This window comes from Sporosarcina sp. YIM B06819 (genome assembly GCF_033485175.1).
In the GTDB taxonomy this organism is placed as follows: domain Bacteria; phylum Bacillota; class Bacilli; order Bacillales_A; family Planococcaceae; genus Sporosarcina.
In genome coordinates this window covers 1-57,671 of the sequence record NZ_JAWLIQ010000019.1, presented here as the reverse complement: position 1 = coordinate 57,671, position 57,671 = coordinate 1, and the positions used below count along the sequence as shown (strand labels likewise).

General features: G+C 37.7%; 43 protein-coding genes and 4 pseudogenes (1 of these 47 running past the window's edge). 34 read left to right on the top strand and 13 right to left on the bottom strand.

Going from position 1 to position 57,671, the window contains the following annotated elements; all coding sequences use genetic code 11:
* The 4 genes from R2B72_RS13520 to R2B72_RS13505 all read left to right on the top strand — a co-directional run.
* Window positions 1-6 carry the end of a carbohydrate ABC transporter permease gene (locus R2B72_RS13520; RefSeq protein ID WP_318617152.1) on the top strand. The gene continues 831 nt to the left of window position 1, outside the view, so 6 of the gene's 837 nt are visible here — the last part of the coding sequence; the start codon falls outside the window, past its left edge; its stop codon occupies window positions 4-6.
* A 279-nt stretch (window positions 7-285) separates the two neighbouring features.
* Window positions 286-657 carry a cupin domain-containing protein gene (locus R2B72_RS13515; protein WP_318617151.1) on the top strand — a complete coding sequence of 124 codons (372 nt, stop codon included), beginning with the start codon at window positions 286-288 and terminating at the stop codon, window positions 655-657.
* Between the two features lie 30 nt (window positions 658-687).
* A complete protein-coding gene (locus tag R2B72_RS13510) occupies window positions 688-1,059 on the top strand; it encodes a cupin domain-containing protein (protein ID WP_318617150.1) in 372 nt (123 codons plus the stop codon).
* 27 nt (window positions 1,060-1,086) lie between these two features.
* Window positions 1,087-2,169, top strand: a complete 1,083-nt coding sequence (locus R2B72_RS13505) for a Gfo/Idh/MocA family oxidoreductase (protein ID WP_318617148.1) — start codon at window positions 1,087-1,089, stop codon at window positions 2,167-2,169.
* A gap of 174 nt (window positions 2,170-2,343) precedes the next feature.
* On the opposite strand, the pseudogene R2B72_RS13500 reads toward R2B72_RS13505, so the two are convergent.
* Window positions 2,344-2,712: pseudogene (locus R2B72_RS13500) on the bottom strand (transposase); the annotation flags it as partial.
* A gap of 238 nt (window positions 2,713-2,950) precedes the next feature.
* On the opposite strand from R2B72_RS13500, the gene R2B72_RS13495 reads away from it, so the two are divergent.
* From R2B72_RS13495 to R2B72_RS13480, 4 genes are all read left to right on the top strand, one after another.
* Window positions 2,951-3,856 carry a sugar phosphate isomerase/epimerase gene (locus R2B72_RS13495; protein WP_318617147.1) on the top strand — a complete coding sequence of 302 codons (906 nt, stop codon included), beginning with the start codon at window positions 2,951-2,953 and terminating at the stop codon, window positions 3,854-3,856.
* A gap of 11 nt (window positions 3,857-3,867) precedes the next feature.
* Window positions 3,868-5,127 (top strand): Tm-1-like ATP-binding domain-containing protein, encoded by a 1,260-nt coding sequence (locus R2B72_RS13490; RefSeq protein ID WP_318617146.1) that lies wholly within the window; start codon window positions 3,868-3,870, stop codon window positions 5,125-5,127.
* Window positions 5,090-5,941 (top strand): phosphoenolpyruvate hydrolase family protein, encoded by an 852-nt coding sequence (locus R2B72_RS13485; protein ID WP_318617144.1) that lies wholly within the window; start codon window positions 5,090-5,092, stop codon window positions 5,939-5,941. Before R2B72_RS13490 ends, R2B72_RS13485 begins: the two co-directional genes overlap by 38 nt.
* A gap of 118 nt (window positions 5,942-6,059) precedes the next feature.
* The gene (locus R2B72_RS13480; protein WP_318617143.1) at window positions 6,060-6,980 is read left to right on the top strand and encodes a DMT family transporter; all 921 of its coding nucleotides are present in this window, start codon (window positions 6,060-6,062) and stop codon (window positions 6,978-6,980) included.
* A 428-nt stretch (window positions 6,981-7,408) separates the two neighbouring features.
* On the opposite strand, the gene R2B72_RS18690 is transcribed toward R2B72_RS13480, so the two are convergent.
* Window positions 7,409-7,813, bottom strand: a complete 405-nt coding sequence (locus R2B72_RS18690) for a hypothetical protein (RefSeq protein ID WP_412177855.1) — start codon at window positions 7,811-7,813, stop codon at window positions 7,409-7,411.
* 405 nt (window positions 7,814-8,218) lie between these two features.
* Here R2B72_RS18690 and R2B72_RS18685 point away from each other — a divergent pair, with 405 nt between their 5' ends.
* The 6 genes and pseudogenes from R2B72_RS18685 (at window position 8,219) to R2B72_RS13450 (ending at window position 15,653) form a co-directional block, all read left to right on the top strand.
* Window positions 8,219-8,431 carry a PfkB family carbohydrate kinase gene (locus tag R2B72_RS18685; protein ID WP_412177853.1) on the top strand — a complete coding sequence of 71 codons (213 nt, stop codon included), beginning with the start codon at window positions 8,219-8,221 and terminating at the stop codon, window positions 8,429-8,431.
* Between the two features lie 81 nt (window positions 8,432-8,512).
* Window positions 8,513-9,040 (top strand): annotated as a pseudogene (locus tag R2B72_RS13470) (TCP-1/cpn60 chaperonin family protein); the annotation flags it as partial.
* Between the two features lie 337 nt (window positions 9,041-9,377).
* Window positions 9,378-9,572, top strand: a complete 195-nt coding sequence (locus tag R2B72_RS13465) for a hypothetical protein (RefSeq protein WP_412177852.1) — start codon at window positions 9,378-9,380, stop codon at window positions 9,570-9,572.
* Window positions 9,573-9,876: 304 nt separating this feature from the next.
* Window positions 9,877-11,370 (top strand): class I SAM-dependent DNA methyltransferase, encoded by a 1,494-nt coding sequence (locus R2B72_RS13460; protein ID WP_318617142.1) that lies wholly within the window; start codon window positions 9,877-9,879, stop codon window positions 11,368-11,370.
* Window positions 11,370-12,656, top strand: coding sequence for a restriction endonuclease subunit S (locus R2B72_RS13455; protein WP_318617141.1), 1,287 nt, complete (start codon window positions 11,370-11,372; stop codon window positions 12,654-12,656). Before R2B72_RS13460 ends, R2B72_RS13455 begins: the two co-directional genes overlap by 1 nt.
* A 69-nt stretch (window positions 12,657-12,725) precedes the next feature.
* Entirely contained in the window at window positions 12,726-15,653 is a 2,928-nt protein-coding gene (locus tag R2B72_RS13450) for a type I restriction endonuclease subunit R (RefSeq protein WP_318617140.1), read from the top strand.
* Between the two features lie 50 nt (window positions 15,654-15,703).
* Here the strand turns inward: R2B72_RS13450 and R2B72_RS13445 are convergent, their stop codons facing one another.
* Window positions 15,704-16,429 (bottom strand): SprT family zinc-dependent metalloprotease, encoded by a 726-nt coding sequence (locus R2B72_RS13445; RefSeq protein ID WP_318617138.1) that lies wholly within the window; start codon window positions 16,427-16,429, stop codon window positions 15,704-15,706.
* A 153-nt stretch (window positions 16,430-16,582) separates the two neighbouring features.
* Here R2B72_RS13445 and R2B72_RS13440 point away from each other — a divergent pair, with 153 nt between their 5' ends.
* The 3 genes from R2B72_RS13440 (at window position 16,583) to R2B72_RS13430 (ending at window position 23,388) form a co-directional block, all read left to right on the top strand.
* Window positions 16,583-20,206: a hypothetical protein gene (locus R2B72_RS13440; protein WP_318617137.1), complete on the top strand. Its 3,624-nt coding sequence runs from the start codon at window positions 16,583-16,585 to the stop codon at window positions 20,204-20,206.
* A gap of 663 nt (window positions 20,207-20,869) precedes the next feature.
* On the top strand, window positions 20,870-22,306 hold the full coding sequence (locus R2B72_RS13435) for a hypothetical protein (protein ID WP_318617136.1): 1,437 nt from the start codon (window positions 20,870-20,872) through the stop codon (window positions 22,304-22,306).
* A complete protein-coding gene (locus R2B72_RS13430; RefSeq protein WP_318617135.1) occupies window positions 22,303-23,388 on the top strand; it encodes a hypothetical protein in 1,086 nt (361 codons plus the stop codon). Before R2B72_RS13435 ends, R2B72_RS13430 begins: the two co-directional genes overlap by 4 nt.
* Before the next feature lie 558 nt (window positions 23,389-23,946).
* Here R2B72_RS13430 and R2B72_RS13425 read toward each other — a convergent pair.
* From R2B72_RS13425 to speD, 3 genes and pseudogenes are all read right to left on the bottom strand, one after another.
* Window positions 23,947-24,201, bottom strand: a pseudogene (locus R2B72_RS13425) (tyrosine-type recombinase/integrase); the annotation flags it as partial.
* 413 nt (window positions 24,202-24,614) lie between these two features.
* Window positions 24,615-25,589 carry an NAD(P)H-quinone oxidoreductase gene (locus R2B72_RS13420; RefSeq protein WP_318617133.1) on the bottom strand — a complete coding sequence of 325 codons (975 nt, stop codon included), beginning with the start codon at window positions 25,587-25,589 and terminating at the stop codon, window positions 24,615-24,617.
* 388 nt (window positions 25,590-25,977) lie between these two features.
* On the bottom strand, window positions 25,978-27,300 hold the full coding sequence (speD, locus tag R2B72_RS13415) for an adenosylmethionine decarboxylase (RefSeq protein ID WP_318617132.1): 1,323 nt from the start codon (window positions 27,298-27,300) through the stop codon (window positions 25,978-25,980).
* Between the two features lie 236 nt (window positions 27,301-27,536).
* Between speD and R2B72_RS13410 the strand changes: the two genes are divergently transcribed.
* The 4 genes from R2B72_RS13410 to R2B72_RS13395 all read left to right on the top strand — a co-directional run bounded on the left by R2B72_RS13410 (window position 27,537) and on the right by R2B72_RS13395 (window position 33,485).
* A complete protein-coding gene (locus R2B72_RS13410; protein ID WP_318617131.1) occupies window positions 27,537-28,808 on the top strand; it encodes a saccharopine dehydrogenase NADP-binding domain-containing protein in 1,272 nt (423 codons plus the stop codon).
* 383 nt (window positions 28,809-29,191) lie between these two features.
* Window positions 29,192-29,401: a hypothetical protein gene (locus R2B72_RS13405; RefSeq protein ID WP_318617130.1), complete on the top strand. Its 210-nt coding sequence runs from the start codon at window positions 29,192-29,194 to the stop codon at window positions 29,399-29,401.
* A 324-nt stretch (window positions 29,402-29,725) separates the two neighbouring features.
* Window positions 29,726-30,331 carry a TetR/AcrR family transcriptional regulator gene (locus R2B72_RS13400; protein ID WP_318617129.1) on the top strand — a complete coding sequence of 202 codons (606 nt, stop codon included), beginning with the start codon at window positions 29,726-29,728 and terminating at the stop codon, window positions 30,329-30,331.
* A gap of 118 nt (window positions 30,332-30,449) precedes the next feature.
* A complete protein-coding gene (locus R2B72_RS13395; protein ID WP_318617128.1) occupies window positions 30,450-33,485 on the top strand; it encodes an efflux RND transporter permease subunit in 3,036 nt (1,011 codons plus the stop codon).
* Between the two features lie 489 nt (window positions 33,486-33,974).
* Here R2B72_RS13395 and R2B72_RS13390 read toward each other — a convergent pair whose 3' ends face one another.
* The 3 genes and pseudogenes from R2B72_RS13390 to R2B72_RS13380 form a co-directional block, all read right to left on the bottom strand.
* Complete coding sequence (locus tag R2B72_RS13390) at window positions 33,975-34,298, bottom strand: hypothetical protein (RefSeq protein WP_318617127.1); 324 nt, start codon at window positions 34,296-34,298, stop codon at window positions 33,975-33,977.
* Between the two features lie 18 nt (window positions 34,299-34,316).
* A pseudogene (locus R2B72_RS13385) lies at window positions 34,317-34,590 on the bottom strand (IS5/IS1182 family transposase); the annotation flags it as partial.
* A 315-nt stretch (window positions 34,591-34,905) separates the two neighbouring features.
* Window positions 34,906-36,645 (bottom strand): ABC transporter ATP-binding protein, encoded by a 1,740-nt coding sequence (locus R2B72_RS13380; protein ID WP_318617125.1) that lies wholly within the window; start codon window positions 36,643-36,645, stop codon window positions 34,906-34,908.
* Window positions 36,646-36,769: 124 nt separating this feature from the next.
* Here R2B72_RS13380 and R2B72_RS13375 point away from each other — a divergent pair, with 124 nt between their 5' ends.
* Genes R2B72_RS13375 through R2B72_RS13365 form a run of 3 tightly spaced genes read left to right on the top strand, consistent with a single transcriptional unit; the run spans window position 36,770 to window position 41,546 of the window.
* Entirely contained in the window at window positions 36,770-38,191 is a 1,422-nt protein-coding gene (locus R2B72_RS13375; protein ID WP_412177851.1) for an ABC transporter permease, read from the top strand.
* 13 nt (window positions 38,192-38,204) lie between these two features.
* The gene (locus R2B72_RS13370; RefSeq protein ID WP_318617123.1) at window positions 38,205-39,701 is read left to right on the top strand and encodes an ABC transporter permease; all 1,497 of its coding nucleotides are present in this window, start codon (window positions 38,205-38,207) and stop codon (window positions 39,699-39,701) included.
* Window positions 39,702-39,731: 30 nt separating this feature from the next.
* The gene (locus tag R2B72_RS13365) at window positions 39,732-41,546 is read left to right on the top strand and encodes an ABC transporter substrate-binding protein (protein WP_318617122.1); all 1,815 of its coding nucleotides are present in this window, start codon (window positions 39,732-39,734) and stop codon (window positions 41,544-41,546) included.
* 57 nt (window positions 41,547-41,603) lie between these two features.
* Here the strand turns inward: R2B72_RS13365 and R2B72_RS13360 are convergent, their stop codons facing one another.
* Together R2B72_RS13360 and R2B72_RS13355 are read right to left on the bottom strand one after the other, a co-directional pair.
* Window positions 41,604-42,536 carry a response regulator gene (locus R2B72_RS13360; RefSeq protein WP_318617121.1) on the bottom strand — a complete coding sequence of 311 codons (933 nt, stop codon included), beginning with the start codon at window positions 42,534-42,536 and terminating at the stop codon, window positions 41,604-41,606.
* Window positions 42,537-42,540: 4 nt separating this feature from the next.
* On the bottom strand, window positions 42,541-43,770 hold the full coding sequence (locus R2B72_RS13355) for an ATP-binding protein (RefSeq protein WP_412177854.1): 1,230 nt from the start codon (window positions 43,768-43,770) through the stop codon (window positions 42,541-42,543).
* A gap of 266 nt (window positions 43,771-44,036) precedes the next feature.
* Between R2B72_RS13355 and R2B72_RS13350 the strand changes: the two genes are divergently transcribed.
* From R2B72_RS13350 to R2B72_RS13305, 10 genes are all read left to right on the top strand, one after another.
* Window positions 44,037-44,828 carry a transporter substrate-binding domain-containing protein gene (locus R2B72_RS13350; protein ID WP_318617118.1) on the top strand — a complete coding sequence of 264 codons (792 nt, stop codon included), beginning with the start codon at window positions 44,037-44,039 and terminating at the stop codon, window positions 44,826-44,828.
* 143 nt (window positions 44,829-44,971) lie between these two features.
* Entirely contained in the window at window positions 44,972-45,616 is a 645-nt protein-coding gene (locus R2B72_RS13345) for an amino acid ABC transporter permease (protein ID WP_318617117.1), read from the top strand.
* Window positions 45,613-46,341: an amino acid ABC transporter ATP-binding protein gene (locus R2B72_RS13340; RefSeq protein WP_318617116.1), complete on the top strand. Its 729-nt coding sequence runs from the start codon at window positions 45,613-45,615 to the stop codon at window positions 46,339-46,341. The genes R2B72_RS13345 and R2B72_RS13340 overlap by 4 nt, the downstream gene beginning before the upstream one ends.
* Before the next feature lie 315 nt (window positions 46,342-46,656).
* Window positions 46,657-47,763, top strand: coding sequence for a sugar-binding protein (locus R2B72_RS13335; protein ID WP_318617115.1), 1,107 nt, complete (start codon window positions 46,657-46,659; stop codon window positions 47,761-47,763).
* A gap of 90 nt (window positions 47,764-47,853) precedes the next feature.
* The gene (locus tag R2B72_RS13330; RefSeq protein WP_318617113.1) at window positions 47,854-49,374 is read left to right on the top strand and encodes a sugar ABC transporter ATP-binding protein; all 1,521 of its coding nucleotides are present in this window, start codon (window positions 47,854-47,856) and stop codon (window positions 49,372-49,374) included.
* Between the two features lie 11 nt (window positions 49,375-49,385).
* A complete protein-coding gene (locus R2B72_RS13325) occupies window positions 49,386-50,561 on the top strand; it encodes an ABC transporter permease subunit (RefSeq protein ID WP_318617112.1) in 1,176 nt (391 codons plus the stop codon).
* A 168-nt stretch (window positions 50,562-50,729) separates the two neighbouring features.
* A complete protein-coding gene (locus R2B72_RS13320) occupies window positions 50,730-51,710 on the top strand; it encodes a substrate-binding domain-containing protein (protein ID WP_318617111.1) in 981 nt (326 codons plus the stop codon).
* Entirely contained in the window at window positions 51,707-53,173 is a 1,467-nt protein-coding gene (locus R2B72_RS13315; protein WP_318617110.1) for a histidine kinase, read from the top strand. Before R2B72_RS13320 ends, R2B72_RS13315 begins: the two co-directional genes overlap by 4 nt.
* A complete protein-coding gene (locus tag R2B72_RS13310) occupies window positions 53,145-54,692 on the top strand; it encodes a response regulator (RefSeq protein WP_318617109.1) in 1,548 nt (515 codons plus the stop codon). The genes R2B72_RS13315 and R2B72_RS13310 overlap by 29 nt, the downstream gene beginning before the upstream one ends.
* Window positions 54,693-54,705: 13 nt before the next feature.
* Window positions 54,706-55,779, top strand: a complete 1,074-nt coding sequence (locus R2B72_RS13305) for a sugar ABC transporter substrate-binding protein (RefSeq protein ID WP_318617108.1) — start codon at window positions 54,706-54,708, stop codon at window positions 55,777-55,779.
* Between the two features lie 167 nt (window positions 55,780-55,946).
* Here the strand turns inward: R2B72_RS13305 and R2B72_RS13300 are convergent, their stop codons facing one another.
* On the bottom strand, window positions 55,947-56,327 hold the full coding sequence (locus R2B72_RS13300; RefSeq protein WP_318617107.1) for an SET domain-containing protein: 381 nt from the start codon (window positions 56,325-56,327) through the stop codon (window positions 55,947-55,949).
* Window positions 56,328-56,355: 28 nt separating this feature from the next.
* Entirely contained in the window at window positions 56,356-57,441 is a 1,086-nt protein-coding gene (locus tag R2B72_RS13295; protein WP_318617106.1) for a CotH kinase family protein, read from the bottom strand.
* Window positions 57,442-57,671: the final 230 nt, after the last annotated feature.

The window sequence follows — 57,671 nt, the reverse complement described above, 5'->3', positions numbered from 1 at the left end:
AAGTAATACTACTATAAAACTTTAACTCAAGGTTCTAGCGATACGGGGTGCTTAAACAAGGCGTTGATTTGCTTTCCAGGCGGACGCTTTCCGTGGGGCGGGTGTTGAGCCTCCTCGTCGCAAGCTCCTGTGGGGTCTCAACTGTCCCGCTAATCCCACAGGAGACGCCGCCTTCCACTCCAATCAATGAAATCATGAATCTAATTCGATAATTAATAACTAAGATAATTAATTGTGAAATTGATTCATATTAGACAAAATACAAATGAAAAGGGGTAATTAGTAATGATTGAAATTAAAAAAGCTACAATTACGGATTTAAATGAAGAAAAATACTTAATGCCAATGGAGTGGGGCGGCCTTCAATGGTTATGTGGAGAAGAAATCGATCCGGATTCTGAGATGACATTTGGAATGGTTTATATCAATGCAGGCCAATCCAATCCGGTGCACAGACATCCAAACTGCGAAGAAGTAATCTTCGTCTTATCAGGAGAATGCGATCACACATTGGGTGACGAAACATATCACCTAAAGCCAGGAATGATGCTAAGAATTCCACGGGATGTGCCGCATAATGCAACTGTAACAAGTTGGGAACCATGTCGAATGCTCATTACATTTTCAGCTGGAGACAGAAAAACTATTGGTGAATAATAAAGTACAAATGAAAAGGGGAAATATAAATTGAGTAATACTAAAACAGCTACAATTACTGATTTAAATGAAGAGAAGCATTTATTACCAATGGACTGGGGCGGTATCCAATGGTTATGCGGACAAGAAATTGATCCGGAAGCTGAGATGACATTTGGAATGGTTTATATAAATGCAGGGGTATCCAATCCGGTACACAGACATCCAAACTGCGAAGAATTAATCTTCGTCTTATCAGGGGAATGCGACCATACACTCGGTGATGAAACATATCACTTGAAGCCTGGAATGATGCTAAGAATTCCACGTGATATTCCGCATAATGCAACTGTAACAAGTTGGGAACCGTGTCGGATGATCATTGCATATTCCGCACCGGATAGAAAAACCACAATTGGTTAAAATTTAGAACGTCGGGGGAGAAAAATAATGGAACCTGTAAAATTTAATTTTGAATATGAGAATAAGCTTCGTGCTGGATTTATCGGTTGTGGTGCACATGCATTTCGTAATGTGTACCCAACGTTTGATTATGCGCCTGTTGATTTAGTAGCTGTATGTGATCTAAGTGAAGAAAGAGCCGAAATTTACCGTAATAGGTTTGGAGCAGAAAAAGTATACACGGATTACAAAGAAATGATTAAAAAGGAAGATCTTCAGGCGATATTTGTTGTATTGAACTTTGATAAAAATGGCCATCCGCTTTATCCAAAAATACTGCCAGATATTCTTGAGGCTGGAATACCTGTATGGGTAGAAAAACCAATTGCATACACAGCTAATGAAGTAGAGGCACTTATAGAACTAGAGGAAAAAACGGGTCAGCAAGTTTTAGTGTCAAATAAGCGTTATTTTTATCCCTCATTTGTTAGTGCAAAACAGATTTTAGATACACCTGCATTTGGAGATTCTGTTTCTATTACAGGTAGGTATCCTTTAACTTTGTCACCTTTTCAAGAGAAATTAGGAGAACGGGCAGACTTGCATTGGTTCTTGGATATTTGTCACCCGATGTCAGGTATACATTATTTGATGGGTGATATTAAGGAAATGTGTTTTGTAGAGCACCAGCCAAGCGGTGATGTTCAAACGTTGTTTACATTTAAGTCAGGTGCAATTGGAAGTATGCATTTACCGTCTACGCAAGCAGAAACAAGCCCATTAGAACGGTTTGAAGTAATAGGAAACAAACAAAATATTGTAATAGATAATGCCATGAGACTATCTTATTATAAAGGCAATAAAGGTAGCGGGGAATATGGTAAGGCACCTTCCTATATAGGAGACGATCCATCAAATGGACCAGTCCACTGGGAACCGGAGTTTTCGCTAGGACAACTGTACAATAAAAACTTGTTTTTACAAGGGATGGTTCAAAGTGTGAATCATTTTGCTAATGCTATATTAAATGAAAGAAAGATTGAAAGAGCGACATTAAAAGATTCCTTACATTTAACGAAAATCTTTGAAGCCTATAAAAATAACAAAGCAGGAAAATGGATAGAAATATAAAAGCACAGTGGTAATATGTCAAGCACTTAAAAAAAGGAAATTGGAAATGCATTGTCTTGAACAAGCGCAATCTTCCTTTTTTACGCATACTCAAATAAACCTCCAATTTTAATTTGAAAAGAATGGATGAAAATGGAGGTCTAGGAAGTATTGAAAGCAAGGGAGCTTGTGAATCTACTTTTTCCTTTCAGGCGATATGTACAACTGATTTGTGCGTAGTAGCGAATGCACGAGGCGTACGAGTTTTTTAGCGGTCAAGACGAGAGCACGTTTGTGTTGATGCTTGGTGACTTCATTGTATTTCTTTTGATAAAAGGCTTTATATTCGGCGTCATACTTGCGTATGGCATCCGCAGCTTGTACAAGATAGTAACGTAAGTAACTATTGCCCGTTCGCATTCGAATAGTTTTCTCAGTTACGAATTCGCCTGATTGATACTGCGTCCAAACGAGCCCCACATATTTCGCTAACGCGTGGTGGTCGTCAAAACGCTTGATATCTCCAATTTCAGCGAGTAAGCCGGCCGCGTAGACAGATCCAATCAAATAATCAGGTAAGCACCTGTAAGCTAGTTTTTATTTATGAGAACTCATAAATGATGATTTAACCTTTTGGCCTCCTCCGTAAAACAGGGGTCAAACAGGTAAAACATAAAAAGGGTGAGGAAGCCAAAAGGCAACCGTTTCCTATAGGAAAACCAACAGACTCTCCAGCAGTCAGGATCAACTGGAAATTCTATCGGAAAGAGCTCTTACTACTAATATACGAGGGGGAAGTAAAATGAAATTTAGTATCATCACAGATATGTTAGGCTTGGATTCTTTTGAGGAATCTCTTAAAACTGCAAAGGAATTAGGCTTTGAGTATATTGATTTGAGAGGAAAGTTGGATGGGGATACAGTAGATTCTATTTCGCTAGAAAAAGCGAAAGAACTAAGTGATTTAGTAAATAAATATAACCTGAAAGTTACTACATTAAGTTCTTGGGCTGTGAATCCTTGTACGTTTTCTGGGCCATCAAGCTACGATAATTTTGATGACAAACACCATGAGAATATGAGTAAAGAGCTAAATCGATTATTTGATTTAGCTGATGTCTTTTCCGCTCCCTATATAAGGGTGTATTCTCTGCATAAAAAGGACGGATTTTATAATTGGACAGATTCAGAAAGGGAAAAGGAATATAAGAATAACGCGGAAGTTATGCGAAAACATGCAGATCATGCACAGAAACGCGACAAAGTTCTATTGATGGAAAACGAACCACCAACATTAGCAAGCACTTGTGTGGAATTGGGGATTTTGTTTAATTATGTTGATCATCCTAATCTGAAAATCAATTGGGATATTACTAATGGTTGGCGAGCCGGTGAGTACCCAACTTTGGAAACCTACGAACATATTAAAGGGCACGTCTATCAAACTCACTTGAAAGGAGCCTCTCGCCAGACTAATTCTATTTCTGATAAGGATCCTAATGGTAGATTTAATAACTTTGCTATTGCTGGTAAAGATGATTTTGGCCATAAGGAAATCATGAATGCACTTAAAAAATATGATCCTAATGTAATTATGACAATCGATACACATTACCCTTCTTTTTATCAACAAGATAAGATTGGTGAAGTCGAAGTAGTTCGTATAACGAAAGAGTTTTTTGAAGACATTCTTTATATTAAAGCATAAGGGAGGCCCCTATGGTTAAAAAAGTGGTAATGATAGGCACATTTGATACAAAAGAAGCCGAATTTTTATATGTGAACAATGTGTTTGAATCCGCTGGTGTTGAAACTATAATGATGAACACAGGTATTTACGAATCAAATGAAGTAGGTGATATCACTAGCGAAGAAGTTGCAAAAGCCGGTGGGGTTGATATAGTCGACTTAAGAAATAAGAATGATCGAGGTACAGCCGTAACGGTAATGATGAATGGTGCGTCAGCTATTATAAAGAATTTATTGGAAGAAGGCAATATCTCAGGAATATTTGGAATGGGTGGAACAGCTGGAACAACCGTTGCAGCTGCGGCCATGAGATGTGCACCAGTTGGATTGCCTAAAATGCTAGTATCTACTGTAGCTTCAGGAAACACTAGGCCGTATGTTGGGGAAAAGGATATTACGATGATGTATTCGGTAGTTGATATTGCTGGAGTCAATGTATTATCTTCCCAGATTCTAAGTAACGCAGCAAACGCAATGATCGGAATGGTGTCAGCTGTTAAAGAACCTGAAGTAAAAGAGGCGAAACCGTTAATTGCTGCTACAATGTTTGGTGTTACAACACCATGTGTGACAAAAACGAGAGAAATATTAGAGGAAAGTGGCTATGACGTCCTTGTTTTTCACGCTACTGGTGCTGGTGGTGATGCCATGGAATCCTTAATTCAAGATGGCTTTATCAAAGGTGTTGTTGATATTACAACAACCGAATTAGCTGATAGTCTTATAGGAGGAGTCTTCAGTTCAGGTCCTGGAAGACTTGAAAGTGCAGGGGCAAACGGAATACCGCAAGTTGTATCTGTAGGTGCCTTAGATATGGTTAATTTCGGAGCACCTGAAACAGTTCCAGAAAAGTTTGCAGATAGAACTTTTTATCAACACAATCCTACAACTACATTAATGAGAACAACAGTTGAGGAGAATTCGAAGTTAGGGGAAATTATTGCACAGAAGTTAAATAAAAGTAATTCCCCAGCAGTCCTTGTATTTCCTAAAGGTGGAATTTCTTTGTTAGACAAGGAAGGTCAATTTTTTGAAGGAGAAGAAGAAAGAAAAGCGCTTTATAAAGCTATAAAAGACAATCTAAGTCCAAGTATCACTTTTATTGAAGTAGATGAAGATATTAACGATCCATCTGTATCGGAATTACTTGCTGAAGAATTATTAAAACTACTAAAAAGGGATGGTGAAAATAATGACAGTATCAAGAGAAGTAGCATTAAAACGACTTAACAATCAGATCGAAAATAAGAAGGTTATTATTGGTGGTGGAGCAGGTACGGGATTATCGGCAAAGAGTGCTGAGATAGGCGGAATTGACTTAATAATCATCTATAATTCAGGGCGTTTTCGCATGGCCGGTCGCGGATCACTAGCTGGTTTAATGCCTTATGGCGATGCAAATCAGATTGTAGTAGAGATGGGTAATGAAGTTCTAACAATCGTAGAAGATACACCGGTTCTAGCTGGTGTTTGCGGAACTGATCCTTTTAGAAATATGGATTTGTTCTTAAAACAGTTAAAGGATCAAGGATTTTCAGGTGTACAAAACTTCCCAACAGTTGGACTAACAGATGGACAGTTCCGTCAAAATCTAGAGGAAACTGGGATGGGTTATGATTTAGAGGTTGATATGATCAGAAAAGCACATAATATTGGGCTAATTACATCACCATATGTATTTAATAAAGAAGATGCAATTAAGATGGCTCAAGCTGGTGCTGATATCCTTGTCGCGCACGTTGGACTAACAACTAAAGGGGATATAGGTGCACAAACTGCGATGACTTTGGATGATGCAGTAAAAGTAGTCCAAGAAATTCACGATGCGGGTAAGTCAGTTAATGAAAATGTTATTGTTCTTTGCCATGGGGGTCCTATATCAGAGCCGGAAGACGCTGCATATGTGTTAAGCAGGACTAATGGTGTTTCCGGATTCTTCGGTGCATCGAGCATAGAAAGACTTCCTACTGAAGCTGCTATTTCAAACCAAGTTCGAGAATTTAAAAAAATTGATATTAGTATGGAAGTTGCCACTAAAATTTGAAGAATGTTTGATTAAATAGAAAGAGTTCTTTTATATAACAAACCACTGTAAATCACTTATTTAAAAAAGTGTTTTACGGTGGCTTTTTAATATAGTTATTAGGATAGGAGCATGAAAAATGAAACGTCCGTTACTATATAGTCTATTAGTTATTGTAATGATGATATGGGGATTTAATATCATTGCGATTAAAATTATTGTATCGACTTTACCCACGATTACAATCACTGCTCTTCGAGTATTTATGGCATTTTTGGCCCTGCTTCCTATCCTTTACTATAAAAAATTATTTCGAATTTTATCTAAAAAAGAAATGGCTTATGTATTGGGTATAGCTCTTACTGGTGTTCTTGGGCATCAGGTATTTATGTCTGTAGGCCTTAATTATACTACGGCTACAAATGGAGGGGTGATACTTGGTACTGTGCCTATTGCTACTTCGGTAGCGGCTATACTTTTTCTAGGAGATAAATTAACAATATCAAGAGTTTTAGGATTATTATTTGGTTTTTCAGGAGTTACTTTTATTATGTTTGCCAATGCTTCCGTACCAATTGGGTTTTCTATTGGTGACCTGTATATGTGTATTGTTGTCGTTTTACAGGCACTTAGTTTTGTATTAATTAAAAGATTATCAGAATCTGTAGAAGTTATTTATATTACAGGGATAACCCAGCTCTTTGGTTTTGGCATGCTGCTTTCTTTAAGTATTGTTATTGAACCAAATGGAATTTCTTTATTGAAATATGGATCAACTACTGTGTGGTTACTGTTTCTCGGCTCTGGGTTAATAGCAACTGGATTAGGCCATTTACTATACAATTATGCAATACAGCAAGTAGGTGCAAGTAAATCGGCATTATTTCTAAATCTATCACCATTTTTTGCAATACTCGGTTCAGCACTTTTTCTAGGGGAACCTATTTTTGCTGGACAGTGGATAGCCTTTGGTTTAATAGTTATAGGTGTTATACTGGGCGCCGGAATGCTAGAACAGATTAATATAAGAAGTTTGCGAATGATACTAAAAAAACAATAATTACTTTATCCTGTTGCCTACATCTTGTTTTTTCACTTTTATATTTACACATCAAGCGTGTTGATTATCTAAAATCATACAGACTTATCCTGTAAAATGTAAAATACTCATTTAAAATAATAGCCATCTCTGATTTCCAATTAATCGGGAGTTCATCGTGTAACAGTTTGCGATGAACTCCCGATTGATAGTTCACAAAAATCTTTTTATTTTCCGTGTTTTTATAAAGTCATCTAAGTAGTACGTAAGCAATAAGTGGGACAAAAAGCTGGTTAAATACAGGGTTTGGCATTGTGCCGAATAACACGGGGACATTAAGATGTTGCTTGATCCAGCGGAAAAAATTCGATTTTTCAGCGCGTTTTGTACATGTCCGCAATCCTTTCAGCTGAAACCATCATCAAATCGGCGGCAACTAGGATTTTTTTTCAGATCATCAAGAAAAAGACGATGCGGTGACGTTTTCTTGATCGGGATTGCGGTGTTCCTAATTGGCAAGTGATGTCCTTCGTGATACGAGACCCCTTTTCAGGCGTACGTTTCAACGAGTTAGGACGAAAAATCCAGACGTTATCTTTTAAGCGAATGACAAAGTCCTGTTTATCCAAAACGAACTGATCAATTCGCTTGATATTAAAACAGGCACGTTCTTGAACCAGCACAAAGCGCAGACCCGCTAAATTTTCATCCATTGGTCCATCGTGTTTAAGCCCTGTGCTTTCCACGACACATACAGGCATCTCAGCCTCTGGCGAGTAACTTATGTGCAACTTGATGCCTGAACGTTCGCCATGATAGACCGCCCATGGAAGACGGAGTTTACCTACCGTAATTGCGGTAGAATCGACGATTAAAAGTTTGTTTTAAATCTCTATTGCTCGGCGAGTCTCCCGATTACATTCTGACAAAATGAGATCAAACAGTTTTTTCATTAATTCGAAATATAGATACCCTGCTTCCTTGGATAACGTCGAGTAGTTGACTGCTGGCAGACTGACACTTGGTCCGACATCCGCATAATACCGGAAACTTTTCCATTCGCATGTCGCTGCGGTAATGAGATTTTAAATCAATGTCATTACGCCCAACTTGCGGGCTGTCTACTCGTAGTCAACGGCTTTTGTCAATAAATAAAGCTCTTCCGGAGAAATAAATTTTTGAATCAAATTAGGGAATACGGTATTCTTTTTGTTTTATATTGGCCTTTTATAGTCAATCAATACACTTGATGTGAAGTATTGATTGACTTCTTACCAACCGTCAAAGGATATAAATTGATGGAAGTAGAGAGGTTTGAGAGAGAATCAGGTGGAGCCCCTGCGAATGTAGTAGCATGTGTATCTAGGTTAGGGGGTAAATCAATATTCATAGGAAAAGTAGGAGAGGATGCTTTCTGGGAATATCTATTAGATGTGTTGAAGAAAGAAAACATTAATACTGGATTGGACTAAAGTGAGGGAGTCAAGCACTTCATGTTTCTTTTTTTGGAGGGGGGAAACATACTATAGTCTATGAAATACCGGTTTGCGCTAAAGAAGACATTAAAGGAACGCCTTGCGAAATTAGCAGGCGGCGTTGCCGTGATCAAAGTCGAAGCAGCAACTGAAACAGAACTAAAAGAACGTAAACTTCGCATCGAGGACGCATTGAACTCTACACGTGCAGCTGTCGAAGAAGGTATCGTTTCTGGTGGTGGTAAAGCACTTGTTAACGTCTACAGCAAAGTAGAGGCGTTACTAGAGTCTGTAGAAGGCGACGTAGCAACAGGCGTGAAAATCGTTCTTCGTGCGCTTGAAGAGCCAGTTCGTCAAATCGCTAACAACGCAAGCCTTGAAGGTTCAATCGTTGTCGATCGTCTGAAACGCGAAGAAGTCGGCATCGGCTTCAACGCAGCAGAAGGCACTTGGGTTAACATGATGCAAGCGGGTATCGTCGACCCGACTAAGGTGACACGTTCAGCACTCCAAAACGCAGCATCTGTAGCAGCGATGTTCTTGACAACTGAGGCAGTTGTAGTGGACCTACCTGAGCCAGCTGGTGCTATGGGTGGAATGATGTAATAACCGCTCCCAACCCTTGATATGTATGGGTTTGTGAGTACGATAAAAGTGGTTTGCTAACATTTTGCTAACATAGAGGATTTTAATCGAGGCTTCTCATGAGTTCAGTGAACTTTTGGGAGGCTTCTTTTTTTATTTCTTGCGTAATTTAATCATTCATTTTGCCACGACAAAGGTGGCAATGGTATTTTATTCATTCGGGTGGTAAGGTTCAATTGATAAAAAAATTTGATTTTCAACTGCTTTGTAGACCTATAACGGGAGTAATCTTCCTGTAACAGTGACAATAAATAAACAGTTTATCTTTCATAAAATATAAAGAAATGCGGTGATCATTATGTTGGAAGAACAAAACAACGAACCTAAAAGAAAATATGCATGGGTTGACAAGTGGGCAAAGATGACCGGGGAACGTGCAAGAATTGACGCAAAGGTCAACAACACATACATCGTATATGAGAAAAACGGAATGCTTGTAAAGGAATTTCCGAATGGAGATGTTATTCCATTTAAAAAAGATGGTGAATCCTAATGCATACACAAATTGAAAGCAAATTGTCACCATTTGCTTTCAATTTGTATCTATTTCAGGCCTCGCATTAGCTTGCTGAAAATCCGATTTTCAATGGTATTTTCAACACAGTTTTTTGAATAGATGTCGGTGCAAGTTGCTCAAATGAAAATCCATATAAATAAGACGGTCTTTCAACTATTTGCTGAGATGTTGAAAGGCTTTTTTGGTTCTGATTTCTATTATGCTTTAGGTGCCAGTATCCCTGTAAATATGGTACTGTTAGTATAGTAAAAGGAATTATAATTCCAATGGAGGCACAACAATGAATCAATTAACTTTACAAGAATTAGAATCGCATCTTTGGAAGTCTGCCGATATTTTACGTGGTTCGGTCGATTCGGGCGACTTTAAAAATTACATATTCGGATTACTGTTTTTAAAACGTTTAAATGATGTATTTGAAGAGCATCGTGAGGCGATTATTGCAGAGCATGGTGAGGAGATTGGTGCGTTATTAGTGGATGACCAAGATCAGTACCAATTCTATGTGCCAGAAGCAGCACGTTGGACAATGATTCGTACAAAGGCTGAAAATATAGGTTCCGCGATTAACGTAGCATTTGAGGCACTTGAAAACGAAAACGTAACCCTTGAAGGTGTTTTAACACCAATCGATTTCAACCGTAAAGAAGTGTTGACAGATGGTGTCCTACAACGCTTATTGCAACACTTTGAATTACTAGACTTACGTAATGCAAGTTTACCTGAACCAGATATGCTGGGGCGTGCATACGAGTATTTGATTAAAATGTTTGCTGACGATGCGGGGAAAAAAGGCGGCGAGTTCTATACGCCTTCAAAAGTAGTAGAACTTATCGTAAAGTTGATTAAACCAGAAGAAGGTATGCGCGTGTATGATCCAACATGTGGTTCAGGCGGTATGCTCATTCAATCAGTAGACTATGTGAAATCAACAGGTGGCAATCCACAATCTTTGTCGCTATTCGGACAGGAGAAAAACTTAGGTACGTGGTCAATTGCGAAGATGAACTTATTACTACATGATCTACCAGACCATCGCATTGAAAAAGGCGATACAATCCGTACACCAAAGCTTGTAGAAGACGGTGAAATCATGTTGTTTGACCGTATTATTGCCAATCCACCCTTCTCCCTTAAAGAGTGGGGACGTGAAGAAGCGGAGCATGACGTATTTGGTCGTTTCCAATACGGCATACCACCCAAAAGTCTGGGAGATTACGCATTTATCCAACATATGATTGCCTCATTAAAAGCAAATGGTATGACGGGGGTTGTTATGCCTCATGGTGTACTATTCCGTGCTGGTGCTGAGGGGAAAATTCGTCAAGGCTTACTTGAATCTGATCTATTTGAAGCAGTCATTGGTTTACCAACAAATTTATTTTATGGTGCAGGCATTCCTGCAAGTGTTCTCATCTTTAACCGTAATAAAGACGAAAAACGCAAAGGTAATGTCCTGTTTATCGCAGCAGAAGACGAGTACCAAGAAGGTAAAAACCAAAACACATTACGAGATGAAGATATTGCGAAAATTGTCTCTACGTTTGATGCATATAAAGACATTGAAAAATACGCGCGTGTTGTGCCACTGGAAGAAATCAAAAACAATGACCACAACTTAAACATTACACGCTACATCGATAAATCAGAGGAAGAAGAGCCAGTTGATCTTGCGGCTGTTCTACAAGAAATTCAAGCAATCGAAGTGAAACGTAACGACACAAAAGCGAAGTTAAATGGGTACTTATGCGAACTTGGGGTAGGTGAAATTTAATGAGTGAAGTACGTGAAGGCTTTAAGATGACGGAGCTTGGCGAGATACCGGTAGAATGGAAAATTGAAACACTAGATTCGGTTTTGGATGTTAGGGATGGAACGCATGATTCACCTAAATATATAAATTCTGGTATTCCTTTTTTAACATCAAAAAATTTAAGAAACGGAAAACTAGATTTAACGGAAGTAAATTATATTTCAGAGAAAGACCATCGCCACTTTAGTAGTCGTTCTTTTGTGGAGAATGGGGACATCTTATTTGGGATGATTGGGACGGTTGGTAATCCTGTTATTGTGAATTTACCTTTTGAAGTATCGATAAAAAATGTTGCCTTATTAAAATTTGCAAGTTCGAATTTAAATAATAAATTTGTTTTAGAATATCTAAATTCTGTTTTTGTTAATGAGCAATTTAGAAGACTAAGTAATGGTGGAGTACAAAAATTTATTGCATTAGGAGTGATTAGAAAGTTAAAGATTATTATTCCTACTAAAGATGAACAACAAAAAATCGCCTCAATCTTTTCAACGGTAGATGCACAAATTGATGAAACCGAGCAGTCGATTGTGAAAACAAAAGAATTGAAAAAAGGTTTAATGCAGCAATTGCTAACAAAAGGGATTGGGCATACGGAATTTAAGCAAACGGAGCTTGGTGAGATACCTGTTGGATGGAATATAGAAACCCTGGGAAGCGTATGTTCTAAAATTCAAGATGGGAATTATGGAGCAAAATATCCTAAATCTGATGAGATGCTTGAAGAAGGGATTCCTTTTTTGACGTCCAAAGTACTAGGGAAATATGGCGGAATACAAATCGACTTAATAAATTTTATATCCGAAGAAAAGCATAAGGAACTTAAGAAGGCTCATCTAGCTTTAAATGATGTGTTACTCACCAATCGTGGTGCCTCAGTAGGTGCAATTGCTTATGTAACAAAAGAAATAGCTCATGGAAATATAGGTCCGCAATTAACATTATTAAGAAGTGATAGTGAAATAATTTCAAGTGAATTTCTTTATCAGTTAATGAAAAGTTCAATTGTTCAAAGTCAGATGCAAGGATTGGATAGTGGGAGTGCTATGAAGTTCTTTGGAATTGAAGAAACCAAGAAGTTTAAAGTAGTTTTGCCTAATATTGAAGAACAACAAAGAATAGCCCAGATTCTTTCAACAGTAGACAACCAAATAGAAATCTATGAACAAGAAAAGGCAAAGTACGAAGAACTCAAAAAAGGTTTAATGCAGCAACTTCTGACAGGTCGAATTCGTGTGAAATGTTAATTTGAAGTTCAGCTTGTGTATAAAGGGTGTTCCTCTTTTAAATTTTCGTAAAACGGCAGGTGAATGTAGATGAGTGGATTAGAATATACCGAGGTAGAGCTGCCGTTTATTGAGCAGCTAAAAGGTTATGGTTATCTTCATATGCAAGGGCCAGAGCTTGAGGCGGAACGTTCTTCAAAGGCAACAATCGTACTTGAGCAGCGTTTTTCTAAGGCAATTCGTGCATTAAATCCTTGGATAAATGATGCGAACGTTGAAAAGGTTGCGAAGCAGTTTGTTTCGCTTCAGGCAGAGGATACATGGCATGCCAATAAAACAATTTTTGAATGGCTATTTGGACAAGGGATTTCAGTATTACAGGATGTTGGCGGGGGTAAGAAAAATCAGACCGTTGCATTGTTTGATTTTGAGCATCCAGATAACAATGAATTTCTTGTGGTGAATCAGTTAAGTATTGAAAATGCAAACGGCACAATTCGTCCTGATATTGTTTTGTTCATTAATGGGTTACCGTTAGTGCTTGTGGAGTGTAAAAGCCCAAAAGTGCAAGTGGATAAGCAATTGCCAGAAGGTGTACGTCAATTTGAGCGTTATATGCAAACGAATGATAAGCTGTTTTGGTATAATCAAATGTTAATCGTCACTAGCCGTGATCGTGCAAGAGCTGGAACGGTATTTGCAAAGGCGCAACACTATGGTCTTTGGAAAGACCCCTATCCTTTAACGCTAGATGAAGTTGGGTCTACACGTGCGCAAGAAGTATTGGTTGCAGGGATGCTCCGTAAAGAATCGTTACTCGATTTAATGCGGAATTTCATTGTCTTTGATGGCAAGGTAAAGAAACTAGCACGTTATCAGCAGTACCGCGCTGTTAATAAGGCGATTGACCGTATTTTGACGAAGGACAAGCCAGCACTTCGTGGCGGTGTTGTATGGCATACCCAAGGTTCTGGTAAGTCTCTTACAATGGTGTATTTAGCGATGAAGCTACGCCGCCAAACGAAACTACAAAATCCAATGCTTGTCATTGTTACGGACCGTCAAGATTTAGATGAGCAAATTACAACAACCTTTACACAATCCGGCTTCCCGAACCCAACGCAAGCCGCATCCGTAGCAGATTTAAAACAGCAGCTCGCAAAAGGTGCTGGGAGTACCGTAATGACGCTTATTCAAAAGTTCCAGGGTGATGAGGAAAAGCAGTTTCCGCTCATTTCGGATTCGCACAATATTATTGTCATGACCGATGAATCGCACCGATCACAATACAAAGGTTTAGCGATGAATATGCGAAAAGCTTTACCAAATGCTACTTTCATAGGTTTCACAGGTACGCCCATCGAAAAGGAAAAGCGTTCAACAACAGGTAAATTCGGTGCGTATATTGATAAATATACGATAGAGCAAGCAGTTGAAGATGGTGCTACAGTGGCCATTTTTTATGAATCACGCTTGCCAAACTTACACGTTAAGGGCGAATCATTAGATGAATTGTTCTCCCGTTCCTTCCATGAATACGACGAGGAAACACGTGAAAAGATTAAGCAAAAGTATGTAAACGACGAGCTACTGTTAACGTCACCAGACCGTATGCGTGAAATTGCGCTAGATATGGTGCGCCATTATGAAGACAAAATTTTGATGAATGGCTATAAAGCACAAGTTGTTGCTGTTTCACGTCGTGCAGCTGTCGAGTATAAAAAGCTCATTGATGAGTTTGCCGCAGGGCAGTTTGAAACAGCCGTCATTTTTTCTGCGGGTCAAAATGACTCCGAGGAAATGCGTAACTACCACATTTCCAAAGAGGAAGAAAAAAACTTGATTGCAAGATTCAAAAAGCCAATGGACGAAGATAAATTGGCGATGTTAATCGTTTGTGATAAGTTACTGACGGGTTTTGACGCACCGATTGAGCAGGTTATGTATTTAGACAAGCCGCTAAGAGAGCATAATTTATTACAAGCGATTGCACGTACAAACCGTAAATATGACGATAATAAATCATATGGCTTAATTGTCGATTATTTTGGCGTGTCCCGCTTCCTTGACCAGGCACTTGAAATTTTCAGTGCAAATGATGTAAAAGGTGCTTTGCAATCCATTGATGATGAGCTACCTCGCCTGGAGCAACGCCATCGTGCAGCACTTCGTTATTTTGATGGTGTGAAGACAGCCGATTTAGAGGCAGCCATTTTACGTTTGACAGATGAAGATGTTCGTGCCGATTTTGATATCGCGTATAAGCGATTTGCACAAAGCATGGACAAGGTCTTGCCGAGTCCAAAGGCGGAGCGTTTTACGGGCGATTTAAAGCATTTAGGTGCTATTCGTCAGCTGGCGAAGTCCCGTTTTGCAATTGATGATGGGATGGATATTTCCGAATGTGGTGAAAAGGTGCGCCGCCTTGTACAGAACTATTTATACTCAGAAGGCATTGATGCTCGTGACCCGGTATCCATTTTAGACGTGTCCTTTAAAGAGGAACTAGAAAAGAACGTGAAGCCCGAAACAAAGGCGGCACAAATGGAACACGCTATCAAAAAGGAAATCTCCATTCGAATAGATGAAGATAAAGTTTTCTATACGTCATTAAAAGAAAAAGTAGAACAGCTTATCGAAAAGTACAAAGAACGCCAAATGACAATTTTTGAACTGCTGGAAAAGCTAGAAGAAGCACGCGAAGCAATCATGACGAAAGTTAGCGGAAAGACGGAAAGCGGTTTAACAAGTTTACAAGAGCCATATTACAACAAACTGATGGAAGTCCATGAGGAAAGTGCGACATATAACCTAAAAGAAATTGCCGTTGACGTCCATCAATTCATAGATGAAACTGTCTCCCCTATCAGTGATTGGTCGTCCAAAACCGATTTTAAGCGCAAATTAACAGCTGATCTAAAAGTAAAGTTACTCAAAGAGAAAATGTCCATGAGTGACGCCTCGATGCTTACAGGTTATTTCCTAGCATTGGCGGAGAACCAATATGGGAAGAAATAAAAAAAGAAATTGGCGGGATTCTCGCCAATTTCTTTATATACTGTTTCGAGTTAAATATAGAGGGAAGGCCCATTGATACGTAACCAATCCTTTTTCTCCTCGTAATTGGGCTGTAACATTTTGATCGTTTCCCAAAACTGAGTAGAGTGATTGAGGTGTTTTAAATGAGCCAGCTCATGTATTAATACGTAATCAATTACTGAAACTGGTGCTAAGAAAATCCGCCAATTTAAAAGAACTTTTCCGCTGGGTGTACAACTCCCCCATCGTTGTTCCTGATTTTTTATTGAAATAGTTGAAGGGTTTATTTGAAGAATAGTTGTATAACGAGAAATTCGATTATTCACGTATTTTAGTGCTTTAGTCTTTATCCAATCCTCATATAAAGGAAACAATGCATCACGATATTGATCTTTATTTATTGTAGCTGGTACTTCCGCCAAAAATGTTCCTTGCGAAAATTTGAAGTTTGGCACTGCTATTTCTGTATTGGATATCACCTTTAAACGATATTGCCGCCCTAAGTACGGAAGCTTTTCACCTGATAAAAATAATCGCTGGTGTCGATCATCATTAATTTCTTCAAAATGAAGTAATTGTTTTCGAATCCAAATCACTTTATCCTTCACGATATCTTGAACTTTTTCAATCTCTACATCATCAGGGGCAATTACCTTAACCCCATCTTTATCAACTGTAATTGAAACAGTTTTCCTTTTATGGCTCCTGACTATCTCATAGGGGATTGATGTCTGACCGAATGTTATTAAATGCAATTTGAATCTCCCCCTTTAGGTTATATAGTAACATGAAGTGCTTGTTATTAAAAAGTTGAGGGGGGACTTTCAATTGAAATTATTAAATGAAAGATTAGGAAGCCAGTTCAGGATGATGTACTAGTTGTAAATATAGTATGGGAGGAGATAGATATGTGGAATCGTCAACGTCAAGTAGACAGCAATGAGCAGGAGAATAAATATAACTTCCAAAAACTCACTCCGGATAATGACATAGAATTAAAAGTTTATGAGGACGCTATTAATTACATATTCGAAAATCCAGATGTTCGAAATGTTGCCATCTCCGGGGCATATGGTGCTGGTAAAAGTAGCTTAATAGCTTCATATATAAAAAAACATAAAGGCTTGCGATTTGTTCAGATTTCACTGGCACATTTCGAAGAAACTGATATAGAGGATGAAGTTGAAATTAAAGAATCTGTATTAGAAGGGAAAATACTAAATCAGCTAATTCACCAGATTCCAGCAGAAAGTATCTTCCAAACAAATTTTAAAGTAAAGAAGAAAATAAAAAAGATGGATATTTTCCCAGGTACTTTTTTTACAATGCTATTTATAATGTCTATACTTCATATTTTGATGTTTGAAATGTGGACTGGATATGTGGCTTCGTTACCAAACTCTTGGATAAAGGATTTCATGGGAATATCCGTGAACCAATATTCGCTTATCACTAGTGGAATAATAATTGCTATTACTTTATTTATTTTCCTTTACTCAGTGATAAAATTACAAAAAACGAAAAATATATTCAGAAGGGTCAGTTTGCAGGGGAATGAAATTGAGATTTTCGAGGAAAGTGAAGAGTCGTATTTTGACAAATACCTCAATGAAGTTTTATACCTTTTTGAAAATGTTAATGCCGATGTAATTGTATTTGAAGATATGGATCGCTTTGATGCAAATGGAATATTTGAACGTTTGCGCGAGATAAATACATTGGTAAATATTCAACTCGAAAAAGTAGGGGAAAAACCACTAAGGTTCTTCTATCTTTTGCGGGACGATATTTTTGTATCGAAGGATCGCACAAAGTTTTTTGATTATATAGTTCCAGTTGTCCCAGTTGTGGATAGTTCAAATTCATATGATCAGTTTATATCGCATTTTAAGGAAGGCGGTATTTATGATTTGTTTGATAATAATTTATTACAAGGGCTTTCATTATACATAGATGACATGAGGGTTCTAAAAAACATATACAATGAGTTTATCATTTATTACAACAGACTTAATACAACAGAACTAAATAGTGATAAAATGCTTGCAATAATAACTTATAAGAATTTATTTCCACGGGATTTTAGCGATTTACAGCTCAATCAAGGTATGGTTTATACGCTTTTTTCTAAAAAAGAGGATTTTATTAATCCTGAAATTGAAAGACTTAAAGCTTTAGGAGATATTAAGAAAGGAGAGATTGGGAGAGCTAATAAAGAGCATGCAGCATCAATTGAAGAATTAGATGATATATATAATGCGAAGCGTTCACGATCTAGCCGATTGTATTATCCAGAGCGACAGAAACTAGAGGAAAAGTATGACATGGAATACCCTATTCGAAAACAGGCTATAGACGACAGGTTAAATAGTCGTCTTCCTGAATTAGAAGATGAATTATCGCATATCGAACAGGAGATAATTTCAATTCAATCCAAACAACTTTATGAGATTATTACAAGAGAAAATATAGATGATATTTTCAAGGTAACATTAACAAATGAAATAGGCATTGAAAATAATTTTCATGAAATCAAGGGTAGTGAATACTTCGATTTACTGAAATATATTTTGCGAAATGGATTTATAGACGAAACCTACGCTGACTACATGACATATTTTTATTCGAATAGTTTAAGTCGAATAGATAAAACCTTTTTACGAAGTGTTACAGATAAGAAAGCTAAAGAATATACTTATAGGCTAAAAAATCCTGCGTTAGTTATAGATAGGTCGCGACCGGTGGATTTTGAACAAGAAGAAATCCTTAACTTCGATTTGTTTGAACACCTCTTGAAGACGCCTAACAATATGAACCTTCTTAATTTGTTTATAAAACAACTCAGGGATAATAGAAACTTCAAATTTATAGGAGAATACTTTGATACTGAAAGGGCAATTTCTTTTTATGTAAAATATCTCAATCTACAATGGCCCGAAATGTTCACTTTTGCAATAGAAGGAAGTTCCCTTACTGAAAAACAGATTAAGACATATTCAAAATACACACTTTACTACTCAGGGGATGACAATCTTACCATTGTCGATAGTGAGAATGCTCTGTCCTATTACATTTCTAATAGTACAGATTACTTAAATATAGATGACCCCGATATAGAGAGGCTCATTCATGGTTTTAATTTGTTGAATGTGTCTTTTGTTAGTATTTCAAATGCAAATGATGAACTTTTACATGAGGTTTATTCCAACTCATTATACGAAATTAACTTTGATAATTTGAGTACTATACTTAGGAAGTTTTATCAGATTAGTAAAGAGGAAGATATAAATCATAAGAATTATACAATGGTGCTAAGTCAACCCGATTCACCTTTAACACGCCATGTAAATGATAACATAGATATTTATATTGAGGTTATTTTGTCAAATAGCAACGAGGTTATCAATGATGTTGAAGAAGCAGCCTTACAAATTTTAAACAATGAAGAAATTGCTACAGAGAAAAAAGAATTATATATTAAATTATTAAAGACCCCAATAACTTCAATTGATGAAGTAATAGATAAAAATTTGTGGATGTCATTATTAAGTGAAGACCTAGTTGGGTATACAGAAAAAAATATTGTTGATTATTTTGATGAGAGTGAAACAATAGATTCTACGTTAATATCTTTCATAAATACTGATAAATCCATGTTGAATTTTCTTGAAATTAAAGATATCTACGGCGATGAAGCATCAGAAGAATTCTTCGATGCTACAATAGTTTCTAATGGGCTATTAAATCACAAGTACAGGGAGATACTAGCCTCCCTTGATTTTTCGTATAATATTTTCGATATTGGTGGCATAACTGATGACAAGTTACGAATAATTATCGATGAGAGCATTGTTCCAATGAATCTTGATAATTTACTATTTATACGGGATAACTATTCAAGTCAGGCTCTATATTTTATTAAAAAGAACCTTGATGAATATGTGGATACAATTACGAGGGAAGCATTTGTACTTGATGAGGTTGTTGAAATATTGAATTGGGATGTTAGCGATGATATAAAGATTAAGTTACTTGACTTCACAAGTGATTCGTTATCAGTTGTGAATAAAGAATATTCTACTGTCGTCATTGCACATATTCTGAAGAATAATCTTGAATCAGATGATCTTTTCCATCTTTTCGTAACCTACGAAAACTGGGATGAGGAACTTATGCAAATAATACTTGGCTTGGCAATAGATAATATAGGATTAATTATTGAAAATCCTAAAGATGTTGCCAATCATTTGTTGAAAATATTAATAGAATCAAGTGATTTGGATCACGGCATTAAAGTTGATTTATTTATTTCGATGATACAATTTTTAGGCAAGGCGGAATCCATGGAGTATCTTGATATATTAGGCCTGGCGGAATATAAGAAAATCTTTGAAGAACGGAAAAGACCAAAGTTTGAAATTAATACGGTTAATGAAGAGCTGTTAGCCGCATTTAAAGAAAATAACTGGATTTCTGATTTTCAGGAGGATCAAAATAAAGATGGATACTACAAAATAATACGAAATAAATGAATCTAATTCTGGCAGTGGGTAGCTCCAAACTCTGATTAAGTAGCTCAATTCATCTACAATAATCATTTGTTCTAGCAGATGGGGGTTAGTGGAAGGTGTTACTTGGAGGGCTGTAATAAAATGCTTGAATCTAAGTGGATCAATCTTTTTTGCATAAACATAAAACTATCAGCATCCATGCTGTGTGTGCAAACATACTTTATACAATAAAGAACATGATAACATTTTGCTAACTCAATCCCAGAAAAAGCGGAAAATCCCCGTTAAAGATGTTACAGTAAGTAATGCTCAAAACGTTGATTTAACGTACTTATGTGGTAATCCAAAACTTTTAAGTTAATCGCCCCTTTCATCTTATTCATTACTTGCTTGAAGAAATAATTTTGTTGATTGAAGAAACTCAATACCTTAATGGTTGGGTTTCTTTTTTTGTTATTGATAAATTTGTTCTTTTTAAACAACCATGGATGAAGAAATTTCGGGGGCATTCCACAGTTACTACATTTTGTATTATGTTCTATTAGCACCACTTTTGAATATTTAATTAGTTTTGCGGTATATATGATACAATGAATTTATTGGAAGTTAGAGTGACTAACTCGGGATGAATATTGGAAGAAACATAAATTAATATGAGGTGTGCGTAAGTGAGGGATATGTTTAATGAAAACAAAAAACACAAAATTGTTGCTTGAAATGAGCGTGGCTGATGGTAAATATGATTTCACATCGTCTATTTTCGCGGCACTAAATCAAGCGGAGCTGGAAATACAGAATTTAGATGAAACTATTGAATCAATTCACAGCTTAAAGCCGAATTGTGATAAATTGGATTATATATTAGCGGCGAGTTCGGGCGCGTTGTGTGGTATCGTTGATATTTTCCTAGTCGGTAAGCCTGGAGAATCCCCTTGCGGAGTTATTACTGATAAATGGTTTGCTGATCGAACAACTGATTTTGCAAAACTGTGTGGATGGAAGGATAAAGGGAAGAACTCTTTGTCTTCAGCAATACGATTTCTTGAAAAGAAATTTAAAATTCCATATGATCAGCGTGGTGCTGGTGACGCTGCAAGTTTTGTTTTTGGATTGAATCCGACAAATCATCACTTTAAATCACTTGCACATAATCCAAGTTTACTTGGGTTGTTCTTTTCAATATTAGACCAGTTTACTAATTCCTCGCATTTCATTTCCGGTGGTGAACTAATATCCTTAGCCGATGCAGATGGGAAGTTTGAATTAAGGGGAAATAACATAACAAGTAAATTATTCTGTGCCATTGCTAACTGGTTTGGACATTTAATATCTGATGTTTCAGGCCCATCAGGTAACAATAGGCGTGGAATGGGAATACCTTCACCTTTATGGACATGGACAAATGATATTATTGCACTAAAAAGATCCCTGAATATTCCTGTATCGCAGTTTGACAAGTCGATAAATGAGTTGGCTATTAATATATATAAAGCAGGATATGACACAAGGTTTCAATCGGCCCAAGCCATTCCAGTTTTTGTGAACGAGATGTTAGTTCGTCTTGTTTATGCTATTAGAAGACTTATAAAATATTATGCTGAAATTGATAAAGAAACTCGTTCATTTTCACTTATGTGGAGAAAGTGTGAACCTTTTTCAAACCCAACTGTTAAAAGAATGTTGACTGTAGCGCATGGGACATTTTGCACCTTGGATATTGGCGAAGCCACTATCCGTGGATTATTAACAGGTGCAGGAACTTTTAATCCAACAGAGTTTTTCTTGCGTCTTAATATTGTAGGGGTTGGACGATTTACTATTTCCCTATATGGTGAAGTTAAGCGTGAAATTGGAATCCAAAAAGCTCAAAGAGAAATATTCTTTGCGAGAAAAGAAAGAATAGTTGTAGAAGATTATATTGAAGGACTCAAATTACTATCGGAATTATATGACGATAAAAGTCTTTTGAACTTTATAGTTGATTTTGAGAATAGTGATATGTTTCTATACGCATTTGAAAAATCTGTTATGTTAGCTAAAAAGAGAAATGTGCCAAATAATGAAATACTAAGGAGCAAAGTGGAAATAGATTCTTATTTTTTAGGAGGAAATAAAGAGTGAGTAAGAGGAAATCAAATCTACAAATTGCCCAAGAACAAGCTGAATCTACCATCAAAAAGACAAACAATAAAATAGAGGAGCTTGGGAAAAGCACTTACAATCTATATACTTCATTAAACGATATTCAGGAGCTATTTGATAAAATTAGAAACATACCAAGTGAAAAACGTTTGGAATATAATAAACTAAAAAATGTTCGTTTAATTTGGAAACAACAGGTTGAAAAAATCGAGGCAGATTATAAAAATGCTGTTGCAAAAAATGCTGGAAAAGGTGTGGTAGGTGTTGGCGCAGGTGTTGCTGTAGTAGCCCTTGGTCCTACTGCAGCAATGGGTGTAGCTACAACTTTTGGTGTTGCATCAACCGGTACGGCAATATCCACTTTAAGTGGTGCGGCCGCTACTAAAGCTGCATTAGCGTGGTTGGGCGGTGGAACACTTGCTACAGGTGGTGGAGGTATCGTGGCCGGAAACGCCCTGTTGGCTCTTGCTGGACCTATCGGTTGGGCAATCGCGGGTGTTGCACTTTTGGGTAGTGGGCTTCTATTTTGGAAGACTAAGAGTAATCAGGACCGACTTGAAGACATTTTTACATTGATAAGCAATCGGGATATAAACTCCTATGAGCTTGCCATAGTTGAAATTAATGAACGCATATCCCATATAATAGATGAAAGTGTCATACTTCATAATGCAATTGAAAAAATTGAATCGTTTGGATTGGATTATAATCAAATGACTGAAGCCCAGCAATACGAATTAGCGGCATATGTGAATTTGATGTCGGCATCAACCCAATTGCTCGTAAACCCGATATTAGGATTGCAACCGAAGTACAATGAGGAAGATTTCGGCAAATTTACTTCTGATGGCAACAGTAAAAGTATTAATAAAGATCTAATAATCGCATTGTCAAACCTTTTATATAAAATAAAATTAGATAATGAAGATAAAAAGCTTTTGTGGAAGTCTTTTAAAAGAAATAAGAAGTTCTTAACGTCCTTGAATACTTCGAAGAAAGAGCTTGATTATGTAATTCTCGATATAGTTTGTGAGGCTCTAGACTTTAAATATAAATTATAATTGATCCTTTTCCATTTTGGATTAAAGCTTACAGTACATTTTTGTATTGGACAAGAAAAAGAAGGTACAAAAGAACTTGAGGGTGTTGCTATATACACTTCTCACATGTTGTCTGTGTGAACAATGCTGACAAATTCTCTGTTTGAAATGCTAACATTTTGCTAACGCAATCCCATAAAACGCGGTAACTTCCCGTTAAAGATGTTGCAGCGAGCAACATCAAAACGTTGATTTACCGCGCTTTTGATCCCCTTATTAACGATGTTATACACTTTCAACCCACGGGTATTATTACTTTGATGCTAATACTTTGCTAACGCAATCCCATAGTAAGCGGTAACCCCCCGTTCAAGATACTACAGTAAGTAACATCCAAAACGTTGATTTACCGCACTTTCCGCACCTCTTGTTAACGATGTTATACACTTTCAACTCACGGGCGGCATGATGTAATAACCCCTCTCGAACCTTGATATGTATGGGTTTGTGAGAAGGTTATTCATGAAATGTTAACTTTTTGCTAACTTCCGGATATCGAAACAAATTAAATTTGAGTTTTTAAAAAAGACCTTTCGTGAGTTCACTGAACTTATGAGAGGTCTTTTCTTCAATGTTTTTGGTCATATGAGCATAAATGTCCATTGTTGTGTCGACATCTCCATGACCTAATCGCTGTTGGATTTCTTTAACGTTAGCTCCGGCTTCTATTAGCAGGGATGTATGTGTGTGTCTAAAGCCATGTGGTGTAATGTACTTGTTGTAATCCAAATGTTTCAAAAGACGCTGTAAACGATTCATTACCTGTTTCATACATCTGGGATATCCAGTATTCTACGCAAAAATGAAATTCTGGTCTACGTAAACCAATTGCTGTTTCATTATTAGCTCCATTTGCTCTCTGCGATATTTTTTCAACAGTACAATCAACTGATCATCAACCATAATTGTTCGAACTGATTTCTTATTTTTAGGTGGTAACAATTCAAATACAAAAAAGAGTAAAAGAAAAAAGCGTGTTTTGAAAAAAGACTAATCAAAACACGCTCTTATAGTATTTAATTGGATTACTCTTTTATAAAAAAGATTGATCATTTTTGTAATCCTTCTTCAACTAATCATCTGTTACTTAAATGGGAAATCATTTTTTACTGACTTACAATGACCTGAAGCAATTGTTAATTTATCTTCATTCATTTTCAAGATCTATGAAACTTACAAAACTAACCCTATAGCTCAAGTATAATCTTACCGATATTGCGGTTCTCTTCCATATGTAGATGAGCTTTTCTAACCTTTTCAAAAGGGAATTTAGTGTCAATAACAGGTATTACATTTTTTCGTTCAAAATAAGGTGTTACGTTTTCGGCAAATTCTTTAGTTAAAAGAGCTTTGTATTCATCACTTCTTGGGGTTAGTAATGTCCCTGTTAATTGAATACACTTCGACATCAAATTAAATAAGTTTACCTTTTCCAGTTCATGTCCACCAAGTATTCCGATAAGAACCCATCGACCTTCGTTCTTAATACATGCTAAATTTTTCTCCCAATAATCAGCGCCAATAAAGTCTAAAATCAAATCTACACCTTTCCCGTTTGTTGCTTTTAGAACCTCTTCATCAAATGACTGCTCCTTGTAATTTATAAGGACGTCAGCTCCAAGTTTTTGGCAAAAATCGAGTTTTCTTTTAGAACCAGCAGTAACAATAACTTTTGCATTACCAAGTTTTTTTGCTAATTGAATTGCTGCTGTTCCAACTCCGCTTGCACCTGCATGAATTAATACTGTTTCCTGTTTTTGAAGTTTACCTATCCAAAATAATGTTTGATAGGCAGTTAGGAACACTTCAGGAATCGCTGCAGCTTCTTCAATCGATAAAGACTTGGGAATTTTCATCGCTCGATCGGCTGGCATGACAGCAAACTTGGCGTAACCACCACCATTAACCAGCCCCATTACTCTATCTCCAACAGAAAAGGAACTATCACCATTTACTTCAACAACTGTTCCGGCAATTTCTACACCTAAAATAGGATTTTCAGCATACCCTACTTTCCCTTCACGGGTTATAATATCTGTACGATTTACCGCTGCTGCATGAACACTTATAAGCAATTCCCCTTCTTTTGGTTGGGGGATAGCAACCTCGACAAGCTCCAGTTGCTCTGGACCACCTGTTTTTTTTACAATCACAGCTTTCATAAATAACACATCCTTTAAAAAAAATACCCTTAGACAAAAATCTAAGAGAAAAAGCATCGCAACATTTTTATAAACGGTGCGACTTTATTTTAAACATCTCATCTATTTTACAAACATCGTGTCTTTATTTCAAAGCCACAACAAATCTATACGATACAATAATATCACATTATAATGACCAGTAATGCTTAGTATTGTAATTAGATTAAAACGGTAGATTCAAGTTTTACTGCGAGGTCAGATGTTGGACAGGAAGGACAGAAAGAGCATAAGGAAAAACTGCCCCCAAATTCTTTGTGGAACTAGGCGGTGCCTAGTGTTTTCATGGGGGCATGAATTTTCATGTTAGGCACTCTAGCGTGACACTTTTATTTTGACTTTAATCTTGTCATTCTAATTCTTTTATTTCCTTTTGGTATAATTCATGCAATTTCAGATTAGCATCCTTATTTACAATCGCGGATTCCTGTAAAGATTTTATTGATGAAGGAATTTGAAACAACGCTTCCATGTTGGTAGAAAGAGCTTGGTGTGGTACAGAGATTTCCGGTATTTTTCCTGTGAATTTTTTATGTGTCGCTAAATGAAATCCCCATAAACCGAAAGAAGGTACAATGACATTGTATCCCATAGTATATAGGCCTGCTTCCGTTATTGTTTTAGCGATACTCCAAAAAACTTGTGGTGTATCTTCTGGTGAATTTGATTGGCAAACTAGTGCACCATCAACCGTTAAGTGATTGGCTAACTTGCTGAATAATTCTTTGGTATAGAGTGAGCTAAGGAGTGGGTCGACAGGATCTGGAAAGTCGATGATAATCACATTATAAGGCTGCAGCTCCCCATCTATATATTTTTTGGCGTCCTCGGTATGAACATTCAACCTGTGATCCAATAATGAACGATTGTTTTGGGCTAATAACGCTGGTTCATTTTTTGCAAGTTCAATAATCATTGAATCAATGTCTACAAGATCAACATGCTTAACATTTGGATATTTAAGTACTTCTCGCAAAGCAAGACCGTCTCCTCCACCTAAAATGAGAATTCGTTCATGGGAACCTGCTACCTCCATTGCTGGATAGACTAACGCTTCATGATAATATCTTTCATCCAGGGAACAAAACTGTAACTCTTGGTTTAAATATAATCGAAGATCATTAGCCTCGATTAATAATATGTCTTGATATTGGCTTTCCCCATGAAATAGAATATTATGTTTTCCACCCACCATTTCTTTTAATTGTATCGTATCCCACTCATTCCCGCGGTCGTCCCGTAATTGAAACAATGCTTGTGATTCAATGTTTTCTTCCGCCTCGACAGCCGAAGTAATATTTATTTTTTTCATTACAGGTTTACTGTGGAATTCTCCTCCTCGAGTAAGCTCGTACACAGCCGTTTGCTTAGCTTGTATTTTTTTAAGAACCTCTTCTAATGCTGGCCATATATCCTGAATTCCGCATGTATATAAATCTAACGCTGCGTAACCATGTTCTGGCCATGTATGAATTGAAAAATGTGACGTTGAAATACCAATAACTCCTGTTACCCCTTGAGGTGTGAAAGAATGAAAATGAGATGATAGAATCTCCATTCCTAATTGCTTAATTGCTTTCGTTAGCAATTCTTCTAACTCTGCTGCGTTATTAAGAATTTCTGTATGGCACTCAAACGCATCGATAACGAGATGTTGTCCATTTGTATCCATGAAACCACTTCCTTCTTATATTGTTATGAATGAATTGTCATAGTGGAATAAACCCCCAACTTTTACGATCATCCTCTAATCACTTTATGTACAAGTTATAAGAAGGCTTGTGCAGATTACTTAATTTATAAAAAAACAGTTCAAAAGAATTTTATTTTTCGCTTCGATGGACAACTGTCTGCCTTCATTCAATTTCAACTACATATATTATAAAAAATAGTAAATGAGGCGTTGAAATGAAGGATAAAGATACAGTAATCACAATTTTAGGTAGTGGTGGAGGAGTTGCAAAGTCAATCCTCTCCATTTTAAATAAATCAGCTCATGATAAAAAGGATCCCATCCATCACATAATTAAGAAGAGTAGGATCCATTTAGTTGATAACAAACAGCAAAAGGACGATTACTTTCATCGTTTATTTCCAAATTTGAAAAACTATATTGTGCTGCATCAATTTGACCTTAAAGATAATAAAAGATTTATCGACCATCTAAAAAAAACGGAGACATCACTTGTTGTTGACGTTTCCTGGGCAGATACGGTTGAAATGCTACAATGCTGTGACCAACTTGGAATAAACTATGTAAATACTGCGTTAGAAAACACAATGGTCGATGAGAATGAAGAATTGTATGAAGGTTTTGGCTTAATAGAGAGACTTAGGCATTTAGAAAAGCATAAAGGTGAATTTATAAATTCATCAGCCATAATTGGCTCTGGAATGAATCCAGGTGTAGTTCAATGGATGGCGATTGAACTCCTTAAATCAGATACATCAGAAGAGCTTCCGCTTGGTTGTTATATTGTGGAGCATGATACCTCTTTCTATAAGAATAAGAAAATGGCTAAAGAAAATGTCATATATACAACTTGGGCGCCGGAATGTTTTTTGGATGAGGCAATTTTAAGTTATCCAATGTTTATGAAGAATCACATCCCACTCTTCTTGTACGAAAAGGTTTATGATGTTGAATTTAAGGTTACGTTAGGGGACAAACAGTTTTACGGTTGTTTAATGCCACATGAAGAGGTATATACTTTAGGCCAGTTATTTGACATGGAAGGTGGGTTCTTATATAAGGTAAATGACCATACGACAGAGTTAATTCGTTCAAACCTAGATGACTTGGATAAATTATGGGACCATGAAATGAAGGTACTAGATCCATTTGATGCGACACTGGAGGGCGAGGATTTAGCTGGAGTACTCCTGGTTTATCAGGATAAGGAACGTTATATGTACAATGTGTCAAGCAATGATTCCATATTCTCAGAATACAAAACAAATGCTACCTACTTTCAAGTAGCTTGCGGTATCTATGCTTCCTTATCCGTCCTGCTATTAGATCAAATACCAAAAGGAGCTTACTATGTAGATGAACTTTTGTTGAAAACAAACAATCACTATGGGGACTATTTGACTTATTACATGACAGATTTTGTAGTAGGTGAAAATAAACATTCAGATGGTCTCTTACATCAGAGAATGAAAAATAATCGAATCTAATTGTTAATGAGTACTCAAATAAGTTTAATGTGTCCATGGCTATAGACTAACTTCAATGCCTGACATTGGGACATGGGTGGCACTATCTAACTGCTTATCTGGTTAGACCAAGCATTAGCAAACTCATCAAGAAGACCTTTCATCAACTTACGTAGTTGATGAAAGGTCTTCTAACGTGTATTTTATAGATATGGCCAGATGTGGAAGACAGCTACCGCACCATTAAGCTACTCACATTTGGCGAAGTTAAGATTGCATCATATGACTCCATAAGTGTTTTTTGTCGATTTTCATTGTGTGCTAGCTCATGTTATAATGAGGAACTTAGGATAATTACGACTTTTACTCATAGTTGAACGGATGAAATAGGGAGGTGTAAAAGAATGCAAAAACGGTGGACAATCGATAAAATTAAAGAATTTGTTGAGAAAAATTCGGAAAGTAAGTTGTTAACGACGGAATATCACGGTTTTTCTCAAAGGTTATTATTTAAATGTGCATGTGGTAGCAACTTTGAAAAAACATTTACGAAGTTTAACAATAAAAACCAACGTAAATGTGACGTGTGCCAACCTCCAAAAGAATCACGATAACATATGGCGAATAAATGAAGTACCAATTTCCAGTAAAGAGAAATGGGTGCTTTTTTTACTATTGGAACAGTCACTCATTTAATCGTGAAAGCTCAAAAAAGTTTGTTTGAAATCACACGTTTGTTTGGTAACCCAGAAAATTAGGATTACCTGTAGCTCTATATGTATTCTGTTTTTCGTCCACCTTCATTATCTTGCCGGAAGTACCTTTTTTATATGTAGGGCTTGGGTTCAAAAAAAGTCCTCGCTGTTGACACAAAATAGTAATCATATTATGATTTTATCAGTTGATAGGTTTCTGTAAGTTTAGAAGGGATTTTGATTATGAATAATCAGTTTGAACATATTAACAATTCACATCAGAAAATTGTAGAGGTCGCTCGTGAGCTTTTTATGGAAATGGGATATAGAGCTGTGTCCACCCGAAAAATTGCTGAAATTTGCGGAATCACTCAGCCGACTCTTTATCATCATTTTAAAAATAAAAAGGCCCTTTATGTTGAAGTGTTAAAATCCGAGTTGTTGAAGATGCAAACAGCGCTCAGAGAAATTATTAAAAAGCACGGCAATGATATTGAAGAGTGTTTGTTTCAAGTGACCTATCATATATTAATGAATAAACCATCTTCAATGGGGCAAATGTTCCACGATATTGAAAAAGAGTTAGGTGAAGAAGACAAAAAAGAAATAGATAAATGGTGGATTGAATCTTACCAATTGCCCATCGCTTCCATTTTTGAAAAGGGAATAAAAGAAGGGCAAATTAGAAACCCTATTGAGTTTGGATCATACCCCATACCTTCTGCCTACTTGCTTTTGAATTTAATTTCATCGAATTACAGAGATGTCCAGCTTCAGGAGCACATAGCAAAAGAACAAGCAAGATTTTACACAAATGTCCTTTTATACGGATTAGCACCTTTAAGATAAAAAGAAAAAAAGGATACGCCTCTTTTTTTTAGTTATAACCTATCAATCGATAGATAGGATGAATGTGAATAACATTCACTTAATATAGAGGATTACAAACAAAAGAGGAGGTTATTTGATGAATTTTTTAACAAAATTCAGTTTGAAAAATCCAATGGCTGTTTTTATTATTTCTTTTTTACTTGTGCTTGGTGGTATTTATTCCTTTTCAAAATTAAAGATCGATCAATTCCCGGATATTGAATTTCCTCAACTGTCTATTGAAGCCATCTATCCAGGGGCATCTCCAGATGATGTGGATAAGCAGGTCGTTTCAAAGATTGAGAAGAGGCTTAATTCAATAGACGGCGTAACAAAAATAAGCAGCTCTTCTTATGACAGTATCGGTATCATTACCTTGGAGTTCCCATTTGATACAGATCTGGATAAGGTAGAACAGCAAGTCAATTCGGGAATAGAGGAAGTAGGGCTCCCTAATCAGGTTGAAATCAAAGTAAACCGACTATCTTTTGGTTCTTTTCCTATCTATAATATTTCGTTCTTTAGCAAAAATGGAGAAAATATTGAAGAGGTCATGAAAGATGCTGTTATTCCAGAGCTTAACAAAATAAAAGGAATTAATAGCGTTTCCGTTGCTGGGTTGACCGACAATATTGTGCAAATAACGGTGGACAAAGAGAAGGCGGAACAAGTCGGTCTTTCTCTCGGTAGCATCAAAGATCAAATCAATGAGAGGTTTTTGTCCTTTCCAGCAGGTGAGTTAACAGAAAATGAAGAGCAAATTCCGGTACGTGTGGAAGAAAATCTTGAAACTGTTTCTAAGCTGGAAAATTTGCAACTCACACCTCCTTTTGGGGATCAACCATTAGAAGTGATACGATTAAAAGATGTAGCATCCATCAAAGAAGTAACAGGGAAAAGCGAATTGGCTCGCTATAATGAGAGCGAATCGTTATCCATGGCCATTACGAAAAAACAGGATGCCAATACAGTAGAAGTTGCTAAGAATATCAGGAGCGTCTTAACTAAATATGATGACAAATTTGCTTATGAAATTGGAATAGACTCTGCGAAAGATATTGAAAAATCGGTTAGTACGTTAGTCAAAGAAGGTTTACTGGGCGCATTGTTTGCCTCCCTAGCAGTACTACTATTCTTAAGGAATACAAGAGCTACGATTATTGCAATTGTTTCTATTCCGCTATCGTTAGTGATTGCTGCAATTTTCCTTAAACAACTGGACATCTCGTTAAACATTATGACCCTCGGAGGAATGGCAGTAGCTGTAGGGCGTGTAGTGGATGACAGTATTGTAGTCATCGAAAATATCTTTAGGCGCGTTCGAAAGTCGAATGAAGGCATGTCAGATAAAATTATTTTAGAATCTACAAAAGAAATACTAAAGGCGATTACTTCATCAACAGTAACGACTGTAGTTGTTTTCCTCCCAATTGGATTTGTCGGTGGAATTACAGGGGAATTCTTTTTGCCATTTGCATTAACCATTATTTTCTCGCTGTTGGCATCCTTACTTGTCGCGGTTACAATCGTCCCAATTTTGGCGAAGTTTTCCTTTAAGAAAGTGCCTGCTGAGGAAAAAGAGGGGGTTCTTCAAAGGCTGTATGGCCCGATAATTGAAAAATCCTTAAATAACAAAGCAATAATTTTAGTCGTATCTGTCTTATTACTAGCGGGTTCTTTTGCGGTGGTGCCTGCTTTAGGGTTCACGTTTATCCCAAACGAACAGTCAAAAACCTTAACCGCTTCTATTGAGCTACCCTCATCAACACCTTTGAATAATACAAATGACATCTCACTGCTTATCGAAGACATGTTCAGCAGTCAAGAGGAAATCGCTGATGTAACCACTTCGGTTGGTGCCAGAGACTTTGTTACAGGACTTAGGCTTAAAAACAAAGCAAGCTATTTTGTGAATTTAAAAGACAATGTAGATGTTGAAAAAACAATAAAATCCCTTGAGCAAAAAATAGAAAATATTTCAGCTGAAGAAAATGTTGAGTTGAAAATAACTATTCAGGAGTTAGAAACAGGCGGACCTCCTTCAAACAATAATGTGGATATTGATTTGTTTTCCAATGACCTAGATGTGTTGCAAAAAGCATCTAAGCTGGTAGAAGAGTATATGATCCAAAATAGTGATTTAAAGTATGTTACGAATAATTTTAGTGAAAAGCAAAAGCAGTTCTTAGTCCAAATCAATTCTGACAAAGCTATGGAATATGGATTATCTGGGTTCCAAATTCTCGGGACAGTCAGTGATCAAATGAAGCCTGTTAATGTGGGAACGTTAACATTGGGCGGTAATGAGCAGGAGGTTCAACTTTCCTTTGATGAGGAGCTTCAATCAAAAGAGCAACTGGGGGACGTTTCCCTTTTTTCTCGAAAAGGTCCAGTCAAGCTTTCAGAAATAGCAGAGATCAAGAAGATTGATGCATTCACATCTATTCAGAAGCTAGATAGCAGGGTTTACGCACGGGTATCAGGCCAGGTGAAAGGAAACGATGTGCAGGCTGTGTCAGCAAAAATAAAAGCCGGCGTAGAAAAACTGGATTTACCAGACGGTGTTTCACTGACAAGTGGAGGAGGAAACGATGATACAGTCGAGATTTTCCAATCGTTAGGAATTGCTATCATTGTTGCCATTGGACTTGTGTACTTAACGATGTTAATAACATTTGCGAAAGCAAGAATTCCGTTTATTATTTTATCATCACTCATTTTTGTGCCAATCGGATCACTGGTTTCACTTTACGTGATTAAAGAGCCATTATCTGTTAGTGTTATGATTGGCTTCTTAATGCTAATTGGTATTGTTACAACAAATGCCATTGTACTTGTCGATCGAATAGGTCAGAACAGAACACGAGGATTAACAATTCGCGAGTCTCTGGTTGAAGCTGGAAAAACAAGATTGCGGCCGATATTAATGACGGCATTTGCTACAATTGCAGCATTAATTCCACTTGCCATGACCACTTCATCAGGAACGCTTATTTCAAAAGGGTTGGCGGTAACTGTAATTGGAGGATTAACTTCATCAACATTGTTAACGTTAATCATTGTTCCTGTCGTGTACGAAATATTCTTCTATAAGACCTCTAGAAAAGAGAGAGTGAAAGAAGCGAAGCAGTAACACAAGTAAAACATCTAATTGAAGTCAAAAGGAACAGAGGAAGAAACAAAAGAATCACTCAAAACTTTACCTTTATTTTGAAAAAGTGATGCTGGATTTGTTACGCATTCCACTTCCATATCTATTGTGGATTCAAATGATCAAATCCGAGCTCATCACAATATGGTGAAAAGAAATAAACGCGTGAATATCGAGGGAATTCCCGACCACTTGATGAAACTAGTAAAATGTGAGCAACAAAAATCCAGTACGTTAGAAAATCTAATGTACTGGATTTTTTTAGGTAGGAATTTTAAAAATAGGACGATTCAATTTGTCCGTTGTTGGTTACGGTGACTTTCACCGAAAGACTTTGTGTTCGTGAATAGTTTTTGGTTTCAAGAGAAAGTCGAAGCTCAGAGATACATTCAATAATAAAATCCCAAATCCGCTGCTAACTACCTAACAACGCTTATACAACCATCATTGATTCCATCGTATACCTTTTTATCATGCCTTCACAACAAACGTATTTACAACATCCAACAATTCATCCGATAGATCCGTCAATACCTGTGCTTCATCCGAAATTTGATGAACAGCATGTAGCTGAGATACAGAAGCTTTTGCTACAACTCTTGTATTATCTCTAGAGTTTATCGAGAATTCTTCTATTTTTTGAACAGTAAGATATGGCCAAAGGATTTTTCGGAATCGTTGATCATCTGTAAATATCGCAATTCGCTGGATGCCGATGCTCATTTCCTCGATGGATATTGAACTTTCTTGGGCTTTTTCAACTTGTAAATCAGCGCCACTGGCAATTTCCTGCATGGAAGCAGCAACACAATGAAAGTACACCTTTAAAAAGGCATTAACGCGTTCTAATACGGTACGTTCTTTGTGAAGTTTCTTCTATAATTGGGATCCACGTACTAGATATGTCTGTTTCCGAATATCCGTTGCACATTTGATTTTGAACACCTTTTGTCAGAGTGAATCCTCTCAATGGACAGGTACTGCATTCTTTTGGGCGTGTAAATCTTAATGTACGGTATTTATCATCGAAGCTGTCGTAACAGTAGCTATGCTTACGTACACAAGTTGAGCGGAAAAGTTCATCGAATTATATATATATTCGCCTTCATATAGAATAATTGTTGGCTGAAAAAAGCTAATTTGCATAATAATAGCCATGATGCATTCCCCCATTCGATATTGGTTGTTTAGTCACTTTCATTATACGGAATTTGGAGAGGTGCCTCATTTTTATTTAATTGAAACCTTTGATACTAAAGGGATAGGATTTTATGAAATTACCTCATACACAAAGTGTAATCTAGAAATTACTAAAGGTCGGGCAACTGTCACCTCAAAAAAGCAATCCAACCTTTCATACGTAAAGGGTAGACTGCTTTTTTGTTTCAAATACTGTATCAGATTATTTAATAGGAACAGCTACCCAATGCCCTTTAGATACCTCCACAAAATCAGAATTCTCCAGTTGGTAGCGATCTGCTGTTGTTTGTTCTTCCATAAGCACTCGTTTCTTCTTCGATTCGATACGAGGATCTGGAATTGGAATGGCGGCAAGTAATGATTTTGTATAGGGATGTTGCGGATTATTGTATAACTCTTCACTTTCAGCAAGTTCAACAATTTTGCCTGCATACATAACTGCGACTCTGTCACTGATATGTTTGACCATCGACAAATCATGGGCGATGAAAAGATAGGTTAGTCCAAGCCGATGTTGAAGGTCTTCCAGTAATTCTACAATTTGAGACTGAATCGATACATCGAGTGCTGATAAAGGCTCATCACAGACGATGAAATCGGGCTCTACGGCTAATGCGCGTGCGATGCCGATACGCTGCCGCTGCCCACCTGAGAACTCATGTGGGTAACGCATGGCGTGAGACGGTTCCAGTCCGACCATGACGAGCAATTCTTCTACTCTTTTTTTACGTTCTTCATTATTTTTGCTTAAGCGATGAATATCCAGTGCCTGGCCGATTATATCGAGCACTTTGAAGCGCGGGTTCAAGGATGAATAGGGATCTTGAAAAATCATTTGCATATGACGCCGCATTGTTTTCATTTCATTTTTTGATAATCTATTCACAGCCATTCCTTGATAAAGTACATCACCTTCAGTTGGTTCATGAAGTCGTAAAATGGCACGACCTGTTGTCGATTTTCCTGAACCAGATTCCCCAACGAGCCCAAGTGTTTCACCGGGTCGTATATGGAAGCTGATGCTATCAACAGCCTTCGTCAAATTTCCCTTTCCAGCATCAAAATACTGCTTCAAGGATTTTACTTCAAGTAAGGGGCTAGAAGGATCTAAACCGTCTTTAATACGGGGAGGCTTTTTAGTCTTTTTCTTTTCATCTAATCTTGGTAGTGCGTTCAACAGTTTCTTTGTATAAACGTGCTGTGGATTTTCAAAAATTTCATTTGTCGTGCCTGTTTCTACAATTTCTCCATCTTTCATAACAGCAACACGGTCGCACATCCCAGCAACGACACCAAGATCATGAGTGATTAGGATAATGGATGTGCCGAAACGTTCTTGCATGTTTTTCATTAAATTTAATATTTGGGCTTGAATTGTTACGTCAAGTGCAGTCGTCGGTTCATCTGCAATTAGAAGCGAAGGGCGGCAGGCAAGAGCAATGGCAATCATTACACGCTGGCGCATTCCTCCCGAAAATTCATGAGGGTATTGATTGAATCGTGCTTCTCCATTGTGAATCCCCACTAGTTTTAGTAAATCAAGTGCTTCCTTTTTGGCTTCTCGCTTCGAGAGATTTTGGTGCTTCATCAAGCTTTCAGTAATCTGATTCCCAATTTTGATGGTTGGGTTAAGAGAAGTCATAGGATCCTGAAAAATCATACTAATGTCTTGCCCTCGAATGCTTTCCATCTCTTTTTCTGTTTTTTGCGTCAAGTCTTGACCTTGGAATTCAATAATGCCTTCTTTCATATAGGAAGGGGGAGAAGGAAGGAGACGCATAATAGAACGGGCTGTCACACTTTTTCCACTGCCCGACTCGCCTACGATTCCTAGCGTTTCACCCTTTTTGACTTCAAAACTAACACCGCGTACTGCATTGAAATCTTCCTCCCGAGTTACAAAAGAGACATGTAAATCGGTAACTTTTAAAATAGTATCCAATATAGACACCTTCCCGTTAACATATTTAGTATTTAGAAATAATAGAATTGACAATATAGAGCTCTTTACATATAGTATAGTTTACAGATAGGTATTATGCAATTTGAGGAGGAGGTTTTATTTAATGGGGCAAGTGGTATCGGATATCCTTCAGCAATCCCATAGGAAGATGCAAGGGAGATGGATGTATAAGTACTTGCTTTTACTAGCAGGAATTCCAATTCACTTGATCACTTATCTTTTCTACTTATTTAAAAGAAAGGATCATACCTATTTTTCTACCTTGGCAGAAGTGAAGAGCGAAATGATTGAAGCTGGTCACAAGGAAGATTTACTAGGTTTGTATAAAGAGCAATTGCTTAGAAAGCAGGCTTTCTTTAAGGAGGACGTAAACAAAGAGAGAATAAATCAACAAGCTGTTCAACTTGCGGATGAACAATTGGAAAAGAAAGCAATTGAAAAGACGGATGAAATTATTGGACAAAAAGGGATAGGGAAGCCAAGCTATTCTAGCTATTTTGAGTCACTATTTGTTCGACCTTCCTTTTTACTTATTTCTTTTGTTCCAGGTATTTTCATGTATGCTCTACTTTTTTTGCTCAGTAATCCGTTTATTAAATATATAGTAGAACGACTTGTACAAAGTATTTTCGTTATTGTAGGTGTTGCTGTTCTTGTATTTACAATTCTCTATATATCACCATTTGACCCCGCTTCAAATATTATTGGTGTCTCTGCCACAAAAGAACAAATCGCCTCATTTAATCATTTGTATGGATTGGATTTACCCTACTTGCAGCAATTGTGGAACGCCGTTAAGGGGATTGCAACATTCGATCTAGGTGCATCTTTTGCCGGCAATGAGGATGTGGCAGCAAGTATTGCAAATAAGTTCCCGGTCACTTTTACAATAGCGATGTATTCTGTGCTGATGGCAATCATAATTGCCATTCCAGTTGGAATCATTTCGGCGACAAAACCTAACTCTTTTCTGGATTATACGTTTATGTTCATTGCGTTGATAGGGCTATCCATCCCGAACTTTTGGCAAGGGCTTATCTTCATCTTGAACTTTTCGATAAAACATCAATGGTTGCCTGCTACGTACAGCCCACAGAATGGGTTGTCGATGATTATGCCGATTATTGTACTCGGGACTGGACTGACGGCGTCTGTGGCTAGGATGATGCGTTCTTCTTTATTGGAGATCATTCATGAAGACTATATAATTACTGCCAAAGCAAAAGGGTTAAACAAACACCAAGTGCTGTGGAGGCATGCGGTGGGAAATGCGATGATTCCAGTTGTCACGGTCATAGGTCTGTTATTTGGAGGCATGTTGGGTGGAGCGGCTGTGACAGAAAAAGTATTTAATATTAAAGGGATTGGTAGTTATATCGTTGATAAGCAGTTCATTCCGGATATTCCAGCCATTATGGGTGGAGTCGTCTATATTGCTATTACCATTTCGCTGGTTAATTTACTTATCGATATTTTGTATGCTTTCCTTGATCCTCGTATTCGTTCCAAAATGAAACAATCGTAAAGCAGGTGTGAAAATGAAAGCAACATCGACAAAAAGACATGCTATAAAATTGTCTGGGGAATATTCACAGTCAATTTTCACATGGATTATTACCCTAGCCTTGACGGTAATTTTTCTTTCGAACAGTTTCAATTTTAAATCTGGTGATATAAATAGGAATATGTTTATCCTTTCTATTGCGTATGCTTTGTTCACACTTATTCAAGTGTTCATTACTTGGAAAGTGAAAAGAGATTTAATAAGATACGGCGACATTCAAAAGGTAACGAGGCGCCTAGGTTTTATTCAATTACTTAGCTTGTGCACGGGAAATATTTTTACTGTAGCATTTGCATTTAGCTTGTTAAACAAGAGAAAAACACCGGAGTATACATTTGCGGTTTATATGCTTCTTACACAGATTTTTGCGATCGCGATATCTGCACTTAATCTATTCAAACCGTATGTTTCGGATACATTTTTACCAGCAATGGGTATCTTAGTAGGAATTTCAGTTTTTTATGTTGTTGCATTAATTGCAGTCATTAAATTTGTCGATGATACAACGGCTTCGCCAGTGATGTCTATTATTGCGATTGTAACGATCATTACCGCATTATCGGGCAATCTTTTTGCATTGATTCTTGGCTATAGTTTGTTATTGAAATCAAGAAGCCATGATCAATCAAGAATTATAAAATGGAATACGATGTGGATGAAAATTACGCGTAACTCCACAGCAGTCATCGGCTTATTTTTCATTATTCTGTTGCTTACCATTTCGGTCATTAGTAAATTTACTTTTGATTATGAACTTGCAGTGGATAATGACTACGCAAATCTGTTGCAAAGTCCAAGTCTTGCTTATCCATTAGGAACTGATAATTTCGGACGAGATTTGTTTTCAAGAATAATATTCGGTGCAAGGATATCGCTACTCGTTGGATTTGCTTCCACTGCGATTCCGGCAATTATCGGAGGATTTTTAAGGGCGATTGCCGGCTATTACAGCAATCGGACAGATAATATCATTATGCGGTTGCTTGATATTTTATATGCCATTCCTGGAATCCTACTAGCGATTGCTATTATTGCTGCTTTTGGTGCCAATACAACAAATCTGATTATCGCACTCAGCGTTGGGTCCATCCCGACATATGCTAGAACGATGCGGGCGAATGTATTGATGGTATCAAACTATGACTTTGTCGATTCAGCACGAGCACTTGGTACATCGGATTTTTCAATCATCTTCAAACAGATTGTGCCGAATTCACTTGCACCAATGATTGTTAAGTCTACATTGACAATAGGGAGCGCGGTAATTGCCACAAGTAGTTTAAGTTATTTGGGACTTGGCGTAGAGCCGCATATTCCAGAGTGGGGGAATATACTAAAGATTGGTAGCACTTATCTTGAATCCCATTCCTATCTGGCCATTTTTCCAGGGCTTGCCATCATTGCACTTGTCCTGTCTTTCAACTTTTTAGGAGATGGTTTGCGGGATGCATTAGATCCAAAGTTAGATTAACTGAACATAATATGAAGGAGGAAAAAGTTTATGAAGAAAATTTTATTTCCAGTCTTACTACTATTGATAGTGGTTTTGGCTGGCTGTGTGCAAACAAAATCGGATGTTAGTGAACAAGATGATACGGTTAAAGGCGGCGTTAAGGACGATACGAAGGTTGTAATTGAAGTTCTTGGAATGAGTTCTAGTGAAGAGGACATGAATATCGTTCGAGATCAATTGACTAAAAATGGCTTTGACGTGAAATTGAATATCCAGCCTGACTATGGTAGTTTCAAAGCGCAACAAGAGGCGGGGAATTTTGATGTTGCAGTCTCAAGTTGGACGACAGTTACGGGAAATCCGGATTATGCGGTCCGTTCTTTATTCAAAACAGGTGGAGATTATAGTATTCTTGCCGATTCCAAAGTGGATGAATTAGTCGATAAAGCCAGCACAGAAACGCCAGATCAATTTGTAGAGACATATAAGCAGCTAGAACAACAGCTTGTTTCAGATAAAGCCTATATTGCTCCACTTTATAATTCCTTTAAAGCACAAGGGGTTAATAAAGAAGTGCTGAATGTAGATACGGTTCGACTTGCAAAATCACGCGCTGTTGCATGGGAAACGATTGATTTTAATGATGCATCTAAAAGAGCTACAGAACCTTTAATTACACAGCAGGCGTTGGGGACGTTGACATCTCTTGATCCGATTAAAGGAAATGATGGATCTATTAATACGTTAAACACGAATTTATATGTTCGACTTGTCAATTTGACGGATGATGATGTTGTCGTTTCAGATGGTTCTCTATCTTATAATCACAGTATCGCTGAAGGGAATTCGGAGTATTTCTTCATTCTTCGGGATGACATTAACTTTGCAGCTGTTGCAGATGGAAAGGCTGTGGATACAGGAGAGCGTGTTGGAGCAGATGATGTTATTTTCTCACTGAATCGTGCGAAGGACAAAGACTCCGTTCCTGATCACCGGACATATAGTTTGCATGAGCATATAAAAGATGCGGAAGTTGTAACCGATCTTGCTGCTCTCGATCAAATCCAACAATCAGATGGCAGTGGGACGGTCAAAGAAGCGCTTGAAGAAGGTCTAGACGTAAAAATTTCAGAACTTGTTGGAGATAAAACACAGGCAGACAGTAAAGAAGGAAAATATCAAGTTATTAAAATGACAACGACTGAACCTTTCCCACAAGTATTGAATTATTTAGCACATCAATCTGCGGGAATTGTTTCGAAAAAACAAGTTGAAAGTATTAATACCTATGATGTTGCAGCATTTGATGTGAATAAGGATATTCCATATGGTGATCAAAATACCGTTACGGAAGGTGCTAGCTATAACAATACACTTTATGCAAGTGGACCGTACATTTTAGTGAAAAAGAATGACTATGAAGCAAATTTTGTGAAAAATCCTGCGTACCGACCTGGAACTGATTTTGAACCACTCATTTCAAATGTCGTTGTTCGCTTCATCGCAGATGCGGATAGTTCATTGTCTTCATTGCGTAATGGTGAAATCCACTTATTCAATGGTGTACCGGAAACAAAATATGAACTTGTTGAGGATGATGATAAGCTGTTCTTGCAAAAGAATGAAAGCAACGCTGTTTCGTACTTGCTTTTCAACACCTCAGATCGTGAAGTTGCAACAAGCGACGATTTAAGAAAAGCAGTACTCTATTCTATTAATCAAGACGAATTCTTAAGCTATTACCAAGGGAATAAGAAAAAAGCATTTTCCACAGTAAGCCCACTTGTGAATACAGGTAATGAGCTTGTCGCGGATTCTGCAAAAGTAAAAGAGTTTTTGGAAAAATATAAAGCAAGTAAATAAAAGTGAAAGAGCATCCCGTTTGTGATCGGGATGCTCTTTTTAATGATTGTTATTCGTTTAATCACGAAATTTTAAACGCTTTGCTTCAAAAAACAACACTTGAATAAACTTTTTTGTATTAACCCGGGTCGGTGTATTAGAAGTAGATGAGTTGTCCTCTAATTCTCTCATTTTTTGCCGAACGACTGTGAAATCGAAAAAGCTAGATGCGTAATTTTCGAATTTTGGGTTCCCATAATCCGCTAATCCTAAAGATGCAAAATGATTGAGTGAGCTTGTAATCACTCTTCGAAGTCGTTGTTCGGAAGCTTTTATTTCTCGATTGATATCTACTTGTGTGGCTGATGGACCAAGTTTTTTCTTTGAAATTTCAAGGATTAGATCCTTTAAAGAAGGGAAATCTTGTTCAACGGTTTTATTGCGCCTTAAGGCAAATAAGTAATGAAGAATATCAATCAAATCTCTTGAGCCGTTATCTCCCAAAATGCCTAGCTCTGCTAATAGAAATTCACCAATTTTTGTAATGCTTTCTTCAGATGAATGGGCAGTTGTCATCGGTGTAGGACTTTTTATATGTAAAAGATTGCCGATGGATGTCTTGATGTCATGTATTGAATTTTCTAATTGGATGCGTTCGACTACTTTTTGAATAACGGTTACCATTTCTATCCGATTGATAGGCTTAATAATGTAATAATCGACTCCAAGTGAATAGGCTTCACCGATCAACTCTTTCGTTTCTACTTGGGAGATCATGATGAATTTGCCTTTAAAGCTATTTAGTAAGTGTCGAATTGTTTGAATGCCATCTCGATTGGGCATGAGTAAATCAATAAAAAGAATATCCACCTTAAGCATGTTCAAATATGAACTTTCTAGCTGATCGCCATCTGCTGCTTCTCCAACGATTTCACCTAGATTTTCATCCTCGATAATTTGGGTTAATATCGATCGAATGGCAATATCATCATCAACAATAAAAAATCGCATTAAATCATCCTTTCTGTGTCAGCTGGTTCATAGGAATTTTTATAGAGAAAGTAACACCGTTTGCCTCATTTTCAAATATGATTTTTCCCCCAAGATTCGTAACGGCTTCCTCCACATAAGCTAATCCGATTCCAGTAGATGGATTCCCTAAAACATCATACCTAGATGTAAAACCCGGTTGGAATATAGCGTATGCATATTTTTCTGGTATAGTAGGGCCGCTATTAAAAACGTTAAATTCTACGATTCCATCAGATTCAATAAATACCAAATGAACCTTCCCACTATCTTCAATTGCTTCTACTGCATTTGCTACTAAGTTGTTAAGTAGCGATAATACCGTATAAACATGATAGTCGGGATGGTTACCTTCAATTGAATACGTAATCTTAATATTTTTATTGAGTAAAAAAATATACTTTTCATTAATACGAACAACTAGTTGTATTAGCTCCATGACATCGATGTAATCTTTAAAGCTTTCTTTGGAGATTAATTTTGAAAGACCAGCAAAAATCCGCTGATTATCTTTTTTTATTTCATGAATTTCACCCGCAATTCGTAGTGCCCTCAAGCTAGCCTCTTTGTTGTCTACTAGTAAATCACGATATAAAGTATACGATTCCACTGTAACTGTTTCTGCATTTTTTAATGTCTTCTTTAGATAGATGGCCTCTTCATGTAAGTTGGAAATAAGAAGTAGCATATGCTCATTTTTTTCTCGTATTTGCTTTTCTCTAGAATCTGCTTCATATAACTTCAACATATTAAAAAAACTGATGACAATAAAACTGTGGGCAAAAGCAGCTAAATTCATTTCATTCAAATCAGAAAGTGTAATCGTTGTGTTTAAAATAACATATTGAGCGAGCAGCTCTGCACTATCCGATAGTAATTCGACGACATAGCCTATGAATCCAATTGTTAAAGATGATTTGCGAAATCGCTTGATATTAATGAATTGGAACAGACAGGCATAGGTGAAATAAAAGAAAAAGGTCGGACAGTGTTGTTGAAAAGAATAGACCACATTTGTATCATTCATAAAAAAGAAATCCAGGAGTACACGGAAAAGCACTAAAGCCGATGCTGTCAAGAAACCAGGAAGGGCGGGTGGAACTTTTTTTAGTAATAGTAAAAGGAAAAAGAGTGCGGGGGCACCAAAACTTACCCGAAACGTATCATTTAAAGGATAAAATTTCACTTCGCCGGCAAGAGGGACCATTATAATCATTAATACAATAATATAAATATCCTTCTTTAGTAATGAACTAAACCGCAAGATGTTCCCTCTTCTCTTTTTGTCCGCTTTATATTTGTTTGAAAATTAGTATACAGTTCCTAGAACAATTAGACAACGTCCCTTTTTAAATATTTAGGTTATTCCGTTTACCTTTTGTAGGTTTACGTCTGATTCTGTAGTCACGAATATACAATGAAAACTAGTTATGAAAGCGCTTCATAACTATGGGGTTTTCATTAAAAAAAGGGGGAATTAGTATGAAGAGGTTTGGAATAGTTACAATGATAATAGCAATTATGTTAATGGTGGCAGCATGTGGCGCTGAAAAAGGGGACAGTTCGGCAGAGAGTTCTGGTAAAAGTACAGGGAACGATAAAAAAACGTATATCGTTGGAATAGATACAACCTATCCACCTTTCGAGTTTGAGGTAGATGGAGAATATACAGGAATTGATATTGATCTTATTACAGCAATTGCAGCAAATCAAGGGATTGAAATTGAATTTGATGCAATGGATTTTGGGGGAATTATTCCTGCTATGCAAGCAGATCAGCTAGATATTGCAATTGCTGGAATGAGTATTACTGAAGACCGTAAAAAAGTTGTAAATTTCTCAGATCCATATTTTGAAGCTGGTCTTACATTAGTTGTTGCTGCAAAAACAACAGATATTCAATCTATTGAAGATTTAAAAGGTAAAACAATTGCTGCAAAGAATGGAACGACTGGGGCGAAATTTGCACAAGAACATGAAGCTAAATATGGCTATAAACTTGTTTTGTTCGATGATAGTCCTGCGATGTTCCAAGAAGTTTCAAACGGGAATGCTGCGGCATTAATTGAAGACTATCCTGTAATCTCTTATGCGATTTCTCAAAATGATCTTGATTTACAAGTTGTTGGGGAACGATTAAATGGAGATCAGTATGGAATCGCTGTCCTTAAAGGAAAAAATGATGATGTATTGCAAAAAATTAATGATGGTCTTAAAGACCTTCGTGATAGTGGGGAATATGACAAGATTCTTTCAAAATATCTTGCTAAGTAAGTAGTGTTGCATATTGAAGTGCAGAATCTAGTTATTTGACAACGGAGGCGCCTTTTGGGGTGGCCTCCGTAAAGCGCCAAGCGACCTAAATGACAGCATGATGATGTTAACTGACGGTTCGGTATTTTTAAGGGAGTGAATAAATGGACACGATTATTGCGTCTTTACCCTACTTAGTGCAGGGGCTAAAAGTTACGTTGTACATCTTTTTCTTTTCAATTATTATTGGATTTTTAATAGGGTTAGTTGTTGCTTTGATACGCCTTACACCATTTAAAATCCTTAACTGGATAGCGAAGGCCTTTGTTGATATTATTCGGGGGACACCGTTTATTGTTCAATTATTTTTCATTTACTTTGGTGTGAATTCTCTTGAATTTATTTCGCTAGATCGAACAGTAGCAGGAATTTTGACCGTTTCGTTAAACGCCGGCGCCTATTTCTCAGAGATTATTCGAACAGGAATTCAATCGATTGATAAAGGGCAAGCGGAAGCATCAAGATCACTCGGTCTTTCGCAGGCGTATACGATGCGTGCAGTAATTTTGCCACAAGCATTTAGAAGAATGCTGCCGACAATTACGAACCAATCGATTATTAGCTTTAAAGATACCTCTCTTCTCTCTATTATTGGGATTGCGGATATCGTGCAAAAAGGTAAAGTTCAAGCAAGTGCTACTTTTCAACCCTTTGAAATTTGGTTAACTGTAGGGGTCATCTATTTTGTTATAATTTATCTGATGTCGCTACTTTCTAGCTTTGTTGAAAGGAGGTTTGAGCTTAGATGACTTTAATTCAAGTGAGAAATTTGAAGAAGTCCTTTGGCGAACTTGAAGTACTTAAGGATATTAATGTAGAGATAAATGAGCGTGAAGTGGTCTGTGTAATTGGACCTTCTGGTTCTGGAAAAAGTACATTTCTTCGGTGTTTGAATCGTTTGGAGGATATATCAGGCGGTCATGTTGTCATTGATGGTCAAGATATTACGGATACAAAGCTCGATATTAATAAAATTAGGGAAAATGTAGGGATGGTGTTCCAGCAATTTAATCTTTTTCCGCATATGACCGCATTACAAAATATTATGCTTGCGCCAATGAAACTTCGTAAAAGTGACAAGGGCGAAATCGAGAAGAAAGCACTGGAGCTACTTCGAAAAGTAGGTCTTTCTGATAAAGCACATGTATACCCTGGTGAACTATCAGGAGGGCAAAAGCAACGTGTCGCAATAGCTAGGGCGTTGGCGATGGATCCAAGTATTATGCTGTTTGATGAACCAACTTCTGCCCTTGATCCAGAAGTGGTCGGTGATGTTTTAGGGGTTATGAAGCAACTTGCACTAGAAGGAATGACAATGGTTGTCGTCACACATGAAATGGGGTTTGCACGTGAAGTAGGGGACCGTGTCATTTTCATGGACGGTGGCTATATTGTAGAGGAAAATGTACCAGAGGAATTGTTTGGCAATCCCCAAGAAGTTAGAACTCAATCATTTTTGAGTAAAGTACTGTAATAACTCCAAGACGAGTACCTATTTAAGTAATTATTCGTGAAGCGTGCCTGAAGAAACAATTTCAGGCACGCTTTTTATTTTGGAGTTTTTTTTTGTTCATTCGAGAATATGGCGTTCTATTTTCATTAGTTGAAGTGTAAGGCGGCGTCCACCTGAAGCGGAAGTCAACCTTGTTCGAAATGGTTAATCGAAGACTCTGGTTAAAAAAGTATAGTAAATGTTAAAAGAGTACCATTGATAGCGCTTTCTTATTGAATATTCAGAGTCTATGATGAAGTTGTAGTTATTTTTTATACAAAGGGAGATGGATAAAAAATGTTCAAAAAGTTCAAGGGATTAATGTTATTAGCGATTTTGATGATGTTCGCAGTAGTAGCTGCTGGATGTAACAATGAGGGTAGTAACACAATTGACGTCGGAATTGTGTTACCGACAAAGGATGAGCCGCGATGGGTACAGGATGAGCAGCGCTTCAAAGACGCGTTAGCGGATTCTGATTATTCAACGGAAATTCTATTTAGCCAAGGATCTTCAGCGAAAGAGAAAGAAAATGTAGAGGCATTACTAAATAAAGGAATCAAGGTATTGATCATCACACCTCATGATGGCGCAGCTGCTGCATCTGCGGTAGAAGCAGCTAAAAAAGAAGGCGTAACCGTGATTGCCTATGACCGTCTGATCACAGATACAGATGCAGTAGATTACTATGTAACATTCGATAGCTTAGCAGTAGGTGCTGCACAAGCACAGTATTTAGTAGACAACGCACAGGGGTCTGACGTTCCACTTTACATGTATGCTGGGGCAGCTTCAGATAACAACGCATTCCTATTCTTCGAAGGTGCATGGCAAGTGCTTCAACCGAAAATTGCGGATGGTACTTTCAAAATCGCCAACTCAAGTGAAGCAGAGGCTTTAATGGGTTCAGCGGATCTATCACGTGACCAGCTGGGGAAAATCATCGGTCAAATTACAACGAACTGGGATGCTAATGAAGCAAAAAACAAAGCACAAACGCACTTAACGGCTGCAAGTGATGACCTAAAAGGCGATGTTTCAGTTTTGGCACCTAATGATGGAACAGCTCGCTCAATCGCAGACGTATTTGCCTCTGATAGTGCGATATCAAACTTCTTTGTGACAGGGCAAGATGCAGAGAAAGCATCAATCCAATACATCATTGATGGAAAACAATCGATGACGGTATTCAAAGACGTGCGTACATTGGTAAAAGACGCAATGGGGATGGCAGTTGAAATCCTAGATGGCAATACACCAAAAACAACAGGTTCTTATGATAATGGTTCAATTGAAGTGAAAGCGAAACAAACTAACGTTATCGTGGTTGATAAAAACAACGTGAAAGCTGAGCTAATTGATTCTAAATACTACGAAGCAAGCGACTTCACAGGTTTAAAGTAAAATTACCACATTGGAAAAGGAAAAATAGTGATAGCATCATCTATCACTATTTCTCCATTTCTATTTTGTTTGGGTTAGGGAGGCGACGGAATGAGCGACTATATTTTAGAGATGAATGATATATCGAAAGAGTTCCCGGGAGTCAAAGCCCTATCGAACGTGAATTTCAAAGTGAAAAAAGGAGAAATTCATTGTTTGGTCGGGGAGAATGGCGCGGGTAAATCAACACTGATGAAAGTGTTGAGTGGCGTCTATCCACATGGCACGTACGATGGTGATATCGTATTTGAAGACCAAATTCAACAGTTTCGTGAGATTAACGATAGTGTGAAAACTGGTATTGGCATCATCTATCAAGAGCTAGCACTTTTTCCGGATTTGACCGTCTATGAGAATATATTTGCCGGCAATGAAGTGAAGAAAGGCCCTTTTGTTGACTGGAACCAAACGATTGTCCAAGCTACGCAGTTACTGAAAAAAGTAAAGCTAGAAGTGACGCCGGAAACATTGATCAAGGAATTAGGTGTAGGGAAACAACAACTCGTTGAAATTGCCAAAGCGTTAAGTAAAGATGTAAATCTGCTTATTTTAGATGAGCCAACAGCAGCGCTAAATGAGGATGACAGTGAAAATCTATTAGAACTCCTTAAGGAACTGAGAAGTCAGGGGATTAGCTGTATTATGATTTCACATAAGCTAAAGGAAGTCATTCACATAGCGGATAAAGTGACAGTTTTACGCGATGGAAGAACGATTTGTACGCTTGATGCTAGTGAAGGGGAAGTGTCGGAAAATGTCATCATCAAAAACATGGTGGGCCGTGAGATTGAAGACATTTACCCGAAACATCCTGACAAAATCATCGGAGATACTGTCCTTGAACTGAAAAATTGGTCGGCCTATGATGTGCAACTTGGAAGAAACGTCGTGAAAAACGTCAATCTTCAAGTGAAAAAAGGCGAGATTGTTGGGATTGCTGGTCTTATGGGATCTGGTCGTACAGAACTTGCGCTTAGTATCTTTGGAAATCCAAAAAACTATAAGCTACAAGGGGATTTGGAGATTCAGGGGGCACCAGCAGTATTGAAGCATACAAGTGATGCCATTAAGGCTGGTATTGCCTATGTTACAGAGGACCGGAAAGGCGACGGGCTATTTTTATTGCAGGATATTAAAAGTAATGTCTCGGCCGCGCATCTAAAGGGAATCTCGAAAAAGGGGATTCTAAATTTAAACGAAGAAGTGAAGGTCGGTTCAGAATACAAAGACTCGTTGTATATTAAAGCAAGCTCACTAGAGCAAGTAGTTGGCAATCTCAGTGGTGGAAACCAGCAAAAAGTATCGCTCGGTAAATGGTTGTTTACTGGACCTAAGATTTTGATTTTGGATGAACCGACACGCGGAATTGATGTTGGAGCAAAGTTTGAAATTTATACGATTATGAATCAGTTGATTGACGAAGGTATGAGTATTATTATGATTTCTTCTGAACTTGGTGAAGTACTAGGGATGAGTGATCGTATCTATGTGATGGCAAACGGTGCAATCAAAGGAGAACTGACCATAAAGGATGCGACACAAGAAACGATTATGGAACTTGCGACACAATAAGGGGGATAACGATGGGATTTTTTAAAGAAGGGAAAGCGCTCGTCAAAGCCAATATTCGAGATTATGGGATGTATATTGCGTTAATTGTTATTTTGTTAACGTTTACGGTTATGACGGACGGTCTATTTATGTCTTCTCGAAATATTAGTAACTTACTGGATTCTGCTGGTTATATTGCAGTTTTGGCTGTTGGGATGACCTTGGTCATCGTCATTCGTCATATTGATTTATCGGTTGGTTTTTTGGCAGGATTTTTAGGTGCGATTACGGCCATTTTCCTAATGCAGCTTGGCTTGTCGGTCTGGATTACGATACCGTTAATTTTAATTTTAGGTACTGCAATTGGTTTAATTAACGGAGCATTGGTTGCAAAGATTGGGATTCCATCATTCGTTGCTACGCTGGCGGGAATGTTAATTTTCCGCGGTGCACTCCTTCAAGTTACGGAAAAAACAGGAACGATTATTGTTAGGAACGAGCAATTTAATGCGATAGGGAATGGATTTATTCCATCGATTATGCAAATCAATGGCTTACATCTACTGACGTTATTAGTAGGGTTTGTCGGAATTCTATTTTATGCATACAATGAAATCGCCAATCGGCGCAACAAATTGACATATGGCTTTGATGTGATGTCTAAGAAATTATTTAGTGTGAAGCTCGTTTTGATATCAGCGGTTATTGCTTATATTACTTGGATTTTAGCTGGATATAACGGATTCTCCTGGACTGTTATCATTATCATAGCGGTTGTCATTGTCTATCATTTTTTAACAACTAAAACAGTGCTCGGCCGTCATATTTATGCAGTGGGTAGTAATCCTGAGGCGGCGCATTTAAGTGGGATTAATGTTCAAAAGATTACATACATCGTGTTTGGGTCGATGGGAATGCTAGCCGCATTATCTGGAATCCTATTTACTTCTCGACTACAATCGGCAACGACCACAGCTGGAACTCTTTTTGAGCTCGATGCGATTGCAGCAGCGTATGTTGGTGGGGTATCTTCTGCCGGTGGTGTTGGTAAAGTAACAGGTGCGATAATTGGAGCTATTGTTATGGCTTCGTTATCAAGCGGCATGAACTTACTAGGTGTCGGAATTTCCTATCAATATATGATTCGCGGTGGCGTTTTAGCTGGAGCAGTCATCTTTGATGTTATGACACGTAGGCAAAGGGCCTAAAGAGAATAGTAGAATAAATAGGCACCCTAGTTGTAGGGTGCCTCATACTATTTAACTTAATTCAGAAAATGTTTTTGCACTGAAAGCGAAGCGTAATAGATTAAGTCGTTGTCACTTCTTCAACAGGTGATAAGATGAAAGGAAAGGTATTTGGAAAGGGGAAGACGGATGCGGAAAAAAGTTGTGCTTATTCTCGGTACACTCATTGTAGTTTTTAGCTATTTGACTGTTATGTCAGCTACTAAGGCATTCCGTTCAACAAGTGACATGCCTGCTAACCTCTTCTTGGCACCGGCATCCATTCGACTTGTACTTATTACACAAGAACTAGAGACACCTTTTTGGAATCAGGTTGGTCAAGGGGCTAGACAGCAAGCGCGAGAAGAAAATGTTCAGCTTGAAGTATGGGGAAGCTATGGCAATAATAAAGAGGACTTTATGAAGAAGATGGAAATTGCCATCCATTCAAAAGTGGATGGAATTATTGTGCAGGGACTAGATCATGAGGAATTCAAAGAACTAACAAAGGTCAAGGCGGCTTTTTATGGAATACCTGTGATTACCGTCGCTAATGATGTACCGGTGGAAGAAAGTTTACGCAAAACATATGTTGGCTCAGATCAGTATTGGGCAGGAAAAGTGGTTGCCCGTCAATTGCTAAAAGAAATGGGGCCGTCAGGAGAAGTGGTTATTCTTGGCGATCAACAACGAGCGTACTATCAGAAGGAACGTTTAGCTGGCATTCAGGATGTATTAAGTAGGTATCCAGATATCAAAATGATTGTTAGAGGAACAGCAGATACAAAGGAACAAGTAATGGCAACGACTCAGCAACTGATGAATGAAGTGCCGAGCATATCCGCTTTTATAGCTATCAATGCAAATTATGCGGGACCGATGATTCAAGAAATTGGGAGACGCACGCAGGTGGAACCTTATTATATTTATACGTTTGATGATGGAGTAGAGTCAACTGTCCTCTTAGAACAAGGCAAGCTAGATGGGATTTTGGAGCAGAAGCCAAAAGAGATGGGTAGTAAGAGTGTGAAATGGATGATGGAGTGGATTACAGGCAAGACTGTCCCGCTCAATTCAAACGGATATCTCACCGAAACGCGCATGGTTCAAGCGAAAGGTGAAGGACGATGACGACAATTCAAAAGAAAATTTGGATGTTAGTAGCTATGATGCTACTTATTATGGGAAGTATTTGGTTGACCTTGACGCACTACAATCAGCAAACGCAAGAGCAATCGAATACAATTTTACAGCGTTATTTGCGGATGAATGAAGTAACTACAGCTAGTCAGCAAATCATTACCCATTTAAATAATTACTTAGTCAATCCAACCGATCAACATAAACAACAAATTAAGAAAAGCATAGTTGTTATTGAAAAAGTGCAACAGGATGTAGCGGAACTACGGAACGCAGAAAACACATTTTCAGTAACGAATTATATTCATTTGATAGATAGTCTAATTGAGACGACGAACCGCTCCATACTGTTTTCAGAGGAGCAAGAAATGGAAGGGGCGACCAATCAATTTAATGAAGCAAATCGTATTTCTTTGTACATATCAGAAATGACATTGACGATTTTAGACCGTGAATTAAAGTCCTCTAATCGATTTTACAGGGATATTATTCAACAGTCAGAGGAGCTAAAAAAACTTGGCATCTGGTTGTTACTATTGATGACTGCTGTATTATTATTGGCTACTTATTGGTTTTCACTTAGTATTACGCGACCCATTCATCGGCTGACAAAGGCGGCTAATGAATTGTCTCAAGGTCGTTTTGATCAACAGATTGAAGTGAAATCTAATGATGAAATAGCCTTTCTGGCCAAGACCTTTGATAAGATGCGCATCAACATTAATGACTTAATAGTGGAAATTCAACAAAAAGCACAGCTTGAGCATGAACTTCAGCAAAGTAAGCTGTTGCTGAAGGAGAGTCAATTAAAAAGCTTACAAAGTCAGATAAATCCACACTTCTTATTTAACACTTTGAATACTTTATCGAAAAAGGCTTATTTAGATGGCGCAGAGGAGACTAGCGATTTGATTGTAAGTGTAGCAGGCTTGCTACGCTATAACTTGAAGCGTATTGATCGCTCTGTGACGTTATTTGAAGAAGTGGTTGTTTTAAATCAGTATATGGAAATCCAAAAGGCACGTTTTAGGGAGCGTTTACAATTTAAATCGGACATTGATGAATCGTGCTTGCAAGTTAAAATTCCCGGTTTAACTCTTCAGCCGATTATTGAAAATGCGGTTATCCATGCGATTGAGCCAGAAGAGGATGGCGGCACAATTTGGTTTACGATCAAGAGGGATGACTCCTGTGTCATTATTGAAATCGGGGATAGTGGAAAAGGTATGACACAAGAGAAGGCGGAGCAGCTATTGAAGGGTACTGTCGTACCTACCGAAGGACATTCAACAGGTATAGGCTTTCAAAATGTCGTGAAAAGATTGTATTTGTTCTATGGAATCGACAATTTAGTCATGATTGACAGTAGAGAAGGGCAAGGGACAAGGGTAGTCATACAAATTCCAACGGTAAGGGAGGAAAATGATGATGAAGCTTCTTATAGTGGACGATGAACCGACTGAACTAGAAGGGATGCAAGCGATTTTACAAAAGGCATTCCCTGAACTGACTATTTACCAAGGGAAGAATGGCAAGATGGCGATTGAATTAGCCGATATCATTCAACCAGATTTGGTTTTAATGGATATTATGATGCCTGGCATGACAGGACTTGAAGCTATTGAAAAGATTCAGGTTAGTCATCCAACGACCAAGTTTGTCATGGTGACGGCATTTGATATGTTTGATTATGCAAGACAGGCGATTAAGCTAGGGGTAAAGGATTATTTACTGAAGCCTAGTCGAGCAAGTGAAATTGTAGCGACAGTGGGGAAATTGTTGGAGCAATGTCAGCAGGAACGCGAGCTAGAGGCTATTAGTCAGACGCAACAGAAAAAATGGCAAAAGACGTTGACGTTAGTAGAAACAGATATCGTGACACAGTTATTATTTGACCATGTACATGAAGTGCATATCGATATGCTTGTCGAGATGCTGGCTATTCACTCCACTTACGAAAAGTTTGTCATGGTCGTATTACTACCGGAAAAAGCAGAGCGCTATTACGTGCCGATTAAGGAAAAGGTACGTGAATTGGGAGATGCTTGGGTCGGCGCATTGTATGGACGACAGCTTCCTATTATTGTTTTTCGTGACCAAACAAAGACCTTTCGTTCACAAGCAATTGCATTAGCCAATTCAATTATATGGTTGGATAAAGAGAAGGCAGGCTCAGATTGGTTTATCGGAATAGGTCAAGTTTATGAGGCATTAGACGAAATTCGTCAGTCCTATCAAGAAGCGCTTATTGCCACCATGGATACAACATTGACAGTTAAAAGCAGATTTTATTCTGATGTTCCAGCGCTTAGTCTTGAGAAGGACAAACAGGTGATTAAACAGCAACAGAAAGATTTCTTTGACCAAATACGCTTGGGGGATTGGGTGTCTATTCGTTCAGGTGTATTGGATTTAATGCATCAATATGAGAATGCAGGGAATTCACTTGTGTATACACAACAACGAGTACTCGAGTTGCTGTGGGTTGCGAACCGAGTGATGGATGAAATGGGTATTGCAACAGAAACCTCATTTTTCTCATTTCAAGCACAGGACTATCGTCAATTATGTACAGAGACGCTTCTACTAATAGAGCGTATGAATGCAAGTTACGAGGCTCATTTTGATCGTTTAGAAGCGGATAAGATGCATCAAATTAAACACTATATTAGCGAACATTCACATCAGGATATTTCACTGGAGGTTCTTGCGCAAAGGGTCAATTTAAGTCCGATCTATATTAGTAAAATGTTCAAGGAGAAGTTGGGCATTAATTATATTGATTTTCTGACGGATTGCCGAATTGAAAAGGCGAAGAAGCTGATGCATGATCCAGAGAGAAGTCTAAAGGAGATTACGTTTGAAATCGGTTACAATGAGCCGAATTATTTCAGCAAGGTGTTTAAGAAAATGTGCGGAGTATCCCCGAAGGAATATCGGAAAACGTTAGTGAGTAAAAAAGTTGAAGTCTGATAGGGGTGATGGAGTGAGACAAAAGGCAATCGTCACGGTGTTTTTTTTGATGATTTTATTACTTGTTGCTTGTACAAATACTTCACCGCAGAAGTTGAAGGCTGTTGGGCTTGAAGAACAAGTCCCTCAAGAAGAGAAAGACGGCCCAATCCGAATTGGATTCTCGATGGATACCTTGCTAGAGGAGCGTTGGCTGAGAGACCGTGAGTTGTTTAAGGAAGCTGTAGAAGCACTTGGTGCAGAAGTTGAGATTGTTGCTGCAAATGGGGATGATGCGCTACAGATTTCACAGGCAGAGGCACTCATCCAAAGTGGTATCGATCTATTGGTGATTGTTCCACATAATGCTGAGGCGACAGCCACTATTGTGCATAAGGCACATCTTGCTGGTATACAAGTCATTGCTTATGACAGGCTCGTCAAAAATGCGAATATCGATTTATATGTATCTTTTGATAATGAAAGAGTGGGCGAAATGCAGGCTGAAGCTATTACTGCACTCGTACCGAAAGGAAATTATGTATTTATCGGAGGTGCGATTACCGATAATAATGCTCATTTATTGAAAAAAGGCGTGTTCAATATACTGCGTCCGTATATTGAACGTGGTGATATTACAATTGTTTATGATCAATGGACAAAGGATTGGACTCCGGTGAATGCACAAGCCAATATGGAGGAAGCCCTCCGCACAACGAACAAACAGATTGATGCCGTGATTGCTGCAAACGATGCTACAGCAGGAGGTGTCATTCAAGCACTCACTGTCGCTGGATTAGCAGGTCAGTTGCCGGTTGCCGGACAGGATGCAGATTTGGCGGGCGTGCAGCGAATTGTTATGGGAACGCAAACAATGACGGTCTATAAGCCGATTCAGATACTATCACAGAAAATTGCAGAATTAGCGGTTGCGATGGCAAGGGGGGAGGACGTGCTTGCAGAATGGAAAGTGAATAATGGCAAAATCGAAGTTCCTTCTGTATTGTTAACACCAATTGCGGTAGACAGAAACAATGTGGAGAGTACAGTAATTGCAGATGGATTTCATGCTTCTAAGGATGTCTATCAGGCAACATCAAAGGAATAATAATTGGATTTAAGGCGATTTTATACTTTTGAGTATTTACGAAGGTTTTTATAGATAGTAGCGGATAGTCCCAATCCTGTACATGCAGTTGAAAACATGCCTTTGTCAAACATAAAAAGCAACCATGCTATTGAATGGTTGCTTCATCTTAAAGAACTTATGAATTTCTAGTCGATTACATCAAACCATAATGGAGAGTTATCGTCAGCGTTTTCATTATAATTGATAGTAATTTCCTCACCATTTTTAATATCTTTATGTGCATAAAATTCAATGGACAGATTGTTTAAATTATTATTAAACGTAGCATTGGGCGTATAGGAGTGATTATATAGCGATCCAAATCCTAGAGCAATTGCTGCATGCTCGTAATTTTCACCCCAATTGAAGCAGTAATTAAAAAGTACGGTTTTCTTCAAATATTTCCATTCATTTTTACATGATATTAAAACAGGCGATACCTCAATGAGTTCACCTGCTTTAATATCACGCGTAGCGTATATCCCCCTACCATACTTACCGGTATCTTTTACACATATGGGTACCACAGTATATCTCCTTTCGGTAATTCATCATTTAATAAAAACTTACCAATTGATCTTTCAAAAAATTGCTGCGGTCGCGAATGAATTGAAAGATAAACTCGGGTTCACAATCAAATTTATCCATCTGACTTTTTTTATAAGGGTCAAGAAGGATGTGTGGTCGAAGGGCTTTGTGCAGGGAAACTACTTTGTTTTCCATATAATCAGCTGTGAACTTGGTTTCTAAAACTTCTTCCAGGATGTTTCGGTAAAGTTTCCGGAATTCTGGTACACGCATAAGGAGATAGCAAAGATGATTACTTTTTTTACCCTCTAAAGGAACGAAATTGCATTTCATAATTCCTCCGTCAACCTTGCGCCCCCAAGTGGCATCATAATCCCAAGGAATAATTTCAAATAAACCCGTCTCGCTATTGTGATACAGCGCATAGTTGTGTGTGAAGCCATCATTATTCATTGTGCAAACAGCCCCAGCGAGCCAGCGTAAAAAGCTATTAATATTGATAGAGTGAGAAATTTCGCTAGAAAAATTAGATAAAGATACTGTGTTTATTTTATTTATTAATTCGAGGAGGATGTCATCGTCGGATGGTTTTCCGAAAGCTCGTTGATAGCCAGAAAGCAGTGTTTCTTTCATCTTTTCATCTCTCATTAAGGAGAAGTTTGCGTCATTGTTTACTGCATAGTAAATAGGACCAGAAGGGAGTCCTCTCTTTTTTAAGAAAAACTCATCAACAGACTCTAATTGTAAATAGACACCTTTAAGTGAGCCATTGCGGGTTAAATTAATATGTTGACTCTCTGGTGATAAAACGCCCAGGTCATTGAAGAAATCGAAGGAAAGTTTACTGCGGAATAAGGAGGGGTCTTTGTATTCTGCGTTTAGATGAATTTCACGGGCTTCGGAGAATACTTTTGGTTCGATGAACTCGATACGATAGGATCTTTTGCGGAACTTTCTTGTATATGACCCTCGGTAAGCAATATCAATGTCATAGGTGACACCATCTATCTGCAAATTTGCAGGGACAGGTTCATCGTTCCATAAATCTCCCCGTAAATCTTTTAAATCTGTATCCTTAAGTATTAAAGCATAAGAGGGAATTGAATAGGACATCAGTTTTCTTTCCTTTCCATTATTCAATCCGTAAATAGTGTAAAACTACTTACGCTTGATCATAGGATGATAGTTCAAGCGTAAGTGGCTAACTTATTCTTGTTGACGACGGCTTTTACGAGAACCTTTAGAAGCATTGCCTTTTGACGCATTGCCTTTTGACGCATTGCCTTTTGACGCATTGCCTTTTGACGCATTGCCTTTTGACGCATTGCCTTTTGACGCATTGC

Bases quoted from the DNA above. Each gene is read 5' to 3' on its own strand.
- R2B72_RS13515 (WP_318617151.1), top strand. From the start codon at position 286: ATGATTGAAATTAAAAAAGCTACAATTACGGATTTAAATGAAGAAAAA.
- R2B72_RS13375 (WP_412177851.1), top strand. From the start codon at position 36,770: ATGGGGCAAGTGGTATCGGATATCCTTCAGCAATCCCATAGGAAGATG.
- R2B72_RS13360 (WP_318617121.1), bottom strand. From the start codon at position 42,536: ATGCGATTTTTTATTGTTGATGATGATATTGCCATTCGATCGATATTA.
- R2B72_RS13410 (WP_318617131.1), top strand. From the start codon at position 27,537: ATGAAGGATAAAGATACAGTAATCACAATTTTAGGTAGTGGTGGAGGA.
- R2B72_RS13440 (WP_318617137.1), top strand. From the start codon at position 16,583: ATGTGGAATCGTCAACGTCAAGTAGACAGCAATGAGCAGGAGAATAAA.
- R2B72_RS13295 (WP_318617106.1), bottom strand. From the start codon at position 57,441: ATGTCCTATTCAATTCCCTCTTATGCTTTAATACTTAAGGATACAGAT.
- R2B72_RS13505 (WP_318617148.1), top strand. From the start codon at position 1,087: ATGGAACCTGTAAAATTTAATTTTGAATATGAGAATAAGCTTCGTGCT.
- R2B72_RS13355 (WP_412177854.1), bottom strand. From the start codon at position 43,770: ATGATTATAATGGTCCCTCTTGCCGGCGAAGTGAAATTTTATCCTTTA.
- R2B72_RS13345 (WP_318617117.1), top strand. From the start codon at position 44,972: ATGGACACGATTATTGCGTCTTTACCCTACTTAGTGCAGGGGCTAAAA.
- R2B72_RS13490 (WP_318617146.1), top strand. From the start codon at position 3,868: ATGGTTAAAAAAGTGGTAATGATAGGCACATTTGATACAAAAGAAGCC.
- R2B72_RS13450 (WP_318617140.1), top strand. From the start codon at position 12,726: ATGAGTGGATTAGAATATACCGAGGTAGAGCTGCCGTTTATTGAGCAG.
- R2B72_RS13370 (WP_318617123.1), top strand. From the start codon at position 38,205: ATGAAAGCAACATCGACAAAAAGACATGCTATAAAATTGTCTGGGGAA.
- R2B72_RS13335 (WP_318617115.1), top strand. From the start codon at position 46,657: ATGTTCAAAAAGTTCAAGGGATTAATGTTATTAGCGATTTTGATGATG.
- R2B72_RS13485 (WP_318617144.1), top strand. From the start codon at position 5,090: ATGACAGTATCAAGAGAAGTAGCATTAAAACGACTTAACAATCAGATC.
- R2B72_RS13395 (WP_318617128.1), top strand. From the start codon at position 30,450: ATGAATTTTTTAACAAAATTCAGTTTGAAAAATCCAATGGCTGTTTTT.
- R2B72_RS13455 (WP_318617141.1), top strand. From the start codon at position 11,370: ATGAGTGAAGTACGTGAAGGCTTTAAGATGACGGAGCTTGGCGAGATA.
- R2B72_RS13325 (WP_318617112.1), top strand. From the start codon at position 49,386: ATGGGATTTTTTAAAGAAGGGAAAGCGCTCGTCAAAGCCAATATTCGA.
- R2B72_RS13460 (WP_318617142.1), top strand. From the start codon at position 9,877: ATGAATCAATTAACTTTACAAGAATTAGAATCGCATCTTTGGAAGTCT.
- R2B72_RS13350 (WP_318617118.1), top strand. From the start codon at position 44,037: ATGAAGAGGTTTGGAATAGTTACAATGATAATAGCAATTATGTTAATG.
- speD (WP_318617132.1), bottom strand. From the start codon at position 27,300: ATGGATACAAATGGACAACATCTCGTTATCGATGCGTTTGAGTGCCAT.
- R2B72_RS13320 (WP_318617111.1), top strand. From the start codon at position 50,730: ATGCGGAAAAAAGTTGTGCTTATTCTCGGTACACTCATTGTAGTTTTT.
- R2B72_RS13420 (WP_318617133.1), bottom strand. From the start codon at position 25,589: ATGAAAGCTGTGATTGTAAAAAAAACAGGTGGTCCAGAGCAACTGGAG.
- R2B72_RS13480 (WP_318617143.1), top strand. From the start codon at position 6,060: ATGAAACGTCCGTTACTATATAGTCTATTAGTTATTGTAATGATGATA.
- R2B72_RS13390 (WP_318617127.1), bottom strand. From the start codon at position 34,298: ATGCAGGAAATTGCCAGTGGCGCTGATTTACAAGTTGAAAAAGCCCAA.
- R2B72_RS13405 (WP_318617130.1), top strand. From the start codon at position 29,192: ATGCAAAAACGGTGGACAATCGATAAAATTAAAGAATTTGTTGAGAAA.
- R2B72_RS13310 (WP_318617109.1), top strand. From the start codon at position 53,145: ATGATGAAGCTTCTTATAGTGGACGATGAACCGACTGAACTAGAAGGG.
- R2B72_RS13400 (WP_318617129.1), top strand. From the start codon at position 29,726: ATGAATAATCAGTTTGAACATATTAACAATTCACATCAGAAAATTGTA.
- R2B72_RS13365 (WP_318617122.1), top strand. From the start codon at position 39,732: ATGAAGAAAATTTTATTTCCAGTCTTACTACTATTGATAGTGGTTTTG.
- R2B72_RS13435 (WP_318617136.1), top strand. From the start codon at position 20,870: ATGAAAACAAAAAACACAAAATTGTTGCTTGAAATGAGCGTGGCTGAT.
- R2B72_RS13495 (WP_318617147.1), top strand. From the start codon at position 2,951: ATGAAATTTAGTATCATCACAGATATGTTAGGCTTGGATTCTTTTGAG.
- R2B72_RS13315 (WP_318617110.1), top strand. From the start codon at position 51,707: ATGACGACAATTCAAAAGAAAATTTGGATGTTAGTAGCTATGATGCTA.
- R2B72_RS13465 (WP_412177852.1), top strand. From the start codon at position 9,378: ATGTTGGAAGAACAAAACAACGAACCTAAAAGAAAATATGCATGGGTT.
- R2B72_RS13340 (WP_318617116.1), top strand. From the start codon at position 45,613: ATGACTTTAATTCAAGTGAGAAATTTGAAGAAGTCCTTTGGCGAACTT.
- R2B72_RS13330 (WP_318617113.1), top strand. From the start codon at position 47,854: ATGAGCGACTATATTTTAGAGATGAATGATATATCGAAAGAGTTCCCG.